The sequence below is a fragment of the Rhodococcus sp. NPDC055024 genome (assembly GCF_053608585.1).
Window position 1 is genome coordinate 1127169 of the sequence record NZ_JBSGVT010000001.1, and the last position, 55848, is coordinate 1183016.

Sequence of the window (55848 nt, forward strand, 5' to 3'; positions counted from 1 at the left end):
GTCACCACGCCGTCAGTGACGTCGCCCGCGTCAACGCTCTGACTACTGCACGCTGGGGTCTCACCAGCATCGAACACGGCTACGGGCTACCGGAATCAATGTTCGCGGACCGTCGGGTTCAGCGCTTCCCCGCCTCCTACAACTACAACAACGAGCACGATCGATTCGAACAACTCGGACGGCTCTGGCACGAAGCAGCCGAACCAGGCAGCCGCGTCTGGGATGAAACCATCGACGAACTTGTCGCTCTCGGAACTGCGATGGATCCCACTCTGGTCGTCTACGTCGCCTCCCGCGACGCTGCGCGGGCCCGCGGTCGTGAGTACCACCGCGACTACACCGCCCCACAAGCCTGGCAATTCTTCCAGCCGCATCCTGAGACTCACGGCTCGTACTTCACCGACTGGGGCACCGAGGAGGAAGTCGCTTGGAAAGAGAACTACCGCCTGTGGATGACCTTCGTCCGAGACTTCTACCACCGTGGTGGTCTACTCACCGCCGGTTCTGACGCAGGCTTCATCTACAACCTGTACGGGTTCGGTCTCATCGAGGAACTGGAGCTACTGCGAGAGGCAGGACTGACGGCCCTCGAAGTGCTCCAGTGCGTCACCTCCAACGCCGCAACCCTTTTGGGACGAAATGATCTCGGGATCGTCGAGCCGGCGAAGCGCGCCGACCTGCTCGTCACCGCCGAAAATCCTCTTGCCAACCTCAAGACTCTCTACGGTCACGGTCACCTGCGCCGTCAACCCGACGGCACCATGGCTCGCGTCGGCGGGGTTCGCTACACGATCAAGGACGGCATCGTCTTCGACGCTGCAAGCTTGCGGGCCAACGTCCGCGACATGGTGGCCACTGAGCGCGAACGCCTGGGAGTCGATGCGCCCTACACCCCCTGACGCAAGTCTCGAGTGTAGGGAATCGCCGCTCAGGTATTGGCCCAGCTGTCCGGTCCGAAGACCTCGTAGTGGATATTCTGTGCCGGCACATCCCGTTCGAGCAACGATGCGCGCATCGCCAACATGAACGGCATCGGCCCGCACAGGAAGGCCTGGGTATCCGGCTCCACTGCGATGTCTTCCAGATTCGCTCGTCCTTCGTGAACCGATCCGAACGCAACGTGCGTGCCGAGATCTTCGTACCAGCGGTGCAAGGTTGCGGCGGGAATCTTTTCGACGAGCGTGCTGAGTTCTGCTCGGTGAGCATGATCGGCGATGGATCGGTCAGCATGAATAACGGAGACGGAACGCTGTGCACCGGTGTCCGCAAGATGATTGAGCATGCCGATCATCGGTGTGCAACCGATTCCGGCCGACGCGAGGAGCAGTGGTGAGTCGTCGTCGGGCATGGTGAGATCACCGAACGGTGTGGTGACGGAGAGCTCTTGTCCTTCGAATACATTGTTGTAGAGGAAGTTCGACACCTCGCCGTCGGGAGTTCCCGAGATTCGCTTCACACTGATCCGCCAGTCAGCGCTGCTCGGCACCGAACACAAGCTGTACTGACGAATCTGGCGAGCGCCGTCTGGAAGCACCACGCCGACCGAAAGGTACTGTCCGGGAGCGAAGGTGGGCAGTGCGCTGTCGTCGAGCGAGGTGAGTGTCAGTGAGACGGTGTCGGCGGATTGCAGGACGCGCTCACTGATTCTGACAGTTCGCCACACGTCACCGGTCTCGACTCCGGCGAGCTGGTAGAGGCCCCGTTCCATCGTGATGAGAGTTTCGGCCATCAGCCAGTAGACCTCGTCCCATGCTGCCGCGACCTCGGGAGTGACTGCATCGCCGAGTATTTCGACGATTGCGGCGAAGAGGTGTTCGTGGACGATCGCATACTGGTCAGGGGTGATGCCCAACGACGCGTGCTTGTGAGCGATACGAGAAAGGATGAGATCAACCTTGGCACTGTCGGGTTCGAGCTGCAGTGTTGCGAATGCCGCGATGGCGCCGGCAAGTGCTTTCTGCTGTTCACCCTGCTTCTGATTGCCTCGATTGAAGAGATCGCGTTCGAGTTCGGGATGTGCGTCGAACATCTTGCGGTAGAACAGGGTTGTGATATCGCCGATGGCAGCGCCGACCACGGGAAGGGTGGCGCGAATGACCTCGGTTGACTGTGGGGAAAGCATGAGCTGCTCCGTTCGGTCGAAATTAGGTTGATCAGCCTGCTTCGTCGCTCCGAGTGGTGAGGCGAAGCAGGACAGTTTTGGACGGCTGACGGATGACGTCTTCGATCGTGACCGCGTCGAGCGAAACGAAGAACGCTTCCTGAGCGTCGCGCAACGCACTTCGAAGGAGGCAACCGCCGCGCAGTGGGCACGGCTTGTCGCCCTCGCAGTCGACGACCTCGCCGGGCCCTTCGAGGCGTCGGGCCAGCCAGCCGATGGTGGCGGTGCGGCCGAGTTCGGTGATGGAAAGTCCACCGCCGCGGCCGCGCCTGGTTGTGACGATGCCCAACTCGCCGAGCCGTGTAACCACCTTGGTGGCATGGGAGTACGACACGTTGAGCTGCTGCGCAACATCCCGGGTACTGGGGGAGGCGTCCGCGTCGAGTACGGCCAACCGCATGACGACGCGCAATCCCAGATCGGTGAACTGCGTCAGTTGCATGACTTGAACCTACATAATTCGCATCTGAGATGACTATTTATGTGAGGGGGATCTCGAGGTGTCCCAACCGGAGCGAACGGTACGTTTGGCGCCGTCAGTGCGCTGAAAGTGCCGTTCGCTCACAACCGGGTGGCCGAACCCCCGGCGACGGCGGTGAGAAAGTGGGGCGCTCGCCAGCCTCGCGCTGCAAATTCACGGCCCACCGACGCAGTGACCTCCGCTCCCCTTCCTACCGGAACCAATGCGATGGCCGAACCTCCGAAGCCGCCACCGGTCATCCGGGCGCCGATCGCACCGCCGCGTCGTGCTGCGGCAACGGCGACGTCGAGTTCTTCGCACGAGACCTCGAAGTCGTCACGCAACGACGCGTGGGATTTGTCGAACAGCGTTCCGACATCACTGAATCTGCTGTTGCGTAGGAGTTCTGCTGCTTGCCGTGTTCGGGTGATCTCGGCCACGACGTGCCGCGCCCGTGTCCGGAGAATCGGATCTGACAACGATTCGGCCTGTTCTGCAGTTGCTTCTCGCAAACTGTCGACGCCGAGAGCCTTTGCGGCGTCGACACATTGGGATCGGCGCAACCCGTACTGTCCGTCCGCGAGTGAGTGTTTGACCCGGGTGTCGACGACGATCAGTTCGAAGCCGGCATTGTGGAGATCGAATGGAATGGGTTCGGTGGATCCGTCCTGGCAGTCCAGCAGCAACGCAGTCGAGGGTCTGGCAAAGAGGGCGATCGTTTGGTCCATCCCGCCGGTCGGTGCGCCGACGCCCTCGTTCTCCGCTCGGATGCACATCTTCACCAGCTGATCTCGGCTGAACGGCGAACCGTGAAGATCGTTGACGGCCAACGCAACAGAGCAGGTGAGGGCGGCGGAGCTCGACAGCCCGGCCCCGACCGGTACCGACGAGTCGACCGCCAGATCGATTCCCTCGAGGGGAAGACCTTCGCGCGCCAGCGACCACACCACCGCCGTGGGGTAGGCGGCCCATCCTGCTGCGATGTCGCCGACGGACCCGGAATATGTCTCGTCGGATTGCCGACTGTGAACGCGCACAGTCCTGTCACTGCGCAGCGCGGCGGCGACCAGTGTTCGCTGCTCGAGAGCGACGGGCAAGCACAACCCGTTGTTGTAGTCGGTATGTTCGCCGATGAGATTGACTCGACCGGGCGCTGCCCAGACACCGGTTGCCGGATATCCGTAGGTGTCGTGGAACTGTTGGAGCACAGTTTCTTTCGAGACAGGATCCACTATTTCAACTCCCGCAGGCGGGCCGCGACTGCCTCGGGAAGTGTGTCGTTCACCCAGGCGCCCATTGCGGACTCGGACCCGGCGAGGTATTTGAGTTTGCCGGGTGCACGCAAGATCGAGAACAGTTGAAGATGCAGGCGACCCAGCGCGCGGTCCACGCGCACCGGGGCTTGGTGCCAGGCCGCGATGTACGGCACTCGGTCGACGCCCGGATAGAAGCGGTCGACACGGCGTAGGAGATCTTGGTAGACCACCGCAAGCTCCTCGCGCTCTTCGTCGTTCAGTGACGGAAGGTCCGGGATGTCGCGGTGCGGCGCAAGGTGAATCTCGATGGGCCATCGTGCAGCAGTCGGAACGTAGGCGCTCCAGTGGTCGCCGTCGTAGATCAACCGTGACTCGTCTTTGCGCTCGAATGCCAGAACGTCGGCGAGTAGTGAGCGACCGGTGCGCTCGAAGTGCTTGCCCGCTTGCGTCAGCATCGATCGGGTGCGTGGCGTGAGAAAGGGGTATGCGTAGATCTGTCCGTGCGGATGGGTGAGTGTCACCCCGATCTCTTCGCCCCGATTCTCGAAGCAGAACACCTGTTCCACATCTGGATCCGCCGACAACTCTTCGGTCCGAGAAATCCAGGCACCGACAATCGTGCGCATGCGTTCGAGCGGAAGTTCGGCGACGGACGCCGTGTGATCGCTCGAGAAACACATCACCTCGCAGTGGCCGACAGCTGGGCGATCGCTCGGGTCGTCTCCTGGACTGTGGGCGGCATCGCCGGGCGCCGACGCAAAACTCGGAAACCGATTCTCGAACACCGCGACGTCGTAGTTCGATTCGGGTATCTCTGTGGGCGTGCGTGTTTCGTTGGTCGGGCACAGCGGGCAATCGGCGGCCGAGGGGAGGTGGGTCCGCGTCATACGATGTGAGGCCATGGTGATCCACTCGCCGGTGAGGACGTCGAACCTCATCCGAGAAGAGTGGTCGAGCGCCGGCAATTCGCGTGAATCTCGCGCAGTGCGGGCACGGAAACGGCCGGCGTCGTCGAAGTAGAAGATCTGGCGACCGTCGGCGAGGATGCGGCGGGTCGGGTTGCGCTCTGACGTCATGCGTCGACTTCCCATTCCAGAACACCCTTGCTGACAACGGGTTTCCACACTCCTATCGTGGAACCTGTTTCCAGCGCAGTGGCGTGGGCGGCCAACATGACCGAGATGGATGCCCAGATCGGGCCGCCGTTGTCGGTGGCATCCGACGCATACTCGGTCACACAATGATGAAGCGCACCGCTGCGTGTGTCCACGAAGTAGTGGTACTCGTCCAGTCCGGCAAAGGGAACGAACGAGGGGATGAACATGGTTGCGGCAGTGCCTGCGTCGCGTTGATCGTGTCTATCCATCTCGTCCTCGGCATAGAGGTCCGGATTCTCGTAGATCGTCTCGTCCCACGTTTCGAGGAGGGTGAGGCGAACTTCGGTGGTGACGTCGATGGGGTAGAAGAACTTGTCGGGAAGCACGCTGCCGAGAAAGAGCCCCGTTCGGTCGTCGTGAGTCAGGCTGCCGTTGTGCACCCGATACAGGTCGCGAAGTTCCTCGGGCCACGTGACGCCGGTCGACGCTTCGAATTCCTCGATGACGGTGTCACCGAGTCCTGGTTGAAACGCTGCAGCCGTCACCGGCGCGTGTGTACGGCACCACGCTTCGATTCGGCTCCATTCGTTTGCAACGCTCATGGGCCTTACGATACGTCCGAGTCAGGACCCGTGAATCAGGTACTGCAGCGTGTTCACCAGCTTTCGGTCCGAAGCCTCCGACTTTCGACCGGCAATGCCTGAACGAAGAACGGCGGAACCCTCGAGCAGACTCACGATGGTTTGCGCCGTTGCACCAAGGCCCGCAGCATCCAGATCCGGTTGTGCACACGCAACAGCGCGCTCGACGTGTGCGATGTACTGCGCGTAGAAGTCTCGAACCACCACCGCCACTTCCTCGTCTGCCGCAGCAATCGCCCACACTTCGACGTACAGACGCACGGTGGCCTGGTCATCCTGTTCTCCGAGCAGGACTGCGATGAAGTGCTCGGACTCCTCGCGAGAAAGGCTCTGATCCGTGTCTGTGATGGCAGCGAGGCGATCCAGTGAGCGAGTCAATGCACGTGACATCACCGCGCGGATCAGGTCTGCACGGGTGGGGTAGTAGTGCTGCAGATGCCCCACCCGCACTCCGGCAGCGGCCGCGAAATCGCGCATTGCCGAGTTGGCATTGCCCTGCGTGGTGAGGACCTGTTCTGCTGCGTCGAGAAGTGCTGCCGCGCGGGCGGCACCCTTGGAAGGGGTCATGCCCGCAATACTGCCACCCCGAAGTTCTCCAACTCGGAGACGGTGCTGCACGGATTCGGAAGCGACTCGGGGAAAGTAACTCCCGGCTGAGCATCGTCGGCCAAAGCATGTCTGACGGCCATCGCGCCGCCCACCGCAGTGAGGTGGGCTTGACCTCGAGGATCGACGATCGTTGCGCTTGCCGCGGCGTCCGGGCCGGTGACATCGATGCGTACTTGCGCGCTCCCGCCCTTGCCGGGCGAGTACAGGAGTCCGCGTCGTAGCGGCGTGAAGCGGTCACCGCGACCCCAACGGAACAGGCCCACCTTCTTGGCGGCGAGCAGGGCAGTTGTGGATGCATTCGAGCTGAAACCGATTCGAGTACTGGCAGTTTCGGCGCCGAGGGTCATGGGAAACGTGAATTGTTCCGGAGTGTCGATTCTTCCGACCTTGGTGCGCGATCCGGGAAAGTCGATCCAGCGTGTATCCGTCAACGGGCTGACGGTGATCGGGTTGCCTTGCTGCATCACCTCGAAATCCTGGCCGAGACGATCGATGAAGTCGACGGAGTCGAGCCCGGCAATGTCGTTGACGTCGTAGCGAATCGAGACGTCGATCGCGGTTGCGCCGCCCAGTTCCTCGGCCAACGCTGCGGCGACGACGTTGGTGACTCCGCCCATCCAGCCGGACGAGAGGTACACCGGTGCGCTCGGCGACATCTGACCCGCCAGAGTTGCGGCGCGGGCGACGCGGGTTGTCCAGCGAGTGATGTCGACGTAGGGGATCCCGGCCTCGACGGCAGCGGACAGCACACGATCGTGGGGATCGTTGACCGTCGACACGACCGCGCGTACCGACGCGTCGAAAGGCGTCGGGTCGAGGAGGTCCCAGCGGCGGACGGTGGCACCGTGACGGCGCGCCAGTTCGTTGCCGCGCTCGGGGGTACGCCCGGTGAGGAGCAGTGGGAAGTCGGGGGCGAGCAGGGCGGTCAGGGCGCTGCCCACGGTTCCGTATCCGCCGGCCACGAGGATCGGGCCGTCGGCTGAATACTGCAAGGAATCTTTCATGCTCTCAACTCTAGGTCAAATGACCTAAAACGTCGAGCGACGTCTTTCAAGTGCTCAGTCCCGGTGTTCGTTCAGTCCCGGTGTTGCACGATGTTGACGACGTTGCCGTCCGGCGCCCTGACGAGGAATCGGCGAACACCCCACTCTTCGGTCGTAATGGGGTGCACGATTTCGTAGCCGAGTCTGCGGGCCTCTTCGTAGGCGCCGTCGACGTCGTCAGCGTGGACGGAGATGACCGAGTCCTCGGCCGCCGTCGCGTCGTGCGTGACGAGCTGTACGTGCGCACCGGTGTCGGGTGAGGTGTAGCGAGCGACCCACCCCATGTTGAACTCTTCGGTACTCAGACCGAGATAGTCGGAGTAGAAACTCCTGGCGGTTCCGACATCGGCGACCTTGAGATTGGCGGTGATGCGTCGTGCACGCATGCGGTTCTCCTACCTTCGGCAACAGATGTGCTCGATGATCGTCCGAATGCGGAGTTGTGTCGACCGTGTAGTCCGAAGATGCTTTCCTACTGGCTGATTCGGTTGGTCACTGCGGATCGAACGAACTCACAGTTCCCCACCGTGAGAAGGGAAGGACGATCAGTTGAACCTTGCCGATCACATTGTCGATCGGCACTGTTCCACTGTGTTCGTCTTCGAGATGGAATCGTGAATCCTTCGAATGGGCGCGGTTGTCGCCCATCACCCACAGGTTCCCGTCGGGAACGGTGACCGGACCGAAATACTTTCCTTGGCAGGGGATGCCGTTGCCGGGAATGCGATCGTCGATGTATGGCTCCGTCAGCGGTTTGCCGTTCACTCTGAGCCCCTCGTCCTCGGACAGGCACTGTACGGTTTGGCCTCCAACCGCGACTACCCGCTTGACGAGGTCGTTTTCGTCCGGTGGGACCAATCCGACGATGGACCCAAGTCCCTGAAGCGCGCGAATCACCGAGTTGTCGGAGCGAATGGATCGATACTCGTCGTTCCAGGATTCGGGTCCCTTGAACACGACCACGTCCCCAGGTTGTGGATCCCCGAATCGATAACTGATCCGGTCGACGAGGATCTTGTCTCCGGTGCAGCCGGTACATCCGTGAAGCGTCGGTTCCATGGACTCCGACGGGATCAGAAAAATACGTCCGACGAAGTTCTGAATGACAACACTCAGCACGAGTGCGACCACAACGAGGATCAGAATCTCACGCCACAGTGGGCGTTTTCTCGGGCGATCGGCCACAGTCGATTCAGTTGATTCAGTCGAGTCTTCGTGGGCGTCGGATTCCGTCACACTCCCGACAATAGATGGCGCAACCGGTCGTCGGCCCGATACGAATGTTCTCGATTCGTGGGTCTACCTCTCGGCGGTCTTGCTTCAGAATTGGATCACATCACCCGCGAAGATCAGGTGGGGATCGGCGATCCAGGTATTCCTGGCCCAAACATCCTGCCAACGAATCCCTTTCGCAGAAGCAAGGTTGAACAACGTATCGCCCGCGGAAACTGTCACCGTGTCGCCCGCTGAACCTGCCGACGAGGGAGCCGAGGTGGTCGAATCAGGGGTGGTGCCGCCCCAGCTGAGGTAGGCGCCGCAGACCGGCCACGCACCGATGCCCTGAGCTGAGAGGGTTGCCTCCGCAGCCGCGACTTGATCGGATTTCGACGCCAGGTCGGCCCGGGCCGGCGCGCCTGCCGGTTTGTATGCGTCCCACGTCGACTGCGTGAACTGGAGCCCTCCGTAGAAGCCGTTGCCGGTGTTGATGTTCCAGTCTCCGGAACTCTCGCACATGGCAACTTGCGACCAATCGTGCGCACTGGCAACGCCCGTGGTAACGATGGTGCAGGCAAGCGCGAGAGCGCCTGCTCCTGCGGCTGTCGTGACGGATCGTTTGGCGCGAGAACGATTGTTCTTCCGGTGAATTCCCATGGTTCTTTCCTTTGATCGGTCTGAAGGGACAGCGATCTCGGCTCGGCGTGGCGCTGCAGTGGTTTGCGGCATATCGCGGCACTCGAAATCGTCAGTGCTGAAATGTGATTGAGGTGGGCCGGGCGCTCGTCGCCAGATCGTGGTTCCGAGGTATGACCAGATTGGCGGCGCGGCACGCTTGCCGACAACGGCTCAATTACCCGGTGGCGTACCTGTTTGTAGGCCGAGGAAAAACGTCGGTGTACTCGGTGCTGAGCGGAAAACAGGTAGACGAACAGGCCATTCGACCCGTGCGCTGACGAGCACCGACCGGCATGCTGAAGCAACACCGAAACAGGATCTCTTCGAGATTCAAGCTTGCGGCACGCCGGCGCCTCCTGTTGATCTATAGGCGCACCCTTTTGAGGGAGATGTGTCGCACCCCAGGGCCGCAGTCTGCGCCCGGGGATGAGCCCTCCTGTGGAATCCAGAGCAGTGGATACCGCAGGAGGGCATTCTCTCGAACTTCGATTGACCGCACGAAAACCGGACGTTTGGGGGACAATCATCTGGGGCGATCACCTGGGGCGAGAAGTCGAGGAGATATACATGTCCGAGGCCAAATCCGAAAGCGCCGAGTCTCTCGCTGGAACGACACCGCCGGCAAAGACACCGCCGGCAAAGACACCGCCGACGGAGCCGTCGAAACAATCGGTGCTCAGGCGGTACTACCCGGCTGCTGTGCCTGTCATCCTCGGCTTGATCATCTATTTCATGCCTGTTCCGGACGGTGTGGATCCCAAGGGTATGCACATGCTCGGAATCTTCGTCGGCACCATCGTGGCGTTGATCTTGCAGCCCCTGCCGACGGGTTCGGTGGCGCTGGTCGGTCTGTCGATCGCCATGATCACCCAGACCGAGACGCCGAGCGAAGCGCTGTCCGGGTTCAGCAACACGACGATCTGGCTGATCGTCGCGTCGTTCTTCATCGCCGAAGGCTTTCTGGTCACCGGACTCGGCAAACGTGTCGCGCTCATGTTCGTGACCAAGCTCGGCAAGTCGAGCCTCGGTTTGTCGTACGGAATGGCGTTGACGGACTTGATACTTGCTCCGGCTACGCCGTCGAACACCGCCCGAGCTGGTGGCGTCGTCTATCCGATCATTGTCTCGCTGAGCAAGTTGGAGGACTCCAATCCTGAGCCCGAGGACTCTCGCAAGAAACTCGGAGCGTATCTGCTGCTCACCTCGTTGCAAGTCAACGTTGTCACCTCGGCGATGTTCATCACCGCCATGGCGGGTAATCCCGTGGCCGTCGATGCGGCGGCCAAGATCGGCATCGACATCTCGTGGGGCAAATGGGCGCTGGCAGCCTCGGTTCCGGGGATTGCGAGTCTTATCGCGATTCCGTGGGTGATGTCGAAGATCTTCCCGCCCACGATGTTGAAGACACCGAAGGCGCCCGAGCAAGCGCGGGAGGAACTCCGCAAGGCAGGCCCGATCAGTCGCAATGAGAAGATCATGGCTGCCACCTTCGTTCTGCTGCTGGTGCTCTGGTGCCTCGGATCGCAACTCAACGTCAATGCCACTACAACAGCCTTCGTCGGGATCGGCATCCTGTTGGTGACCAAGGTGCTGACGTGGAACAACCTCGTCCACGACACCGGGGCGTGGCAGACGCTCGTGTTCTTCGCCGTTCTGGTCGGCATGGCGAGCCATCTCGAAGAACTCGGCGTGATCTCGTGGATCGGAACGCAGGTCTCTTCGAGCGTCGACGGATTGCCGTGGATCTGGGCCTTTGCGATCCTGACGCTGGTCTACTTCTACGCGCACTATCTGTTCGCGTCGAATACCGCGCAGATCGTCGCGATGTACGCGGTATTCCTCGGCGCGGCAGTGGCAACCGGTGCACCGCCACTGTTCTCGGCCTTGGTGTTCGGCTTCATCGGCAGCTTGTTCGGCGGAATCTCGCACTACGCTTCCGGCCCGGCCGGAGTGATTTACGGATCCGGATACATCAAGACTTCGGAATGGTTCCGAATCGGGTTCGTGATGAGCGTCGTGATCATCCTGATCTGGACGATCATCGGCGGCGCGTGGATGAAGCTGATCGGCGCGTGGTGACGGTCAGTTGTCCTTGCGCCGCAATCCGAATCGCATCGATTCCTTGTTGACAGCGGCAATCGCGGTCAAAGGTATCTCCGCGGGGCACACATCGGCACACTCACCGTAGGTCGAGCACGGCCCGAAATCGGCCTCCATCTGGTGCGACATCGCTCGGGCCCGCTTGCCACGTTCGTTGCGTCCCTGTGTGACGAGGGACAGATGGGTCAGTTTGGAACCGGTGAAGAGGTGCGCGGCACCGTTGGGGCAGGCTGCCACGCAGGCGCCGCAGCCGATGCACGCGGCGAAGTCCAGCGCCGCTTCGGCACTTTGATGCGAGAGCGGCTGACTGTCCGCGTCCGGCGCGGTTCCTGCATTGACCGAAACGTATCCACCGGCTTCGAGCACCCGGTCGAGCGCCGAACGATCGACGACGAGGTCTCGGACCACTGGAAAGGCTGCGGAGCGGAACGGCTCCAGTTTGATTCGGTCACCGTCGGAGAAGCTTCGTAGGTGCTGACGGCACGTGGGAGTGTTCGCAACCGGCCCATGGGGAACGTCGTCGACCGTGATGCCACAAGATCCGCAGATCCCTTCTCGGCAGTCGGAATCGAAGGCGATAGGTTCGTTGCCACTCTCCACGAGTTGGTCGTTGAGTCGGTCGAGGAGCTCCAGCAGCGACATCTCCACTGTCGCGTCGTCCACCTGGTAGGTGTCGAACGTTCCGGACGATTCGGGTCCGGACTGGCGCCATACGTCCACGGTGATTTTCATACGTAGTTCCTCGTCTGCAGTGGAACAGCGGTGAAGGACAACGGCTCGTCGTGTCGAATGTGTCTGCCGTCCTTGGCGGTTTCCCACGCCGAAACGAAGCACCAGTCCTGATCGTTGCGTTGTGCTTCGCCGTCTGGAGTCTGATGTTCGGCCCGAAAATGCGCTCCACAGGACTCGTCACGATCGAGAGCGTCGACGCACATCAGTTCGGCGAGCTCGAGGAAATCGGCTACCCTGCCGGCCCTTTCCAACTCCTGGTTGAACTGGTTTCCGCTGCCGGCAACTCGTAGATTCGACCAGAAATCGCCTCGTAGTGCTCGGATTTCGGCGATCGCCTTCGTCAAGCCCTCGGCCGTTCGGGTGACGCCGCATCCCACGTAAAGGATCTCGCCCAGTTGACGATGGAACCTGTCGGGGCCCTGTGTTCCGCCGACCGAGAGCAGCAGGTCCACCCGACCGCTCACGTCACTGAGCGTCGACGTCACTGCGGGATCGGAAAGTTCGAGAGGTGCTGATCCGAGCAGCGGCGCAAGATAATTCGGAATCGCGTACGGAAGGGTGAACCATCCGTCGACGCAGGCCGAGAGCAGCGAATTGGCGCCGAGGCGGTTGGCGCCGTGATATCCCCACCCGGCCTCGCCGCCGACGAACAGGCCAGGTATGGAGGTCATCTGGTCGTAGTCGTTCCAGAGTCCGCCCATGGTGAAGTGGGCTCCAGGGGCGATACGCATCGGCACGGTGTACGGGTCCTCGCTGGTGGCGTCGCGATACATCGAGAACAGATTTCCGTACCGCTCCTCGATGGTCTTGCGGCCGAGCCGTGCCAACGCGTCGCGAAAATCCAGGTACACACTGTTTTTCAGCGGGCCGACGCCGTGACCGGAGTCGATTTGCTCGCGGGCGGCCCGTGAAGAGACGTCGCGGGGAGAGAGGTTCCCGAATGCCGGATACTTGCGCTCGAGGTAGTAGTCGCGTTCATTTTCGGGAATGTCGCCGGGCTCACGATCGTCTCCGGGCTTGGCCGGTACCCAGATCCGACCGTCGTTGCGTAGGGATTCGCTCATCAGAATGGTTTTCGACTGCCACTCGGAGTTGACGGGAAGTGCCGTCGGATGGAATTGGATGAACGAGGGCGAAGCCATCAGGGCACCGCGTCGGTGCGCCCGCCACGCGGCCGTGGCGTTGGAGTTCTTGGCAAGAGTGGACTTGTGGAACACGGTGCCGTAGCCACCGGAGGCCAGTACGACGGCATGGCCTGTGGTGGCACCGATCTCGCCGGTCACGAGATCGCGTGTGACTATCCCTTGTGCTCGGCCGTCCGAAACGATGAGATCGAGCATCTCGGTTCGGGTGTGGAGGTTGACCGTTCCGGCTGCGATCTGACGCTGCAGTGCCTGCGACGACGCTATCTGCAACTGCTGGCCCGTTTGCCCGCGCGTGTAGTACGTGCGCGAAACCTGAACGCCGCCGAAGGATCGGGTGGCCAGAGTGCCGCCGTACTCGCGAGCAAACGGTGCCCCGATGGCATTCATGTGATCGATGACGCGTACGGATTCTTCGGCGAGACGGAAACAGTCGGCCTCGCGACCCCGGAAATCGCCGCCCTTCACCGTGTCCTTCACGAAGCGGGCAAGGCTGTCATTGTCCACCTTTCGAGCGCGAGCGGCGTTGATGCCGCCCTGCGCGGCGACGCTGTGTGCACGGCGTGGCGCATCGTGGAAGGTGAAGGACTCGACGTGATAACCCAGTTCGCCGAGGGAGGCGGCGCAGGCCGCGCCCGCGAGTCCGGTACCGACGACGATGACCGTGAACTTGCGCCGGTTGAGTGGGCTGACAAGCTTGTAGTCGAGCTTGCGAGTGGGCCAGGCGGTCTGTGGATCGCCGGCCGGGACCTTACCGTCCACCGGCGCCCCGATGGTGCGCAGATCGTCGAGTTCGAAGCTGTTCACTTATGACGCTCCTGTCTTCGAGATGACACCGGTCATCACTGCGATGGGGATCGACATGTTTCCGACCATCACGACGAGCGCAAAGATTCCGGAGAGTGCAACGGCAATCTGTCGCAGCCGTTGACCGGTCACGCCGAGATCGTTGACCGCACTCCAAAGTCCGTGCGCGAGGTGCATTGCCAGCAGGGCCATCGCGACGATGTAGAACACCGCCACCAGTGGACGCTCGAAGCTGGCGATCAGATTGTCGTATGCGTAACTCTGTGTGCGCGTGGCCGCTTCGTACTCGCTGCTGCCGATGGGTCGGGTTCCGGTCGTGAGGTCGAGTATGTGGAAGATGACGAAAAGCAGCAGCACTGCTCCGGTGACGGGCATCGTGCGCGCTGTAAAAGACTTGATTCCCAAGCCTTTACGTCGAAATTTCCCTCGCGCTCGGCGTCCGCGGACGGTCAGCAGCCAGGCGCACCAGACGTGTGCGACCAATGACGCTAGCAAGACGATACGAAGAATCCACAGAAGTCCCTCGTAGGGCAGGAAGGGTTCGAACACCGTTCGAAGCCAGTGTGCGTAGTCGTCGAAGTGATCGGCACCGGTGTAGACCTTCAGGTTTCCGATCATGTGGACGAGCACGAAAGCGGAGAAGATCAGTCCCGTCACGGCCATCAGAATTTTGCACGTGATGTTGGACGGCCGCGGTCGAGCTCGGAGTGAATCGCCGGTAGCTCGCGATACACGGGTCGGTGCACTCACAGACAAACCTCCCACGCCAGACTTGCCGGACAGGTGCCGTCAGCCTAAGCCCGATCGAGGTTTTCGGCCAACGGATCGGTGCCCGACTTGTCTGTTATTGCAGGTGGATGGGAGTGTAGGGGTGCTCATTACCCGAAAGTAAGGAACTCGTGAACGATGTTTGACTCGACGTGGCGACGGTGGTCATGGCGCGCCGGAACGGCATCGGCCCTGGCAGTGGCCTTGTTTGCGGTGGGGTCGCCGGCTGGTGCGCAGGAGACCGTCGACCTGGCCGACGTGTTCAACCCGTTGGTCGTGAAGGCACTCCAAGGCGCTGATATTTCCACCGAATTGACTCCACTCGGGCTCGCGTCCGACGATCCGTGGTTCGACGAGCCCGAAATCGAGCCGGGTACCGCCCCTGGCACTCTTCTCAAAGCGCGTCCGGTCAGTGTGCAGGTCTACCAGGTCCGTCCGGACGTGGTCTCGGCTCACCAGCTCATGTACACAACCACCGATCACTTCGGTCGGCAGGTGATCAGCACCGGAATTCTGATGATTCCCGAGGACGGAACCGCGCCAGGTGATCGCAAGGTCATCGGATACGCCGAGGCGAACGACAGCCTGGGCGCGAACTGCGCGCCCAGTCATCAGTGGACCGGTGGCAACCAGAGCGACCCTGCGATGTTCTCGGCGCTCGGCCCGGTGGCAGAGATGTTCGGTCACGGCTGGGCAGTGATGATGAGCGACGTCGGCAACGACGGAGACACTTCACCCCATCCGTTCTCGATCGGACAGTTCTCGGGCAAGGCAACGCTCGACGGTGTGCGGGCAGCACTTGCGCTTCCTGAGGCCGGCCTCGAATCAAATACACCTGTGGGCATCTACGGGGTCGCCGGAGGCGGTGTCGCGGCGGGGTTTGCCGCGGAACAGGCGCATGACTACGCGCCGGAATTGAACGTCCAGGCCAGCGCCATCCAAGCGATGATGATCGACCCGGCAACGTTCGAGGAGACGGCTGCCGGTGGGATCGGTTCGGGATTCGTCTTCTCGAGCATTCTCGGATTCGACGCGGGCTACCCCGACATCCGGCTCGACGATCACCTCACTCCGATCGGTCACAACGTGGCCGCAGCCTTCCGCGCGTCCTGTCAGGCGCTGTATCTCGGACTTCCGTTTGTTCCCTTCGACGTCCTGCTCACCAACCCGGCGCCCCGAACGATCCCGGCACTGGCCGAGGCGTATGCGGACAACACGTTGGGAAAGCAGGCGCCGGCTTCCAAGCTTCTGATCTCCTCCTGTGAAGACGATTTCCTCGTCCCCTTCAGTGAGGCAGAACAGTTGGCACAGACGTATCGAGCCGACGGCGGTGACGTGGACCTGATCCCGTCGCAGTGCGGGCCGCTCGACTACGTGACGAATCTGTACAAGACCGTGACCGATCAGTTGGGCATGCAGGACATCGCCTGGCTGGCAAAGACGTTCGACGAAGCCGAGGGACGATGAGCATACGGAAGTCTCTGACGCGCAGGGATTTTGCGCGCACGGTTCTCGTCGCCTCGGCAGGTGTCGGCGGAGCGGTCGTACTCGGCGGCCGGGCGTCCGCGGGCACCGGTGGCCTCGACAGCTACCTCGACCTGGAGGCAGTGAACGCAAACGCCGAAGCCGCGGGTGGTCTGCATCCGTCACTCCCGTCGGATTCCGCAACTCTGCGGTCTTTGGTGGATACCGCCCGAGCCTCGCGAGTGAATCCGCACCGCTATCAGACCCTGCTCAAGCAGTACTGGCTTGCAGTCGGAACTGAATCCGCAGGAATCGATCTCGCTTCGTGGACACCGTTCGACGGAGTGCACGCGAATCTCGGAAACCTCACCAACACTTTCCAGTTCTACGAGCGACTCCAGCTCGAGCATCAAGAACTGCAGTGGGCAGGCATGGGAGGAATGGTCGGGCCCGCTTTCGCCGGTGGACTCCTCGACTTGGACTACGGGCGGGTTGTGCTGGAAGTCCAAGCGATCAGCGAGGCGATGGCACTGGTGTGGCGAGAGATCGACCGCGTCGGGTCGCCGGTTGCATCGTCGATGGGAGCACCCGAGGACATTGCGGCGCTTCTCCAGGTCGGCCACGAGATTCGCCCCGAGGACGTGATGTGGTTCCAGGGCAAGGTGATTGCGATGAGCAAACACATCTTCTCGGATCTGATTCCCATGCACATGGCGTGGGTTCATGACGGTGTCGACGGCATCGCCGAACTCGATCGCGCGGGGCTGCTCGACGAGAACGCCCGCATCGCGTGGAACAACATTGCTTCGGGGACACCGGAGGCGGTCTTCGACGGCAATGTGCGTCTGCTGCGACGCGAGCAGTACCAGTCGGTGGGTGATCAGTGGGACGAGGCGAAGGCCTACCGCGGCAGCGTCGGTCGCTCGTTGACCTACCTGACCACCTTCGCCGCATCACCGTCGATGCCTGGCGTCGTGCCGCCACGCGAGTCGAACCCGCTTTCGTTCGCGGTGGGCAATGCCGTTGTGAAAACGCCACTTCCGGACTTCAACTGGGCAGACCGTGACGGTCGGTGGACCTACATCAACGATCAGCTACTCCCGGTCTACAACAACCTGATGAAGAATCAGCCGGTGCTGTGGCGATCGACGCTGGCGGCGCCAGTCTCCGTTCGGATAACCGAGCAGCGAATGATCGCTCGCTTGCCGGACATGTTGCGGTCCATGCTGTCGACTCTGGCGATCACCGTGAACTGACCTCGATGGCGGGGCTCTCGGGAGCCCCGCCACCGTCCGTGAAATCGTCGGTCAGGCCTGGCTCAGCTCCGATTGCATGCGCGCGGAGTCCTTGCCGACAGTGCGGGTAGCCAGGTAGATGAATACCGCGGTGAGTGCCAACATGATCGGCACGAGATACATGGCCGAGTTCAACCCGTCGCCGGCATACTGAGCCAACTTCCCGGTACCGGCGTCGGCAAGCGCACGCTTGGCGAACCAGTCCGAGATCGCTCCAACGGCAACCGGTCCGGAGAATCCGCCGAGAAGGTACATGGCAGCGAAGAACAACGCCGTCGCAGTGCCGCGGAGCCTGGGAACCACGACGTCGTGAATGGCAGGGTAGACGCTGATGTAGAAGCCGTAGGCCAGAAGCCACCCGGCCGAGAACAAGAGCGTGAACATCACGACGTTCCCGCCGTGTTGCAACAGTGCCAGCGCCGTCAAAGGTGCCGCCAATGCCGAGGTTCCGACACCGATCATCAAACGCGCCCGCGGTGAGCGAGCGCTGGCCTTGTCGGCGTAGCGAGCGCCGAGAAGCAATCCGATCAGGCCCGTGATTCCGACGATGATGCCGGTGACCGAAGCCGCGGCAGTCAGTTTCAGGTGGTACTGACGCATCAGAAGCGGGACGACAAACGAATTCACTGCGTAGGCAGCGAAGTTGAAGGTCAGTCCGGCAAGGATGAGCCACCGAAGCGTGGGAATTGCGAGCAGACGACGAATCGGCCGGGTGATCGGTGCCTGTGAAACAGCGGCAGCGCGAGCCTCCGGACTTTCGGAACCACCACGAACCGGATCGGCCATGCGATAGAGGACAACTGCCAGAAGGACACCGGGAATCGCGGCGAGGAAGAACGGGGCGCGCCAGCTGTCGAAGGCCTCGGCGATCTTGCCGACCGTGAAGTACGCGAGCATGAGGCCGATCGGCAAACCGAGCATGAAGACACCGAGAGCACGTGAGCGGCGCTCCGCCGGGTAGATATCACCGATCATCGAGTTGGCGGCGGGTGTGAAGGTCGCTTCGCCTACACCGACACCCAAGCGCGCGAGGATGAACAGCACGTAGCTGCCGGCAGCACCGGTTGCCGCTGTCAGCCCGCTCCACACCAGCAGGCCGATGCCGATGATCTTGGGGCGATTCTTCGTGTCGGCCAACCGGCCGAGCGGCAGCCCGGCGATTGCGTAGACGAGGGTGAAGGCAGAGGTGATCAGCCCCAATTGCAAGTCGCTGAGCGAAAACTCGTTCTTGATCGGCTCGGCGACGACCGAGGGGATCGCCCGGTCGAAGAAGTTGAGCATGTTCGCGAGAAACAGTGCGACGAGTGTGCCGCCCAGAAGTTTGTCACGCGTTCCGACCGGGGCGCCGTCGACGGACGGTAGCAGCGGAGCGTCTCGTTGAATTGACATGGTTGTTCAACCCTTTTCGCGAGTGCTGAATGAATTGTGCTGGGGGAGAAGCTCAGGACAGAGCGTCGGCGACGGCGTTGCCGATCGCCTGCATTCCGGCTGCAGTGGGATGCAGCGGAACCGCCGGCTGGGTTGGGATGATTCCGGTGTAGTAGGCAGTGGCGGGGTCCGTGCAGATGTCATGTCCGGCAGTGGCTTCGGTGACGTCGATGTACTCGATACCGTGGCTCGCCGCGGTGGCGGCCATCACCGTGTTGCCGTAGTCGATGACACTCTGGAGATAGTCCGCATCGCGCGGCCAGAACGGCTGGGTGCCGGGGCATCCACCGTTGGCGATGTACGTCCCGTATCCGATCACGACGATGCGTGCCGAGGGTGCCCGGTCGCGAACTACTTTGATCATGGAACTCCAACCTGCGGAGGCATTTTCGATCATCTGTCGCTGTTGATCGATGCCACCGGTAGTGAACTTGTCACGGCAGGACGTTCCGGTGGGTTCGGGGAGTGGATTGACGCAGCTCAGAACTGTCGGAAACAACGAGATGTCGTTGGCACCGATGGTGATGGTGACGAGGTCGGTATCAGGCCCCAATGCTGTTGCCTGCGGTGATACTTGACCGGAGAACGTCGATTGTGCGGTGTCCGTGACGTTGGCGGATCGCGCCGACGAGCAGGTCATATCCGTGAGTTGAGCGCCGAGTTCTCGCGCCACCACGGACGGGTAGTTGTCGAGTGATCGTAGACAGCCCGGTGACGACGAGTCCTGCGCGGTGACCAGAGGGCCGGCCGCCGCGGAATCGCCGAGTGCGACGTACTGGATAGGACTGACCGGTGTTTCGGCGCTTGACACGCCGGTCCCGAGAGCCGCGATCGAACCGGCAGTCACGACGCCTGTCAGAATGGCTGCGCTGCGCGTCTTCCACGTCACTCGGGGCTCCTATTGGTTGAAGGTGAGACTTCCAGTCATGCCACTGATTGTGAATTCGTGAGTGGCGTGGGTTACATAGTGATAGGAAAAGGGCAGGTCGGCCTTGTGGTGGCAATTCAATTCTGTGGAGGGTTTTGTGTCTGGAAACAAAGATCTGCCGTTCGAGCCGATAATGGTTGGTGGCAGATCTCTGGCTGACCGATTGGCGCAGCGCACCCATCCGCTGGTCATTGAGACGGTTGATCTGGTGCACCGCGACGTCACCTTCTATCGTTTGCTCCCCGACGAGGCATTGCGGAACGACGTCACGACCATCGTCAGACGCAATCTGGAACTGTTCATCTCGATGCTGCGGACGGGTGCTGATCTGGCGCCCGAGACGCTCGCGGACATCAGTGAGTCCGCCCGGCAGCGAGCTCAGGAATTGGTTCCTCTCGGCGAGGTGTTGCGGGCATATCACCTGGGTGCGGGGCTTTGGTGGGAGACGATCTCCGAATGGGCGCTCGCACAGGACGGTGTGGCTCTCGCGCGCACCGGACGACTTTTGAACGCATATGCTGCGGCGTCGACGTCGGCGGTTCTTGCCGGCTACGGTTCCGACCACGCCACCCAGACGGACGAGGATTCTGCGCGAAGGTCATTGTTCGTAGCACTTTCGACGGGTGTGGATGTTGATCGGGTCTCCGACGCTGTGGGCATCAGGTTGGCGCGCCTGTACTGGGTGGTGGCCCTGCACGTCGAGCGCAACAACGACGAGTCCTCGACCGAGGTGGACACTGCCGTTGCCGAGCGGAGAAAGGTGCGCCACCTGCAACGAGAGCTGGATCAGGTGGGGCGGGACAAAGCCCTCGGGGTGCTCGGCAGCAGCGGCGGAGCCGTCTTGATTCCCATTGTGGAATCGGAACCCGCAGAGGGAAGCTGGGCATCGAGTCCGCAGTACCTCGCCCTGTGTCGCCGGTTGGGTGATCTCGAGAAGGTCATCGGTGCATCGACGGTTGCCGCCGTCGACGTCGCGGCACCAGCAGCAGTTCCCGCAGCGGTGAAGCAGGTGCGCGAGGTGCTGAACGTTGCCCGAAAGTACGGACGTACCAGTGGGGTCGTTCGTCTCGAGGATCTTGCAGTCGAGTATCAACTGACCCGGCCAAGCGCCGCGCTGCCGATCCTCGCAGATGTGTTGTCGCCGTTGGAGTCCGATCTTGCCGTGCTCGAGACGCTCGAATCTTTCATCGACTCCGGATTCGATCGAGCTGCCACCGCCCAGCAGTTGCACGTGCATCCGAATACTGTGGTGTACCGCCTGCGTAAAGCGAGTTCCCTGACAGGACTTGACCTGTCGGCGCCGAAAGATCTTGTGCAGGTCACGATGGCGCTGGGAGCGCGTCGCGCAATCGGGATGGAGGCGGATGCTTCCCAAACGTGATGCGTCTGTGGTTCTCTGTGAACGTGTCTGATTCTCGCGGTTTTCGCCGCGCTCTTTTGATTCCCCTGTTCGGTGCATTGATTGCCGGTTCAGTCGCGGCACCTGCCGGAGCTTCCCCGCCCTCTTGCGAGAACCCCGGTACGGCTGGGGAATTCACACAGCGTCCCGCAGCGGAACTGGGGTTCGATGCTGCAGCGCTGCAGCAAGCAGTCGACTTCGGCACAGCCAAAGCGTCGACGTCCATACGCGTGTTGCGGCATGGGTGTCTCGCGGCGTCCAACGTCGACGGCGTCGCAGATGCGATTCCGTTCCCGTTGGCTTCTTCGTCGAAAGGCGTAGTTGCTCTCGCCGTCGGCAGGGCGAACACACTCGGATTGTTGGGACTCGACGATCGAGTCGGTCAGTACATCGGGGGACTTGACCAGGAACACGCTGACATCACGGTGCGGCAGTTGCTGACCCAATCGTCCGGGCTCGACTTCTCGTGGGGTGCCGACATTGCGGGCTACTACACGGACGCGGTGCAACAGACGCTGCACCTTCCGTTCGTGGCCGAACCAGGAACCAAGTTCGCGTACGGACAGACCACTGTCACGGTGCTCACTCGGATCGTCCAGAATGCGGCGGGACGTGACTTTCAGGATTTCGTGCAACAAGAGTTGTTCGGCCGCTTGGGGATTCCGCGTGACCACTGGGTGTGGGTGCGTGATCGTTCCGGTGACACCATCGGAGCCGGTGGGTTGGCGATCCGGCCGGGAGACATGGCCAGACTGGGTCAGCTGATGGTGCAACGAGGCGCGTGGCGCGATCAGACGTTGATCGACTCCGCCTACATCGACGAGTTGTCCTCGCCCTCTCCGTCCAATGGTGGGTACGGCTTCTTGACCTGGGTGAACGCGGGCGAGAACTTCTATTCCGTGAATGCGCCGGTGAGCAAGTATGTTTCGCATCCGGTGTGGCAGAACGCGCCTCGGGATCTCTACGGTTTCGTCGGAATGCTCGGGCAGTTGATCGTCGTGGTACCCAGCCGTGATCTGGTCATCGTGCGGGACGGATTGTCGAGCTACTTCGACCCTGCAGACCCATCGGCGGGATTGACCGGTGAATCGAATCCCGATCTTCAGGAGTTCTTGCGGCTTGTCGTAGCTTCCATCATTGACGTTCCGCCGCCGCTGTACGTCGGGTCTCCCGCACACGGTTCGGGCGGTCCGCTGATCGACGATCCGTCACAGCTTGTCGGCTTCGCGAATCCCGAACTGATCTTCGACACCATGGCCGGAACGGGGCGAGCAGGAACACCTGGATGCAACATTGTGATCTGCAACAACGAATTGTTGCCGTTCAGTGTTGCCGACCTGCTCGGGGATGCTGCAGCTCAGATCGGAAATGCGGCGGGCGCGTCGTTTCGAGACGCTGGTAGATGACGGTTTCGAAGCCAAATCGTTGTGAAACCTTCATGTTTAGTCTGTGTGACGGTAAGTCAACAGTAAAAGTCACTTAAATCACACAATTAGGACAAAACGTTCGTTACCGTGTGCTGGACAACCGACAATTTTTGGGGGTTCGGCTTCATGGCAAATGTTCGTAGGTCTCTGACGAAGGGATTGATTGCTGCTTCGGTAATTGCCGCAGCCGGTGTGGGATTGTCGCCGGCGACAGCGAGCGCCGACATCACTCCGACGACGGTCGTCAACGGCATCCTGTCGACGGTGGGTGGGTGCCAGACGCCGGTGCGATCCCTCATCCTTGCGTGCACGAGTGCTGAGACGCTGACGCGTCAGTCGCCCGTGTTGCTGGACCTCAATCCGGTGGGCACCAACATCGTCGTTCTCGGTGCAGGACTCTTCGATGACGGCACGATGCGTCCGATGCTGGTCGACCGACTTCAGGCGGCACTGCAGCTAGCTCGTCAGTACCCGCAGTCTCCGATCATCACGAGCGGTGGGGCTCCAAAGGCCGGGGTGACGGAAGCCAGGGCGATGCGGGAGTGGCTCGTTGCCAACGGCGTTCACCCGGGCCGGATCACCGAAGAAGGCACGTCGTGGTCCACGGTGGAGAACGCGCTCAACTCTGCGCGGATTCTCGCCGATCGAGGCGCGACCGGCGTAGTTGTGGTCTCGAGCGCCAATCACGTGGAGCGCGCGATGGTGGACTTCCGGGTTGCAGTTCTGGGCCGGATCCCGGTCGCAGGTGTGATCGCGGCGACCTGACGTCAGCGATCGAGGGAGTTGGATTTCCGCCAGTTCAACGGTGAGGCGTCGAATCGTCGCCGGAAGGCGCGGCTGAACGCGGCATCGGATTCGTAGCCGACAGTTATTGCAATGGTTCCGACCGGCTCGGTGGTTTGCACGAGTAGTTCGGCGGCGCGGTCGAGTCGGCGCTCGGTGATGTAAGCACCGGGCGTCTGGCCGACCAGTCGCGAGAAGCGCTCTGCAAAAGACGATCTCGACAGCGTGGAGAGCGTGGCCAATTCGTCGATGGTCCAGTTGCGTGACGGGTCGTTGTGGACGGCCTCGAGAGCCTGCCCGATTCGTGGATCCATGGCTGCGGTCAGCCATCCGCCGTTCGATCCGTCTGCGCGTGCCCACGCTCTGAGGATCTGGACGAAGAGAAGGTCGAGAATCCGGGAAACCATCACGGAGGAACCAGGTTTCGGATCGTCCACCTCAGCACCTAACAATCGGCTGCTCACCTCGAGCCACTCGACCGGGGTCCCTGGCGTCGCACGCAGTTCGACGAAGTCCGGCAGAACCGAGAGCAGTCGCTGCGCTGCGACGTCGTCGAGTGTGAAAGTCCCGAACAGCCAACGAGTCTCGGTGCTCGGAACGATCGGAATCGCATTCTCGATCGTGTGGGCAAGTCCGTGAGGTAACAGCACGAGTTCCCCTGGGCTGAGTTCGATCGGGGCCTTGCCCTGCGTTCTGATCACGATGTCACCGTGCTCGGCAATGTGAAGTGCTCGCACCCCGGCGGGTACCTCCACGGTGAAGTTCTCGCCGTGGACGCAGCGATGAATCTGGTCACCGCGAAGGTGAACGACTTCGAGAACGTGCGAGAGAGTGTCCCGGGTTCGAGTCTCGTCGGTGGTGGGTACGTACCGCTGTGATGATGTCGTTGTCATGGATCGATCGCTCCGGTGGTCTCGCGCGTTCGGCGTTTCTGCACAAAAAATTGGCAATCTGGTCATGGTTATTGATCCAGGATCCCCTTAACGTGGGTAACAGGCAAGGCCCTGATTTCGAAGGCTTGCCGATCGTCGGAGTATTCGTCGCACTGCTTATCTGGAGGAGTTGGTCATGGCAGAGAAGGTAAACATCGTTCTGGTGCACGGAGCCTGGGGAGACGGTTCTCATTGGCGTCACGTCATACCCACCCTGCACAACGCCGGGCATCGAGTGGTTGCGGTTCAGAATCCACTCACTTCGCTCGCCGACGACGTGGACCGCACCAGGAAGTTGGCCGAATCGATGGACGGCCCTACCCTGCTGGTCGGACACTCGTACGGCGGCGCGGTGATCACCGGCGCGGGCCATGCGGAAAACGTTGTGGGACTGGTGTATATCGCTGCCTTCGCGCCGGACGAGGGTGACAGCTTGGGAAGTATCTTCGCCCGCACAGATCAGCCGGCGGGAGCGGCGAACATCGCGCCGGATGCCGAGGGCTTCTTGTGGATCGCCCCGGACAAGTTTCAGGAGAGCTTCAGTCAGGATCTCGACGACACCGAAGCATTGGTCATGGCATTGACGCAGAAACCCATTGCAGGTCAGTGCTTCTCAGACCCGTCAGGACCGCCGGCATGGCGCGGGAAGCCCAGTTGGTATCAGGTTTCAGGGCAGGATCGAATGATTCCGCCGGAGACCGAGCGATGGATGGCAGAGCGTATCGGTGCCCGCGAGATCGAGGAACTCGACGCAGGCCATGCATCGTTGGCGTCTCACCCACACGAGGTCACCCAGTTGATTCTGCGTGCTGCAGCCGAAGTGTCGTGACCCGGTAAGTTCGTCCGACTGTTCGAGTTGGCTCTAACCCACAACTGTTCTCGTGTCAGTCCTTGGCCTGAGCGAGCCGACGTAAGAGGGCGGTCAAAGTGGTGATGTCATCGGTGTCCCACTGCGCCAAACGAGCACGCCAGCGTTCGAGCTGCTGGGTGCGGTAAGTCGTGAGCTTCGTTCGGGCTTCGGGCGTCAAAGCGACCAACTTTGCGCGGGCATCGTCGGGATCGGGAATGCGTTCGACCAGACCAAGCCTGGCCGCTGCATCGATCTGCCGGGTCAGTGTCGACTTCTCGATGTTGAGTATCGAGATCAGGTCTGCCATCCGAACGGCGTCGGACCGGCTCAGGATCACGAGAACGTGGTACAGAGCGGGGTCGAGTTTGGGATGAATCGCGCGTGCGTCGTCGCGCGAGCGTGCCCGTCCCTTCTGCCACATGTCGGTAAGTTCCATCTCCAGGCCGGTGATCGGATCTGAAACCACAGGTTTTCCTCCCCTTGGTGCAATTTGTTCCGATGTTCATCAAACCAGAACGGGGAGGTGTGTGAATTCGGTGAACCGCCGCTGAGCGAAAGGTACGTTCGGCGCACTGAAGGCGCTGAACGTACCTTTCGCTCGGAAGGGGGTGGCGAGGAAGGGGGTGGCGAGGAAGGGGGTGGCGAGGACGGGGGTGGGTCAAGCCACCGCATACGCCCGTACACAGGTGTGCAGATCGCGGGTGAGATCGGCGGCGGTACTGGTCGGAGAACCGAATTTCACGACGGACCCGTCACTCCCGTGGAACAGCAGCGTCGGAAACGAAGTGGCGCCGAGCCTGCGTGCTCGCACGAAATCGGCGCGGGCGGCATCCTTCGAAGCGGCGGTGAACAGGGAAGACACCGCGACAGAGGGGTCTAGTCCGAGCGATTGCGCAATAGCTCGGTAGGTCTCGGGATCGGAGAGGCTGCGACCGTCTCGGTAGAACGCGATCTGCATGGCCTCCGCGATGTCGAGCGCGCGTGTCGGGTCCTGCGCGCGCAGCGCGGCGAGGCCGATCGCGGCATCCGTCGAATCCATGACGAACCGTCCGTCAGCCACCAGTTGTGAATATCCGTCACCGAAGACGGCTCCGGTCTGAGCTGCGATGGTGGCGTTGGCTGATTTGAGGTACGGAGCCGAAGACATGGGCGCGACGCGCTCGCCGGTGAACAGTCCGCCGCTGACTACGGACAAGTCGATGGAATCGGCATTTCGACGGACGAACTCCGTCAATGCAGGGCCGAAGCCGAAACACCATCCGCAATAGGCGTCGAAGACGTAGGTGAGTTGTGTCTTGCCTGCTGTTGTCGGGCCTGCTGATTTCACTGTGGATTCCTATCCGAGCGCGAACTGATTGATACTGTGACGGTATGTCGCATTCGGGTATTCGGTCACGGTGAAGATGAGTCCCGAACTAGTGAAAAACAGACAAGTACCCGTCCGGGACGTCGGGTACGCATCTTCGGTTGCTGATGCGACCGAGATCGAGGTTCTCAGCCTGGACACCATTCGCATCAACGGGGGTAGTGCCGAGTTCGTCGGCCCTCAACGTCCGCAGTTTCACCTACTCGCGCTGGTGACCGAGGGCTCGGCGCTACACACCATCGACTTCGTGAACTACGCGGTCAGCCCGGGGACTGTGTTCTGGGTCAGACCGGGGCAAGTGCAACAGTGGGGTCGAATCCAGGATTTCGAGGCGACGGTTGTTCTCTTCACACCCTCGTCGCTCGATGCCGTCAGCCAGCAACTGTTGGACGGGAACGCTCACAGTCGGCAGGCCGCGTGGCAGTTGTCCGGCGAGAACCTCGAGACCATCAGCGCGGGTATGAAACACCTGAATCTCAACTACGGCTGCCCGGATACTTCTGCGCCGGTGGTTCGCGCGGCGGTTCTGCGGCACACGCTGACCGCAATTCTGTTGAAGCTGACCCATCTCGGTGGGCAGGAACAGAGCTCGGTGCTGGCGCACAATGACGTATTCGAAAGGTTCCATTCCGTTGTCGAACGTGACTTCGCCACGGTCCGTTCGGTTTCGGAGTACGCCAACAAGATCGGGTACTCCGAGAAGACTGTATTGCGGGCTACCCGAGCCGCGGCCGGAATGACGGCAAAGCAGTACATCGATCAGCGCGTGGTGCTCGAAGCGAAACGTCTACTGTCGTTCGGTACGGACACGGTCACCCAGGTGGCGTCGAAGTTGGGGTTCGACGATTCTGCGAACTTCACGAAGTTCTTCGCCACCCGGGTGGGTGTTTCTCCGCTGACTTTCCGTCAGGACGTCAGAGCGCGCTGAATGCCGCCCATCGCGCGTCGGCACTGTCGAGGGTTCCGATGCTGCTCTGCCCCTTGCCATGTGCGATGCCGTCCAGGTCTTGGATGATCCAGTAGATCGCAAACGGATGGCTGCCGAACCAGAGATCGCCGCTGACGTCCAGGGCGTGTGCCGGATCGGGCGCCAGGTTGTCGAACAGCGGAGTGTTTCGCACGATGGATGCGTCGTACTGCTGGCCGGACAGCACGGCGACGGTCTGCGCCGCATGCTCGGGCAGAAGCTCCGGGGAGACGGGTGAAATCGTGCCGGTGTCTTGATTGTTGGTCGCGTTGACTTCTGAGACCGGCCTGGTGAAACCCGCCTCGGTGACCAATGTGGAGATGGGAGTGGTCGGTGGCACGGTGAACAGGTTTCCGCTGTAGCCGAGAAGTATTGCAAGGCTCTGGCCGGCCGCCGCGGTCTTGACGTCTTCGAGGCCGGATTCCAGCTTTTCGATCATCGCGGTTGCTTCGCTGTCTCGATCAAGCTGTTCCCCAGCCTGTTCCAGCACGTCACGCCACGGTGCGGAGTAAGGGAGAACCAAGGTCGGTGCCACGGCGTTGATCTGAGCGAACAGGCTCGGTAGTGGACCGGCATTGCTCATCAAGATCTCGTCGGGTTCGACCGACGCGATCTCCTCGACGGCGGGGTTGGCGAAGAAGGTCGGCTTGTCGAGAACTTCGACGCCCTGCTCGCGCAGAATCGTTTTTGCGACGTCCGATCGCAGGGTGCTGTAGACGACGGTGGGCTTCACACCGAGTGCGAGTGCACTCAGGCCCGCATACTCGTCGAGCGCGAGAATGCGCTGTGGTGATGCCGGAACTTCGACGGTGCCGAGTTCGTGTGTGACGGAGCGAGTTGCAGAAGCGGTGTCGGACTCGGCGGAGCTGCTGCACGCGCTTGCACCGGCGACGGTGAGGAGAAGCGCCGAGACGATGCCGAATGCGGTTCGGGTGGTGAACATCTGAGGTCAACGATCCATTCGTGGGAAGAAGAAGGACAGGAGGGTTCCGGCCAGTAGCAGGCCGGAGCAGACGAAGAGGGCTTGGGAGTATCCGGAAACCAGTGCTTCGGTCGGTGCGCTGTCCGAGCGCGCCGTCGAGGAAGCGGCGACGCTCACGAGAACGGCCAGTCCGAGTGAACCGCCGATCTGACGCGACGTGCTGAGAAGTCCGGATGCCATGCCGACTTCTTCGGGAGGAGCGTCGGCCGTGGCGACGTTGCTGAGCGGCATGAACGACAGACCGATGCCGATGCTCGCCAGAAGCGAAGGCACCAGGATGACGGCCCAGAAGGGGCTGTCGACGTTCATGGTCGAGAAGATGAAAGTTCCGATCGCTGCGACTGCTGTTCCGACTACGAGCAGCGGCCGAACTCCGTAGCGCGGAAGGAGTTTGGTTGACGCGAGGATGCCGATGACCAGGCCGAAGCAGAAGGGCAGGAAAGCCAGACCGGTGGTGGTCGGCGAATAGCCCAGCCCACGTTGCAGGAAGAGTGAGACGAAGAAGAATGCGCTGAACTGTGCCGCGCACACCAGGCACATGATGGCGTTGGCCAGCCCGATTCGGGGTCGAAGCAGGGTGGACAGTCGTACCAGTGGGGTGGCACAGCGACTTTCGACCACAACGAAGGCGGTCAGCAGGGCGATCGTGAGCGCGAATCCACCCAGCACGTAACCTGAAGTCCAGGAATGTGATTCGGTGGCGATGACGGTGCCGACCAGGGCGGTGATGCCCGTCGTCGCCAAGATGGCCCCGGGGAGATCGAGGGAGCCGCCTCTGGCGGCTTGGCCGGCCGGCAGTCCACGTGCGCCGGCAACTGCGGCGAGCAGGGCCACCGGTGCGCCGGCGAACATCACCCATCGCCAACTGAGCCCTTCGGTCAAGATGCCACTCAGTACGACACCGAGTGCGCCGCCGAGCGCTGATGACATTGCCCCGATGCCGAATGCCTTCGCCCTGGCGCGTCCGGTGGGAAAGGCTTGGCTGAGGGCGGCGAGCCCGGCCGGCGCGATCATCGCAGCGCCGACGCCTTGAAGCGCCCGAGCTCCGACAAGCATCTCGGCGGACGCGGAGAAGGTGCCGACGATGCTGACGAAGGCGAACAGCAGAAGCCCGGAAACCAGAACCCGACGAGTGCCCATTACGTCGCACAGACGGCCGCCGAGAAGCAGCAGTCCGCCGAAGGCGAGGGCGTACGCGTTGACGACCCAGGACAATCCGGCGTCGGAGAAGTTCAGTGATTTCTGGATGTCGGGCAGTGCGACGTTGATGACCGACATGTCGAAGGCCACCAGGAACTGTGCTGCCGCGGCGGCTGTGAGGACCAGAGCAGGCGCCGCTACCGCCCGGGTTGTTGTTGTCATTGCAGGTAACCAATTTGTATACGCGTTCTCATAAGTAGTTAGGTTTACCTTGCTGGGGGCTGAGATGCAAGGGGTTCCCCGGGCGAGAGCGTCGTAGCAGGGGCGCGCACAATCGACGGATGGCCGAAAAGATGGAACCGAGATCACCGCGGCTCGGACGTCCCCCGACGATCACGTCGGAGCAGATAGTCGACGAGGCGAAACGGCAACTTCAGTCCGGTGGCGCCGACGCATTGAGCATGCGAGCGTTGGCGAAGTCGCTCGGCACCACACCGATGGCGCTGTACCGGCACGTGGGCGACAAGGAACAGCTGATCAGTGCGGTTCTCGATGTGTACTCACAAGACCTCGGTTCCCTGGTCCTGCCACAGGATCAGGTCGCACGGCTTCGCACGATCTTCTCCGCGATCTTCGAAAAGCTGGCGTCGGAGCGCTGGATCATCGAGTTGCTTCAGCGCGGAGGGCGCGGCGGGAGCGGCGCTGTGGTCTTGGTAGACCGGGCCATGGCCGCGTGTGTCGAACTCGGTATGTCGCCGCGTCGCGCACTGTTGGTCTATCGAGCACTGTGGAACTACACGCTCGGTGCGCTGCTCAACATCTACGACACCACGACGCGGCCGGAAGGCAGTGTGTCACCTCTCGCGGTCAAGATCCGGGAAATCGGGCCCGAGACACTGCCGGTACTCAGTGAGGCGCTCGAGGACTGGCCTGCAGGGACGACGACTGAGAGTTACCTGGAAGGTCTCGACGTCTTGATCAGCGGGTACGTGAATTCCGGCTAGTCGGCGATTACAGCAGGCCGTGCCTCGGTGGGATTGTCCCGGACAGCGTCCAGCGCCCGATGTGTTGGACCTTCCACCGGGTCGGATCGTGGAGGGTGTGGGTGCGTGCGTCACGCCAGAATCGTGAGAGGTTAGCCGATTCGCCTGCGCTTCGGGTACCGCCGATTTCGAACAGCGTGCTCGTCGCCGCCAATGACGCCCTGGCACCGACCACCTTGGCAGTTGCGGCGTCGATGGACGCTCGGGCTGTGGAGTCCTCGGTGGGATCACGACGCGCCACGTCGATCGATCGCGCTGCCTCTGCCAAGAGTGATCGGGCAGCGCGAACCTCGATCGACGCTTCGCCTGCGAGCTGAACGAGCAGTGGATCCTCCACCGCCGTATCGACTTTCGCCTCGAAGAAGGGACGTGCTTTCGCGGCGAGTTCCACGGATTCGCGCAGTGCGGCCGACGCGATGCCGGTGTCGATCGCGGCGTGCAGTATCTGTGCCTGTGCCCCGTAGGTGGTCGGATGCGCGAACAGCGATGTGAAGGGTACGACGTTGAACCGCGGCACCGACACGGATTCCAGGGTCACGGTTCCGCTTGCAGTTGTCTTCTGCCCCATGCCGTCCCAGTCGTCGACGATCGACAGTCCGGGTGTATTCCGAGGTAGGTAGACCACGGATTTCACTTGCGCACCGGTCTCGGTGAACTGATCCGCATTGGCCGCCCGCACCACGATCCAGTCTGCGAAGAGCGCTCCCGTGCAATAGAACTTGCGACCTTCGAGCAGAAAGTCTTCGCCGTCGGGAGTGAGAGTGGTGCCGTCGATGTCGATGGTCTTGTTGCCGCGCTCGCTCTGGGCGTTGGCGAACTGCTTACCCGACAATGCCTCGGCGTAGAAGAACTGCTTCTGCTCGTTCGACCCCTGATACCGGAGCGCTTCCAAGAAGGTGAAGTGGCTGTGGGGAATCTGCGCGATGCTGGGATCACCTTCGGCGAGTAGACGGAAGACCTCGGCCAACGTCTCGGTGCTCGCGTCGATTCCACCGAACTCCCTCGGCACCGAAAGTCCGAGCAGGCCGGATTGCGCCAGCGCGCGGACCTCGTCGTGGGGAAGAAGGCGCTGCGCATCGCGGACGCCGGCACCTGCCGCGAACTCGGCGGACAGCTCCGACGCCACCGAGAGAGCCTCGTCTTCGCTGGTGATGCGGTGCGCGATCTCCTGAATGTCCACAGCAGTCATGCTGCCACCGTTTCACGGTCGCAGCACGCACCCAACACTTACAACCTGTGTGATCGCTACCCTGGAAATAGCCGGGAACTGCATGTTTGCTGGACATTATGTCTACTGAACGTATCGCCGACGAGATCAAGTTCGCCTACTGGGTGCCCAATGTCAGTGGTGGTCTGGTCACCTCCGACATCGAGCAGCGGACCAGCTGGGACTACGAGTACAACAAGAAGCTGGCGCAAACCGCCGAGAACAACGGCTTCGAGTACGCCCTGAGTCAGGTTCGCTACGAGGCGAGTTACGGGGCCGAGTTCCAGCACGAATCCACGAGCTTCAGCCTCGCGCTACTCCTGGCAACGGAGAAGCTCAAGGTGATCGCCGCGGTACACCCCGGACTCTGGCAGCCGGCAGTGTTGGCGAAACTGGGTGCTACCGCTGACCATCTGTCGAACGGTCGATTTGCCGTCAACGTCGTCAGCGGTTGGTTCAAGGACGAGTTCACTCACCTCGGTGAGCCATGGCTCGAGCACGACGAGCGCTATCGGCGTAGCGCCGAATTCCTTCAGGTTCTTCGCAAGATCTGGACCGAGGACGACGTCGATTTCCGCGGAGACTTCTACCGCATTCACGACTTCACGTTGAAGCCGAAGCCGCTCAACACTCCGGAGCGTCCCAATCCCGAACTGTTCCAGGGTGGTAACTCGGCGGCAGCCAGAGAGAACGCCGGCCGCTATTCGGATTGGTACTTCAGCAACGGCAAGGACTACGACGGAGTCACCGAACAGTTGGTCGACGTTCGCCGGGTTGCTCGCGAGAACGATCGGGAGGTGAAGTTCGGGCTCAACGGGTTCATCATCGCCCGCGACACCGAGGCCGAAGCAAAAGACACGCTGCGGGAAATCATTGCCAAGGCCAACCGCCCTGCGGTCGAGGGATTCAAGAATGCAGTTCAGCAGGCAGGCGCGTCGACCGCGTCCAAGGACGGCATGTGGGCGGATTCCAAGTTCGAGGACCTGGTTCAGTACAACGACGGCTTCCGCTCGCAACTGATCGGCACGCCGGAGCAGATCGCTCATCGGATCGTCGAATATCGTCGTCGCGGTGTCGATCTGATTCTCGGTGGGTTCCTCCACTTCCAGGAGGAGATCGAGTACTTCGGGGCCAAGGTGCTTCCGCTGGTTCGTGAACTCGAAGCAGCCGGCAGTGCCGAACAGGTGCTCGTCACTGCCGGCTGATCGGCTGACCTCTCAGGACTTTGCGTGGCGCTTCGCCAGCATCCAACGAGAGATCTTCATGTCTCGAGCTTTTCGCTCGATGGTCAGCAGGTCCAGTGGAGCGCTGAACTTCTGAACGGCAAGTGATTTCACGCTGCTGAACTCACGCAGACCGTCAGCTCCGTGGATGCGTCCGAATCCGGAATCGCCGACCCCGCCGAACGGCAGGGCGGCGATTCCGGCGAATCCGAGAACCGAATTGACCGTGACGACACCGCATTCGAGCTTCTCGGCAATCGCTCGGCCCTTCGACGAACTCTTGGTGAACACCGAGGCGCCCAAGCCGTACTTCGACGCGTTGGCGCGTTCGATTCCCTCGTCCATGTCGGCCACCTTGTTCACCACGACGCTCGGGCCGAAAGTTTCCTCGGTGATCGCAGTGGAATCCTCCGGAACATCCGTCAGGATGATCGGATCGATGAACGGACCGTTGAACGAATCAAGTCCGCCGAGTACAGCTTTCGCACCGCGTCCGAGAGCGTCTTCGATCTGACCCCGGACTATCGCAGTCTGCTTTCCCAGCGTCATCGGCCCGTAGGTCGAGCTGTCGGTGGCGCCGGCGTGGGCGTCCCGTAGTGCGGCCGTGAGTTTGGACAGGAAAGCGTCGTACACGGGCGCTACGACGTAGATTCGCTCGACGCCGGCGCAGGTCTGTCCGCCGTTGCCCACTGCCCCGAACGCGGCGAAGCTGACGGCTGCATCGAGGTTGGCGTCGGCGTCCACCAGCATGGCGTCCTTGCCGCCACATTCGGCGACCAGGGGAGTGAGGGTGTCCGCGCAGGCGGCCATCACACGCTTCGCGGTAGCGGTCGAACCGGTGAATGCGATCTTGTCGACACCGGACGAACACAGAAGTGCGCCGGTTTTGCCGTCACCGGTAATGGTCTGCAGGACAGGGTGTCCGGGTGCGGCGATGTTCCACAAGCGGGCCAACTCGACGCCGACGCCCGGTGAGAGTTCGCTCGGTTTGAATACGACGGCGTTACCGGCGGCCAGTGCGTAGCCGATCGACCCCATCGGAGTGTACAGCGGATAGTTCCAGGGACCGATAACGCCGACGACGCCCATCGGCCGGTATCCGACTGAGGCAGACTGGTTGGCGCTGATCAGTCCGGCGCCGACGCGTCTGCGGCGCAACACTTTCTGTGCGTTGCGTGCCGCCCAGTCGAGATGTTCGACGGCCAGCATGACTTCGAGTAGTGCGTCGTCGCCGGGTTTTCCCGTCTCGGCGGAAATGATCTCCGCCATCGATTCGGCGTGAGTTGCGATTGCGGCGCGGAAATTACCGAGCACCTTCCGGCGGCCTTGGAATCCGAGTTGATCCCACCACTTCGATGCGGCGCGAGCTGCGGCGACTGCCTTTTCGATCGCCTGCTGGTCGGCGATGGGGTGCTGCGCGACCACGGAGTCGTTGCGAGGGTCGAGGCTCGCGAAGGTGCGGTCGTCCGATTTCGGATCTGTAGACGTGCTCTGGCGGCCGAGCTGTTCTGTCATGTTCTTCAGATCCTCCACATGTCGGTGCATCACATATATGTGATGTGATTTACTGTGCTGGTAGTCACAGTATGCGTCGGACGGAGCTCCGACAAGCCTCCAGCCTCATCTCACTCGGGAGTTTTCGATGTACATGGATTTCACGCAGGAGCAGTCTGATTTCGCCAAGTCGGTAGCGGCGTTCTGCAAGAAGGAAAGTGGGACCCGTGAGCAGCGAGATCTGCTGACCGATCATGGCGCCCATAACCACAACCAGGCGTTCTACGAGAAGATGGCCGAATTGGGATGGCTCGGGCTGACCGTCCCGGAGGAGTACGGCGGATCGGCCGGAAGCACAGTTGACCTGTGCATCTTCCTGGAGGAAGCCGCCAAAGGGATGGCGCCGATCGGTGGACTCGGCCCGACCGTCATCACCGGGGCCGCGTACGAGAAGTTCGGAAGTCCCGAGCAGAAGGAGGCAGTGCTCGGCGGGATCGTCCGCGGCGCCTCCCAGTCGATCTCGATGTCCGAACCCGAAGCAGGCTCCGACGTGGGCAATCTGAGTTGCCGCGCCGAGAAGGTCGACGGCGGGTGGCTGATCAACGGCCAGAAGACGTGGTGTTCCAACGCGCACTTCGCCGAGAACATCCTCCTGGTGGCTCGTACGTCCAGAGGTGAAGGCAAGCATGAGGGCCTGACGATGTTCCACGTGCCGGCTGACATCTCCGGACTGAAGATCAGTGGAATCGACACCATGGGTGGCAAGGAGGTCAACGATCTGTACTTCACCGACACGTTGCTGCCCGAGGGCGCGGTGGTCGGGGAAGTCGGCAACGGCTGGCGTCAACTCATGGCCGGACTCAACATCGAACGCCTCATCCTCGCGGCGATGATGCTCGGGACCGCACAGCGCGCTTTCGACGACACCCTCGAATTCGTCACCACGCGTAAGCAGTTCGGCCGTCCGGTCGGATCGTTCCAGGCGCTTCGCCACCGGATCGCGGATCTCGCCACCGAGATCGAATGCGGCCGTCTGCTGGTCTACAGCGTGGCCCGGATGGTCGACGCAAACCCGACCAAGATGTTCCCGCGGGAAGCGTCGATGGCCAAGCTCAAGCTGACCGAGACCGCCAAGAAGGTCGCGCTCGAGGGGATGCAGATGATGGGTGGGTACGGTTACGCGACTGAGTTCGACATGGAGCATCATGTGCGAAAGACTCTTGTGTCCTCCATTTATGGTGGTACCAACGAGATTCAGCGAGACATCATCGGCAAAACGTACGGACTGTGAGGATCGGTTGTGGCAACGTCTGCACGCACTCGGAGAGCGACATCTGAGCTGAGGAGACGGCCACAGTTGTCGGAGGACGTGGCCAACCACGTTCGCAACCTGATCATGTCCGGCTCGGTTCGTCCGGGCGAGTTCGTCAGGCTGGACGAAACCGCAGCCGACCTCGGGGTCAGCGTCACGCCTGTGCGAGAAGCCCTCGTCGCATTACGCGGCGAGGGGATGGTCGAGTTGGTTCCGCATCGCGGCTATCTCGTTTCACCCCTCAGCCGCCAGGACATCGAAGACATCTTCTGGTTGCAGGGGCAGATCGCGGTCAAGCTGGCCTTGCGGGCGATGGACAGCATCACCGCTGATCAACTGGTGGAACTCACGGAGCTCAATGCCGATTTGCGAGCGGCGGTCGACGCCTCGGATGCAGCTGCGATCGAGCAGTGCGAATTCGAGTTCCATCGCCTGATCAATCGCGCTGCAGGCGGAGCGAAACTGGCGTGGTTCCTGTTCGGCGCGATTCGGTACACCCCTGCTCGTCTCTACGCGACCGATCCCGGATGGGGTGAGCTTGCGGTATCGAGTCACGACAGCCTGATCGAAGCGTTCGAAAAAGGTGACCGTGAGCAGGTCGACGCGCAGATGGGTCTGCAGTTCTCCGACGGCGCTGCCCGACTGCTGGCGCACCTCGACAACATCGGTATCTGGGACTGAATCAGGAGCTCACGACGGAGCAGGAACTCAAGACGGAGGTAGGGCGGGAGCGAGCAGGATCGCCGCACACTCGGCGACCAGTTCTTCTTCCGTCACGTCGATGTACCCGTCGAGCCATGCACTGAGGGTCTGCGCCAGTCCGCCGACCAGGAACGTTGCCGTCAGGGTCAGATGACCGCTGTCGTTCAATCGGTAGAAGGTCTTGGCGTTGGCAGCCAGGAGACCGACGAATATCGTCGTCGACGTTTGGCGTTTCTCGGCCAGGACAGGGCTCGTCAGGGCGCTGGAGAACAGAAGACGTCCGCGGCGGGGATCGTTCGCGATAGTGCGGACGATGTTCGCGATCCCGGCGAGCGCCTTGCCGCGTTCGGTCTCGGCGGCGTCCACCGCAGCCTGGGTTGAAACGGCGATATCCGTGATGACTGTGTCGTAGACGGCCGACATCAATGCATCACGATCGGGGAAGCTCTCGTAGAAGTACCTCGCCGCGACACCGGCCTGCTTGCACACTCCTCGGACGGTCAGTTCGGGATCGGTCGACCCCATGAGTTCCACGCCGGCCTCGATCAGCGTCTCCCGTCGTTGGGCTACGCGCAGCGCGCCGTCGACGCCACCGTACGAACGCGGTTGGTCATTCATGAAGACCATCTTGGCATCTCGGTGTTGATTGAAATCTCGGCGTTGCTTGACATCTCGGCATTTCAGCGTTTCACTCATCTGAGAACGTGCGTTCGCAGATGCGACTTCGAAGGGGTTCTGCCATGACGGTGAGTAGGGATTCGATCGACGGGCGCGGGAAAACGTCGACAAGTGTTGACGCCAAAGCGATCGACATCGACGCGGAAGTCGAAAAGGCGATGTCCGGACTCGGGTTGTTGGCCGCCGGCGCGAACGTCATCATGCAGTTGGCGCGTCCGGCGGTGGGGTACGGCGTGTACGAGAGCAAGGTCGAGACGGGTCGGTTGGACCGACACCCGGTCAAGCGAACCCGGACGACGCTGACGTATCTCGCGGTTGCGAGCCTGGCGACGGACGAAGAAAAGAAGCTGTACCGACGCGCAGTCAACGGCTCGCACAAGCACGTTCGCTCCGACGAGAACAGCGCAGTCGAGTACAACGCGTTCGATCCCCAACTGCAATTGTGGGTGGCCGCCTGCCTGTATCGAGGCTTCGAGGACGTGTACAAAATTCTGTACGGCGATCTCGATCCGGTGACCCAGGACGCGTTCTATCAGCGCAGCGCGACCTTCGGTACGACTCTTCAAATGCGCCGCGACATGTGGCCGGCGGACCGGGATGCGTTCGAGGTCTACTGGAACGAGAACCTCGGCAAGGTGGCCATCGACGAGACGATTCGTGAGCATCTGTACGGGATCGCGTCGGCGACATTCACGCCGAAGTTGTTGCATCCCGTGGTCGGCCCGTTCAATCGATTTGTCACCACCGGGTTCCTTCCCCAGGTCTTTCGTGACGAGATGCGGCTCCCGTGGTCAGTGCGTCGGCAGCGTAATTTCGACCGATCCATGCGCGTCGCCGCGCTGGTCAATCGGTTCAGTCCGAAGATTCTGCGGATGTTCCCCTACAACTTCTATCTTTGGGATCTGCGTCGGCGCATCGCCAAGGGAATTCCGTTGGTCTGAACAAACTCTCGGACCTGAAGTGATTGACACCACAGGTAAATTGGACACATACTCAAGATAGTTGAAGTTGACGTCAAGTTTCATCATTCCTGTGGAGGCTGTCAGTGGCGAACATCGAAGGCGTATGTGACCAGCGATTCTCTGGTTTGAAGGAGGCACTGGCACGCAATCTCGATACCGGCGAGGATGTCGGGGCAGCGATAGCACTGACGATCGACGGCGAATCCGTCGTCGACATGTGGGGCGGTTGGGTCGACGTCGAGCACACTGCTCCTTGGGGCCGCGACACCGTCACCAACGTCTGGTCCTGCAGCAAGACCGTGACCGCATTGGCCGCGCTCATGCTCGTCGACCGCGGCTTGCTGGATCTCGATGCCCCGGTCGCGCAGTACTGGCCCGAGTTCGCCGCAGCAGGCAAGGATCGTATTCAGGTGCGGCAACTGCTCTCGCACACCTCGGGTGTGTCGGGGTGGGATCAACCCTTCACCTTGGAGAACATCTGCGACGACGAGTACGCCACCGCCCGGTTGGCGACCCAGGCCCCCTGGTGGGAGCCGGGTACGGCATCCGGATATCACGCCCTCAACTACGGTCACCTGATCGGTGAGGTCGTCAGGCGCATCGACGGACGAACCCTCGGCCGCTTCATCGACGAGGAAATTGCCGGTCCGCTCGATGCTGATTTCCGCCTGGGTTTGCCGAAGTCCGAGTACGGGCGAGTCTCGAATGTCATTGCACCACCGCCGTTGCCGATCGACATCGCGGCACTCGGGATGGACAGCATCATGGTGAAGACCTTCACCGCACCGCCGGCCGACGCTACAGGTTCGTGGACCGACGGGTGGCGCGCCGCCGAGATCGGCGCGGCCAACGGTCATTCGAATGCGAGGGCGCTCGCACGCATCCAGTCGGTGATCGCGTGCGGTGGCAAGGTCGGTGACGTCCGTCTGCTGTCGGAGGAGACCATCGACAAGATCTTCGAGGAGCAGTCGTACGGGGTCGACCTCGTCCTCGGTGTGCCGGTTCGCTTCGGCGTCGGATTCGGCTTGCCGACACCCGAGTCCGTCCCGTTCATTCCGGAGGGGCGAATTTGTTTCTGGGGTGGTTGGGGAGGCTCGCAGATCATCATCGACACCGACAAGCGCATGACGTTTTCGTACGTGATGAACAAGATGGGGCCGGGTCTGCTCGGTTCGGAGCGATCGGCGCAGTACGTATCGGCCGCCTACGACGCGCTGACCTGATCGGCCATTCCCGAATCCGGCAGAACGGTTTGTTTGTCCATCGCTGACTATGCTGCCGGATATGCCAGTGTGCTCCGGGGGGAAATCAGCATGTCCGCTACGTCGAAGTGTGCCCGAAAGTTCCAGACCTGCGCCGGTTGAACTGTGATGAACGGTCTCGTCGAAGTTGTCATGCGCTGGTGGCGGTTGCCGGACCAGTTTCACAGTTTCAGTCGCTACCTCGAGGACCGTGGGTTCTTGACTTCCTGCCGGGCACTGGTCGGCGGAACCGCGTTCTGGATGGGCTTGGTATTGCTGTCGGCACGCTTCAGCGGCGTCGGTCCGCAAGGTACGTTCTGGCGAGCAGTAAATCTGGCTGTCATTGCGATGTGCGTCGGTGCGGCCCTGATCTGGTGGTTGTTTCCGCCGACGCCGTTGTGGTCGTACACCTTTGTCGTGGGGTCCGACGTGGCGATTGCGGCAGCATCGGCAACCGACTCGGAACCGCTGGGGCGGCTCATCGCGTGTGTCGTTTTTGCGTCGATCGGTGGCTACATTGCGTTCTTCCACAATCCGAAACTCCAAGTCGGTCACTTGATCTTCGCCTCGATCGTCACGGTGCTTTCCGGATGGACCCTGCTGTTCGGCCCAACAGCCGACGTCGGGTTGGGACTGGCGAAGATCTCGGTTGTGCTGGCCACGATCATCGTGATTCCCGTTGTGTCACAAATTGTTCTGGCGGTCCTGGGTTCGGACGCGACCACTTCCGACATCGACCCGTTGACAGGACTGCTCAACCGTCGCGGACTGGCGCGTCGGGTGAACGACTTGATGGGCGCCCCGGTCACCGAAGCGGACGCACTGCTCGTAGTGGTGATCGACCTCGACCGCTTCAAGACGATCAACGACGTTCACGGCCATGACGTAGGAGACAGCACAATCATGCGAACTGCACTGCGCATCCGTTTGTGGACAACCCAGTCCGCCTTGACAGCTCGTATGGGCGGTGACGAGTTCGTCGTGGTGGAGCGGGTACCGGTCAGCGTGATTTCCAGGCTGGAAGGACAGATTCGCTCCGCGATGGACGGGGCGGCCGATGATCCGCCGACGAGCGCGAGCATCGGAATGGCGGTCCGCACCGCGCCACGGAATTCGGACGAGTCGGTCGACGAAGCCTTTGCCGAACTGTTCCGCGTTGCAGATTCGGCAATGTACGAAGCGAAGCGGGAAGGTGGCAACCAGGTTCGCGCGAGCCTGGTCTGACGTGAGGGCTCAGTCGGCGAGCTCAGTCGGTGAAACTCAGACCACGTTCGGCGAGTGCTTCGCGCAGAATCCTCAAGGCCTTCGGTCCCATCCCGTGCAAAGCGCCGAGTTCCTTCTCGGACACGGACGTCAGCTGCGCGAGATGGGTGTAACCCGCTGCGATCAGCGCGCGCTGTGCGGGAGCTCCCGTCTTCGGGAAGTCGGTTTCCACTGTGCCCGGATCCGGTTCTGTCACTGGCCAACTCCTCCGTGTGGGTTTTTCACAGTTTAGCGAGCGTCGTGAACGATTTCGGGGCTGCCGATCTTGTCGGGCGTTCGCGGAAGTGCGCGAGCTGCTACGGCAATGCCGATGATCGCGACAGCGGCAAAGGTGAAGAGGAGCAATTGTGCAGAACGAAGCGTCGACGGTTCGCCGATGTTCACCAGCACTCCGGCCAGAGCTGCGCCGAAAGCATTGGCGATCAGCTGAACGGTGTTGATGGCAGCCGAGGCCCGCGCACCTTCCCCGGGATCGGCGACCGAGGTCATCGCGCCGACAGCAAGATGAGGCCAGGCGATGCCGATTCCGACGCCGGCGACCAGCAGTCCGATCACCCACGCGACCATCGCACCGGCGCCGGCGTGCTCGGTGAGAAATGCTGCCATGATGCCCAACCCGATCGCGACGAGGATCGGGCCGCTGACAACGATTCGACGCACGATACGAGGGGTCGTGGCTGAGGCGCTCGGGATTTCGCCGAGAGTCCAGCCCAGAGCGAGTGCGGCGCCGAGGAATCCGGCGGCGAGCGGTGCCAGTCCGGCAAGTCGTTGGCCGAAGAGTGGAATGAATGTCTCGACGGTCGACGCGACGGCGAGGACGACGATGGTCAGGTACACCCATTTGAGAGACGACGCTTTGAACGTCGACGGTGGCAGTACGCCGTGGCCCGAGCGGCGGTCTGCGGCGACAAAAGCGATCAGTAGCAGCACAGCGGAGAGGACCATCCCGGCGGTCACTGCGAGGTTGGACAGAATCCCGGCGACGCTGACCAACAATGCTGCCGCGGTCAGCAGCGCCAGTGAGAGGACCGGTACCGGGCTACTGGCGGTGCTGCCCGGTTCATGCGCTGGTAAGGCGCCGGGAACGAGAGCCGCAACTGCAATCGTCGCGACGACCAGAACGCCGAAAGCCCATCGCCAAGCACCGAATTGAGCAAAGACACCGCCGATCGCGGGCCCGGCGAAGGTGCCGACTCCCCACATCGCCGAAACCAGCGCAGCCCCGCGCGTCCACAGATGTTTGGGGAGCGCGGCGTTGATGACGGCGTAGCCGAGACCGGCCAGCAGGCCACCTCCCGACCCTTGGATCGTGCGGCCGACCAACAGCAACTCCATGGTCGGGCTGACTGCACACACGACGGTGCCGAGCGCGAAGATCGCGAGGCCGATCAGGTAGGCACCGCGCGGTCCCCTGGCTGCGAGGACGTTGGTGACCAGCATCGAGGAGATGACGGAAGCGATGAGAAAGACCGTTGCGGTCCAGGCGTAGTACTGCTGACCACCGATGTCGTCGATGGCAGTCGGAAGCAGGCTGGTCGTCAGGTAGACGTTGGTCGCATACAGCGCGACGCCGCCTGCGAGGACGGTAGCGGTGCCGAGGTATCGACCGCTCAGGAGCTGCCGCCAGGTTCCGGCGGGAGCATCGGTAGGGGAGTGCATGTTGTCGAAGGTAGAATCTCAAGTGCGCTTCAGGTCAATGTTGCGCAGCCATTGGGAGGCAAAATGATCCGCAAGAGTGACGAACTTCTCTCGATCGGTGAGGTCTCGGCGCGAACCGGCGTCGCCGTCTCGGCGGTGCGCTACTACGAAACACTCGGTCTGGTTCCTGCGGAGCGGACGGCAGGAAACATGAGGAAGTTCCCGCGTCACTCGATCCGGCGGGTGTCACTGATCCAGTTGGCAGTCAGGTTCGGGATACCTTTGGCCGAAGTTGCCGAAGTATTCGGGTCGTTGCCGCAGGGGCGAACTCCGACGAAGAAGGACTGGCGCAAGATCTCGACGGAGTGGAATCAACGCCTCGAGGATCGCAAGCAGGCCATCAATCGGATGCAGGACGAGCTGACGGGCTGCATCGGCTGCGGGTGTCTCTCACTCAAGACCTGCAACCTGCTCAACCCGGGAGACGAACTGGGCCGGGAGGGTCCCGGCGCCAGACGTCTCTGAAATGCCTGTCGGTCAGACTCTTTCGCGTGGCCGAGACTGTGCATTCCACCGACCACCGCGACGCTCGATCTCGATGGGATGCGAGAAGCACTCGCTGATGTTCTGGGTGGTGATCACTTCCTCGGCGAGGCCGCCGGCGGTCACGACGCCGTCCTTGATCAGGAGAGCGTGCGTCGTGGTGCTCGGAATCTCTTCGATGTGATGCGTCACGAGGATGCTGGCAAGTGACGGGTTCTGATTGCGGAGGTCGTCCAGGGCCGTCAAAAGTTGTTCGCGTGCAGCCAGATCCAGCCCGGTGGCCGGCTCGTCGAGCAGTAGCAGGCGTGGTTCGACCATGAGTGCTCGGGCGATCAGGGCGCGTCCCCGTTCACCTTGGGACAGGTTAGGCCACAGTGCGTCCGAACGCGGGCGCATGCCGAGGAGATCGATCAGCGCATCGGCATGAGCTTCTTGCTCCGGAGTCGGTGACCATCGCGGCATCACCTCGGTGGTGTTGGTGAGGCCGGTGATCACGACGTTGCGGACCGTGATCGGAATTCCGATCGTGTGACGCGGGTTCACGTGCCCGATGTCCATCCGCAGTTCCCTCATATCGACTCGGCCCAGCTTGTGTCCGAGGACGTAGACGGAACCTCGAGTCGGGTGGGCGGTTGCTCCGAGCAGGCTCAGGAGCGTGCTCTTGCCCGCGCCGTTCGCGCCGAGGAGGACCCAGTGTTGTCCGGGTTCGATCGAAATGTTGATGTCTTTCAACAAGTATCGGCCGTCGCGGACGAGATCCACGTGTTCGGTCGACAGAACTGTGCCGGTGGGGTGTTGCACGAGAACTAACCTCTCTTAGGCGTCGAGCACACGCAGTCGTCGTAGGACGGTGTCGATGTTTGCTCGAGTTGCCGCTACCGCGGCTTCTGGGTCGGCGTCTTGAAGGGCCTCGACCAACTGATCATGGGCATGTGAGGTGTCGGGGACGCCGGCCTCGTGGGCCATCATCTCGACGAGGGATTCACGAAGGAGTGGACGCACCGACGTGAAAAGCGAGAGAAGAACTGCGTTTCCGGACAGCCGAACGACTTCGGTGTGGAAGTCGAGGTCGACGTCGACGAACTTCTCGACATCGCCCTCGAAATGACTGTGTCGCATGGTCAGTCGCCGCCGCAGGCCGTCGAGGTCCTCGGGTTGTACCCGCTCCGCGGCCAGTCTGGCGGCCTCGATTTCGAGTGCGCGACGCACTTCGAATACCTCCAGGATGCGTGAGCGTCGAAGAAGTTTGGTGAATTCGTCGACGTGCTCGAGTTCGGACGCGGCAGCCACGAAGGTTCCGACGCCGTGTCGGACTTCGAGTAGTCCGTCGCGAGCGAGGAGGCGGATTGCCTCGCGAATCGAGGAACGCCCGACGCCGAGTTCGACGGCGAGGGCCGCCTCGCTCGGTATGCGCTCGGACGGCGCCCACGTTCCATGCATGATTCGCCCGCGCAGCAACTGTTCGAGTTGCGGTACCAGCGGACCACTGCGAAGTGTGAATCCTGTGTGGTCGTCGGACACGGCTTGCCTCTCGGGTGGGTACCGAAAGAGTAACAACTCATCAGACGTCTGAGGACTCGGGTGGCCGGTGTGTCGCCGCAGTGTTCACACGGTCGAAGCGTGTCAGTTGCGGGTGACGCCGAGGAGCAGTGCGATCAGGTCGAGGGCCGTCTCGATCTCGGCCTTTTCTCGGCCGAGCAGGGGGGCGTAGAGGTGTACGTCGCAGATGCGGACGAGGGCTTCGCCCAGTACTTGCGGCGAGAGCGTGATCGTCAGCTGGCCGGCGTCGACCTGGGATTGCAGGATTTCGGCGGTTATGGAGGCGGAGATCGATTCGATGGAGCCGGGCATCATCGCGAGTTTGATGAACACCATCGGTTCGCGTTTGGTCAGCGCGCGCAGTTCGGTCGATGATTCCACCGAGCGCATGACGCGGCCGAAGACGTCGAGGATGTACTCCGGACCTTGTCCCGACGCCTGTGACATCGCCTTTCGGTATGTCCGTTCGGTGGCCTCGGCCAGCACTGTTCCGAGCAGTTCGTCGCGGTTGCCGACCCAGCGGTAGAGCGTCGCGCGGCCTACGCCGAGACGTTCGGCGAGCAGCGACATGTCGAGTGGTTCCTCCGCGAGGTACATGCTCGCGGCGGTGTCGATCGCGCGTCGGCGTTCGAGGTCGGTAGGCATCGGGACATTCTCTCCGGTTGTCCGGTACTGCACAATTTCGGCCGTTGAAAAATGGTGAGCCTCGGGGGATCGAGCCTATTGACGAACCTGGCCACGTGAGACACACTAGCTCATTGTCTCATGTTAGTGATGGTGATCACAGTCAGGGGTTCGATCGATGAGTTCAGTACAAACCGTTCGTGGGCCGGTGGATACAGCCGATCTGGGAAAGGTGTTGATGCACGAGCATGTCTTCGTTCTGGGTGAGGAGTTGCGCCAGAACTACCCCGACTACCCCGAACCCTGGGACGAGGAAGTACGGGTAGCGGACGCAGTAGCAAAGCTGACCGAGGTGAAGTCCCGCGGAATCAGCACGATCGTCGATCCCACAGTGATCGGCCTCGGCCGGTACATCCCGCGTATCGCCCGGATCAACGAGCAGGTCGATCTCAACATCATCGTCGCTACCGGCATCTACACCTACAACGACATTCCCTTCCAATTCCATTACACCGGACCGGGATTGCTGTTCGACGGACCCGAGCCGATGGTCGAACTGTTCGTCAAGGACATCAGGGAAGGAATCGCCGGAACCGGTGTCCGAGCCTCCTTCCTGAAGTGCGCCATCGAAGAGCCGGGCCTCACCCCCGGCGTCGAGCGGGTCATGCGCGCGGTCGGACAGTCGCAGGTAGAAACGGGAGTGCCGATCACCGTGCACACCAATCCGCACACTGAATCCGGGTTGGTCGCGCAGAAGGTTCTGGCCGAAGAGGGCGCGGATCTGACCAAGGTGGTCATCGGTCACTCCGGCGACACCACCGATCTCGACTACCTGTGCGCTCTCGCCGATGCCGGTTCGCTACTGGGGATGGACCGTTTCGGGCTCGAACCGTTCCTGTCGTTCGAGGATCGTGTCAACACCGTGGTGGAGATGGCCCGTCGCGGTTACGCGGAGAAGATGGTTCTGGCACATGACGCGTCGTGTTTCATCGACTACTTCCCCAGCGCTGCAAGAGAAGTGGCACTCCCGAACTGGAACTATACCCACATCAGTGATGACGTCATTCCCGCACTGCTCGAACGCGGTGTCACTGAAGACCAGGTCAAGGCGATGCTGGTGGACAATCCTCGTCGGTACTTCGAGAGCTGAGCTATGACCAACGTGTACGAGAGCAAGCCCTGGCTCGCCAACTACGACGCTGACACTGCGCCGAACGTAGACATCGAGCACGTCAACGCCCTCGAGATGTTTCGTGCAGCGCTGGAACGCGATCGCAACGCCCCGATCATCCGATACTTCGACAGGTCTGTCAGCTTTGCCGAACTCGACGAGATGTCGGATGCGCTTGCCGTAGCCCTCGCCAAGGATGGAATCGGGTTCGCAGACAGAGTTTCCTTTGTCCTGCAGAATGTTCCGCAGTTCGTGATCGCGACAGTCGCGGTCTGGAAACTCGGCGCCGTCGTCGTTCCGGTCAATCCGATGTACCGGGACCGTGAACTGTCCACCGTTCTCATCGACAGCGGCGCGGTAGCGGTCATCTGTCTGGAGTCTTCGGCCCAGACGGTTGCGGCTGCGTCTGCGGGCACCGAAGTACGACGGGTCATCACTACGTCCGAACTGGATTTTCAGTCGCGCGACGACGAACGGATCTTCAGTTCGGCGTCCAGGATTCGCCACGAGGGTTTTCCGGACCTACTGGAATTGATCGAGGCTCATCGAGGACAGAAGCCCGGGCGGGTCGAGCTCGGCCCGGAAGACCTCGCCTACCTTCCCTATACGTCGGGAACAACCGGCCCGCCGAAAGGTTCGATGAACACGCACGCGAATGTCGTGTTCGCGGCACAGATCTATCGGGACTGGTTGGGACTGCGGCCAGGCGGCGCGATGTTCGCGGTGGCGCCACTGTTCCATATCACCGGATTGATCGGGCACGTCGCGGCTCCACTCCTGGCCGGCGCGCCCACGATTCTGACCTGCCGATTCCATCCCATCGTTGCAGCGGAATCGATTTCGGAGCATCGGGCCACCGCAATCATCGGTGCGATCACCGTGTTCATCGCGTGGACGGACAGCGCCGCAGTCTCGAAGGAATCGCTGAGTACTCTCGAGTCGGTGTACTCGGGTGGCGCGCCGATTCCGCACGCGGCGTTGGAAGCGTTCCGGTCGAAGTTCGGTCACTACATTCACAACGGTTACGGGCTGACCGAGACGAACAGCCCGGCAATCGTGGTACCGAATTCTCGTGAAGCGCCGGTGGATACGGCGTCGGGAGCGGTCGCCGTCGGTGTGCCGGTATCGAATACGTACGCGGAGGTCGTGGACGAGAACGACAAGCCGGTACAGATCGGTGAGTACGGCGAGATCGTGGTCTCCGGTCCACAGGTCGCACTCGGGTACTGGAACAAGCCGGAGGAAACCGCACATGCCATGCCGGGCGGGCGTTTTCACACCGGAGACATCGGATTCATGGACGGCGACGGCTGGTTCTACATCGTCGACCGGATGAAGGATCAGATCAATGCCTCGGGTTTCAAAGTATGGCCGCGCGAAGTGGAAGATGTTCTCTACGAACACCCTGCCGTGCGGGAAGCTGCCGTCGTCGGTGTCATGGATCCGTATCGCGGCGAAACTGTGAAGGCCTTCGTGTCCTTCAAAGACGGGTCCGAGGCGACCACCGAGGATCTGGTCGAATTCTGCAAGGAAAGGCTTGCAGCATACAAGTATCCGCGCATCGTCGAGATCATGAATGACCTACCGAAAACGGTCAGCGGCAAGATTCTTCGTCGCGAGCTGAGGGTTCCGAACTAGATCTACCTGACCAACGAATTGCCGGCCGCCGTCAAGGTGAGTCGGCCATTCGTCGTGTTGGCTGTCGGAAATCAGTAGGGGATTAAGTCCCCTATGCGGCAATGTATTTCAGTGATTGACATCACTCTTTTTGTATCGCAGACTGATCGCAACGCCACAGAGTTGAAGTTGGTGTCAGTTTCTACTTCTGGCCCGGTTCCGCTTCTCAACTCCCGGCGCGACGAGCGTCCGACCCATCGAGGAGTAACCCATGACGAGATCGGCAGTGGATTCGAGCACGCAGGCAGGGGGCCTGTCCGATCAGGAACGGAAGAAGAAGAAGGCGCACCGCAAACTTCTAGGCGCGGGACTGCTCGGCAGTTCCATCGAGTGGTACGACTTCTTCTTGTACGGAACGGCTGCGGCACTGGTCTTTCCGCATGTGTTCTTCCCCGATTCATCCGCACTGATGGGCACACTGCTCTCGTTCAGTACGTTCTGGGCCGGGTTCGTAGCTCGTCCCATCGGCGGGTTGGTCGCGGGGCATTACGGTGACAAGTACGGACGCAAGCCCGCGGTGGTCACCTGCCTGCTGCTGATGGCTGTCGCAACCTTCCTGATCGGCGCGATTCCGAGCGCGTCGGCGATCGGCGTCGTCGCTCCGATCCTTCTTGTGACGCTGCGATTCATTCAGGGTCTTGCCTGCGGTGGGCAGTGGGGTGGAATCGTCCTTCTTCTCACCGAATCCGCGAGTCCCAAGAAGCGTGGTTTCTCAGGCACTTTCGGTCAGATGGGTGTCTCCTTCGGTGTTGTCCTGGGCAACCTGGTCTTCCTCGTCGCGACCGCGACCATTTCCAACGACGCGTTCCTGAGTTGGGGTTGGCGGGTTCCGTTCTTCGCCAGCGCGCTGCTCTTCCCCGTTGTTCTGTACATCCAGACGAAGGTCGAGGACACGCCGGAATTCCTCGAGCTGCAGGAAGACGCCAAGAAGAATCAAAAGGACGTGGTCGTTCAGGCTCCGTTGGCCCAGGCGCTCAAGGATCACTGGCGCAAGATCCTGCTCGGCTGCGGACTGCTCGCTGCCACCAATGCGCTGTTCTACATCAGCATCGCCGGCGTGCTCAGCTACGGCACAACCGAACTGGGGTTGAAGCGGAACTCGCTGCTCATCATCTCGCTCCTGAGTGCGTTGCTGACCGTCGGAGTGGTGCTGTGGTCCGGGAAGATGTCCGACAAGATCGGTCGTCGTCCGATGATCCTGATCGGCGCCGCGGCGATCGTGGTCTGGGCGTTCCCGTACTTCTGGTTGATCAACACCAAGTCCCTGCCGCTGTTCTTCATCGCGGTGACAGTCGGCAGCGTGTTCCAGTCGATGACCTACGGGCCGATCGCTGCGTACATGGGTGAGCTGTTCGCGCCCAACGTGCGTTACTCGGCAGCATCGTTGGCGTACCAATTGGCTGCGATCACGGTCAGCGGCGGCACTCCGTTCATCATGACGGCACTCATCGCGAAGACCGGGACCACTACATGGGTTGCCGTGTTCGTAGCCCTCATGGGCTTGGTGACCTTCTTCAGTGCCTGGGTGCTGAAAGAGACCAACCCGAAGGAAGTTCGGGACGATCCGAACGCAATTCCGGGCGCGCACCTGTACGCCAAGTAACTCTTTCGGTTTCGAGCAGACGCCCGCTATCGGTCACCGGTAGCGGGCGTCTGACGTATAACTGGAGCATGGCTGCAGCACGCACAGGCTCCGAAGATGCTTCGTCGACAGTGTCACGGGAACTCCCCTCCACTCAGCGTGGTTTGCGTACGCGTCGAGCGTTGATCGATGCGGCCCGCACGGTCTTCGAACGGTCCGGCTATCTGGACTCGCGGCTGATCGACATCACGGTGGAGGCGCAGTGCTCGGCCGGTACCTTCTACACCTACTTCGCGAGCAAGGAAGAGATCTTCGCAGCAGTGATGGAGTTGGCTCGCGAAGACATGATGCATCCGGGTATGCCGCACACTCCGAAAGGCGCGGATCCTGCTGAGGTCATCGCGGCGAGTAACCGCGCGTACCTCGAGGCGTACCGACGGAACGCGAAGCTGATGGGACTGCTCGAGCAGGTCGCGAGCATCGATCCGGAGTTCCGGGTTCTCCGCCTCGAGCGTGCTGACGCGTTTGTTCGACGCAACGCGCGCAGTATCGAGAAGCTGCAGAAAGGCGGTCTGGCGGACGCCAATCTGGATCCGCTACTGACGTCTCGGGCACTCTCCGGGATGATCAGTCGACTTGCGTTCGGGTACTTCGTATCCCGCGGCGGCGAGGACGGCGCCGCCGGAGTGACCTTCGACGGTCTGCTCGATACGGTCAATCGGTTGTGGATCAACACTTTACAATTCTCGCTACACCAAAATTGATATTGACGCCGGGTTCATGTTTGGTGTCTGATGGAGGAATGACACCCACGCGTACGGCAGTGCTCGTCGATTTCGGTGGAGTTCTCACCTCCAGTGTTCTGCAGGCCTTCGCGGACTTCGGAGCTTCGCTTGGTGGTGACCCGCAACTTCCGTTGACCCTGCTCTCTCGTGACGACGTCTCGAAGAGGCTGCTCGCCGATCATGAATCCGGAAAGATCGACCAGGAAGCATTCGAGGCCGGATTCGGGGAACGTCTACGTGCGCACGGCGCCGTCGTCGACAGCGTGGGGTTGGTCGACCGGATGCAGGCCGGGCTGATTCGAGACGAGGAGATGGTGCGTCTGCTCGCAGACGTGCGGGAGGCGGGCCACCCTGTTGCGCTCGTGTCCAACGCTTTCGGGCGTGATTGTTATGCGGGATTTGTCCTCGAAGACCTGGCCGACGAGGTGGTGATTTCTTCGGAAGTCGGGATTCGCAAGCCCTCTCGTCAGATCTACACCATCGCGTGCGAGCGCCTGGGTGTCGCCTCCGAAGATGCCGTGATGATCGACGATCTGCAACAGAACCTCGACGGAGCGGCCCGGTTGGGGATTGCGGGCATTCTCCACACCGACGCGGAAAGTACTCGCAGGCAATTGGAATCGACGTTCGGACTACTGCCCACGCAGTGAAACTGTAGGTTGCTCGGTAATACTCGAATACTGCTGGAACACTTTTGGAGGAATGAATGATTGCTGTCATCGCGGATATCACCGTCAAGGACGGAAGCGGCGAGCAGTTCGAAGCCGTAGTCGCCGAACTCGCCGAAAAGGTGCGCACGGAAGAGCCCGGAACGGTTCTGTATCAACTGATCCGCTCGAAGACGGACACGAACTCCTACAAGTTCATGGAGCTGTATCAGGACGGCGCTGCCATCAAGGCGCACGGAACGTCCGAGCATTTCCAGGCTGCAGGAAAGGCGATGGCACCCTTCCTGGCTGGTGCCCCGCAGATCGAGTACTTCGACGCTCTCTGAGCGCATGGACAGGGCTCTCTGAGCGCATGGACAGGTGAGCCCCGGCGAAATCTCGCCGGGGCTCACCTGTGTTTTCAGTTCTGCTTCTGGGCGAGGAGTTCGGACCGGTCGATCGATCGCTTGAGGATCTTTCCCGTCGAACCCTTGGGGAGTGCGTCGATGAACTGGACCACCCGCGGAATCTTGTAGGCGGACAGACGTTCCCGAGCCCACGAGGTGACGGCATCGGCTTCGAGGTCGGAGCCTGGGCGCACGGCCACCACTGCCGCAACCTCCTCGCCGTAGTAGTCGTCGGGGATGCCGATCACCGCGGCTTCGATGATGTCGGGGTGCTGGTAGAGCACCTCTTCGACCTCGCCTGGATAGACGTTGTATCCACCGCGGATGATGAGGTCCTTGACACGGTCGACGATACGAAGGTCGCCGTCGGCGTCGGTCTCGCCGAGGTCTCCGGTGCGGAACCATCCGTCGGCGGACAGAACGGCGGCAGTGTCGTCGGGGCGCTTCCAGTATCCCTTCATGACCGTCGGTCCCTTGATGAACACCTCGCCCACTGTGCCTGCCTCGCAGACATTTCCGTCGTGATCACGCACCTCGACCTCGGTGCGCGGTACGGCGCGGCCGGTGTAACCGATCTTTGCGACGCGGTCGATACTGTTGAAAGTTCCGAACGCGCTCGTCTCGGTCAGGCCGTAGCCCTCGAGGATCGTGCAGTTGAAACGTGCTTCGAAGGCGCGTGCCACTTCACCGGGCAGTGACGCTCCGCCGGAGATCGCGATACGCAGTTGTTCGAAGTCGGAGCTGTCCACGTCGGCGGCAGCGTGCAGCATGGCATTCCACATTGTGGGGACGCCGGCCATGATGGTGAGCTTGTCTCGACGCACCAGATCGAGCATGGCGGCGGGGTCGAACCGGGCGAGCAGGGACAGTGATCCGCCGCCGGTGAAGGTTGCCATCATGACCGAACCCTGGCCGAAGATGTGGAAGAGTGGCAGTCCGGTTCCGGTGCGGTCCGCGGGGTTTCCGTGGCTGCTCTCGGCGCCGATCTCACCGGCGGACAACAAATTCCCGACGCTCAGCTGAGCGCCCTTCGGGCGGCCGGTGGTGCCGGAGGTGTAGAGAATGGCCGTGGTGTCTGCTGCGTCGCGGTCGACCACGGTTGCCGGTGCATGGTCGGCCTTCGCCGATTCTTCGGTGAGCGTCCACACCGGGACACCACGCGCACTCCCTGCGTCCTGGACTGCGGGGCCGAGCTGATGCCAGGCGATGGCCAGGGAAATCTCCGCGTCGTCCAGAACGTACTCGACTTCGGGTTGCGCCGACATCGTGTTGATCGGTACCACGACACAACCTGCGGCCTGAATCCCCATGTACGCCACGATGAATTCCGGCACCGACGGCGCCGCGAGCAGAACGCGGTCGCCGACGCTCAACCCTTCGTCGCGAATGCGGCCGGCGAACGCCACAGACGTGTCGTGGAGCTGTCGGTAAGTCCAGTGATTGTCCGTGCCGCGAATCGCAATATTGTCCGGAGTGGCTTCCGCGTGACGGGTCACCGGGTCGAGAACGCTAACCATGGTTCTGCCTTTCGGGAGGAATCGACCGATTGTGTGTCCTGGGTCTCACCAGAGCGTACACTTGAATCCGGCGTCAACATCGAGTCTGGTGGGATTGTCCCGAAAATGTGGGGTTGTCCCGGAAATGATGCCGGCCCCGAACGATGACTCGGAAAGATGAGGAGCGCACTGTGCTCGACGACGAATCGCGAATTGCCGCCTTACCGGTGGCTCCGCCCGCGCTGCTCCGAGATCGCCCCACTACCGAGCGGGGAACTCGCACACGCGCAGCATTAGTGGCCGCTGCCCGTACGGTTTTCGAGCGCAGTGGCTATCTCGACGCCCGCCTCATCGACATCGCCAAAGAAGCCGGCTGCGCGACGGGATCGTTTTACACGTACTTCGCGAACAAGGAAGAGGTGTTCGCCGCCGTCCTCGAGGTCGCGCGAGACGACATGATGCACCCGGGTATGGGGCGTGTTGCCGGCGCGGACGATCCCTATGCGGTGCTCGAGGCGAGCAATCGGGCGTATCTGGCCGCGTATCAACGCAATGCAAAATTGATGGGTCTCATGGAGCAGGTTGCCCACATCGACCCGGAGTTCCGGAAGTTCCGCAGCGAGCGCGCCAATGCGTTCATTCGCCGTAACGCCCGCGGGATTGCCGATCTGCAGTCCCGCGGCATCGCGGACGCGACGCTGGATCCGATGACGTCGTCAATTGCTCTGTCCGGCATGGTGAGTCGCCTCGCCTACAGTCTGTTCACTCTCCGTGAGGGTGAGGTGGACGGGCGTTCGCCGGAGTTCGATCAGATTGTCGCCACGGTGACCGACCTGTGGGCGAACGCTCTCAAGTTCCCTGACCGATCCTGACGTGGCGGGTCGCCCCGGCTGCATCGATGTTCGAGCGGCCGGGGCATACCAGTCTCGGTTCAGCTCTTCTCGGTTCAGCTCTTTTCGACGACGCGAGCGACAGATTCGGCGACGACGACGGGCTTGTCGGAACCTTCGCGCTCGACCACCTGGCTCATCTTCACCTGGATTCCGCCGGGCAACTGCTCCGCGGACACGACGGTTGCGCGCATGCGGACCCGCGATCCCACCGGGACCGGGGCGGGGAAGCGCACCTTGTCGTAGCCGTAATTGAGGCTGTGTGCGAAGCCGTCGAAGTGGATGAGTTGGTAGGAGAACTGTGGGCCGAGCGAGAGACTGAAGAGTCCGTGCGCGATGGTGCTGCCGAGCGGGCTCGATGCAGCGCGTTCCGGGTCGACGTGGATCCACTGATGATCGTTCGTGGCTTCGGCGAACGCGTTGATGCGCTCCTGGGTGATGTCGTACCACTCCGTCGGGCCCAGCTCCTGGCCGATGAGCTTCTCGAGCTCGGCGAAGGTGGACGGGCGGACGGGCAATTGGTTTTCAGTCATCGTTATCCCTTTACTCGCAGTTCAGGAGGACGGAACGGGCCGTTCGGGTGAGCGTCACGATTCGACGGTTGAAACTGACGCCGGATTCAACTATACATGAGGGGAGACGTGGATCACTGTCAGCGCGTAGGTATGACGCAAGCGAGAGGAATCGCTCATGAAGGTTGCCCAGAAGGTAGCAATTGTCACCGGTGGCGGCGGGGGAATCGGCGGTGCACTGGCCGAGCGACTGGCTGCCGAGGGTGCTCGCGTCGTAGTGGCTGACCTCGACGCGGCAGCTGCTTCGGCAGTAGCAGAGGCGATCAACGCGGAGCATCCCGGAGCAGCCGTGTCTGCCGGTGGCGACGTCTCCGACGAGGCGGTCATTGCGGGCCTGATCGCGCAGGCGGAAAAGGAATTCGGCCCGGTCGACCTCTACTTTGCCAATGCCGGCGTCACCGGAGGCATGGGCCTCGACATCAGCGAGGACGTCTGGGACACGACGATCGACGTCAACGTTCGCGCCCACATTCGCGCCGCCAGGCTCCTCGTCCCCGGGTGGACCGAGCGCGGGGAGGGCTACTTCATCAGCACGGCCTCTGCAGCAGGCTTGCTCAGTCAGGTCGGATCCGCCGCGTACTCGGTGACCAAGCATGCTGCGGTGGCGTTTGCCGAGTGGCTCTCGATCACCTACGGAGATCAGGGCGTTCGTGTCAGTTGCCTGTGTCCGATGGGCGTCAATACCAAGCTTCTCTACGAGGGCGAGAACTCCGGAGATCCGGTCGGAAAGGCCGCAACCGGAGCCGTGCTGGCGGCAGGCAACGTTCTCGAGCCTGCTGAGTGCGCCGAAATCGTCCTGGCTGCAGTAGATGCCGAGGAATTCCTCATCCTTCCGCACAAGAACGTGCTGGACATGTACCGGCAGAAGGGCGCCGACTACGACCGTTGGCTGCGCGGGATGCGTCGGTACCAGGCTTCGCTGCTCGCGGGAACGCGATGACCGAGGAACCCGTCCTCTCCGAGCAGAGAGGAGTGGTGCTGATCCTGACATTCAATCGGCCCCGTGTCCTCAACGCGTGGACCAACGAGCTCGAAGACCAGTACTACGACCTTTTGGCCGCAGCAGACGAAGATCCCGGTGTCCGAGCAATTGTCGTCACCGGCTCCGGCCGCGGATTCTGCTCGGGGGCCGACCTCGGCAATCTGAAGAACGTCGGCGAAGTCTCCGAAAGTGATCTGGTCCGACCGCGAGACCGCGATTTCCCGACCACCATCCGTAAACCGCTGATCGCTGCCGTCAACGGCGTGGCTGCCGGCCTCGGTATGGTCGAAGCCCTATACTGCGACGTTCGTTTCGGCTCGAGCGCAACACGATTCACTACCGCGTTCGCGCGTCGAGGCCTGATTGCGGAGTATGGCATCTCGTGGATGTTGCCCCGCTTGGTCGGTCACAGCCGCGCAGTCGATCTTCTGCTTTCCAGCCGAATGGTCGGTGCCGACGAGGCGTACCGCATCGGTTTGATCGACCACCTGGTCAGCGGC

General features: G+C 61.7%; 56 protein-coding genes (2 of these 56 running past the window's edge). 26 read left to right on the plus strand and 30 right to left on the minus strand.

The window, feature by feature from the left end; all coding sequences use genetic code 11:
* On the plus strand, window positions 1–899 hold the 3' portion of the coding sequence (locus ACWF6P_RS05145) for an amidohydrolase family protein (protein WP_452620241.1). It extends 634 nt beyond the left edge of the window; 899 of the gene's 1533 nt are visible here — the last part of the coding sequence; its start codon lies beyond the left edge, outside the window; it ends in the stop codon at window positions 897–899.
* A gap of 29 nt (window positions 900–928) precedes the next feature.
* On the opposite strand, the gene ACWF6P_RS05150 is transcribed toward ACWF6P_RS05145, so the two are convergent.
* The 10 genes from ACWF6P_RS05150 to ACWF6P_RS05195 form a co-directional block, all read right to left on the minus strand.
* On the minus strand, window positions 929–2122 hold the full coding sequence (locus tag ACWF6P_RS05150) for a globin domain-containing protein (RefSeq protein WP_378530783.1): 1194 nt from the start codon (window positions 2120–2122) through the stop codon (window positions 929–931).
* A 31-nt stretch (window positions 2123–2153) separates the two neighbouring features.
* A complete protein-coding gene (locus ACWF6P_RS05155) occupies window positions 2154–2603 on the minus strand; it encodes an RrF2 family transcriptional regulator (RefSeq protein ID WP_042446409.1) in 450 nt (149 codons plus the stop codon).
* A gap of 119 nt (window positions 2604–2722) precedes the next feature.
* Window positions 2723–3853: a galactokinase gene (galK, locus tag ACWF6P_RS05160; RefSeq protein ID WP_452620242.1), complete on the minus strand. Its 1131-nt coding sequence runs from the start codon at window positions 3851–3853 to the stop codon at window positions 2723–2725.
* A complete protein-coding gene (galT, locus tag ACWF6P_RS05165; protein WP_452620243.1) occupies window positions 3853–4953 on the minus strand; it encodes a galactose-1-phosphate uridylyltransferase in 1101 nt (366 codons plus the stop codon). Before galT ends, galK begins: the two co-directional genes overlap by 1 nt.
* Window positions 4950–5576 carry an SMI1/KNR4 family protein gene (locus tag ACWF6P_RS05170; protein ID WP_452620244.1) on the minus strand — a complete coding sequence of 209 codons (627 nt, stop codon included), beginning with the start codon at window positions 5574–5576 and terminating at the stop codon, window positions 4950–4952. Before ACWF6P_RS05170 ends, galT begins: the two co-directional genes overlap by 4 nt.
* A gap of 21 nt (window positions 5577–5597) precedes the next feature.
* Window positions 5598–6182, minus strand: a complete 585-nt coding sequence (locus ACWF6P_RS05175; RefSeq protein ID WP_378530791.1) for a TetR family transcriptional regulator — start codon at window positions 6180–6182, stop codon at window positions 5598–5600.
* Window positions 6179–7228 carry a saccharopine dehydrogenase family protein gene (locus ACWF6P_RS05180; RefSeq protein WP_452620245.1) on the minus strand — a complete coding sequence of 350 codons (1050 nt, stop codon included), beginning with the start codon at window positions 7226–7228 and terminating at the stop codon, window positions 6179–6181. Before ACWF6P_RS05180 ends, ACWF6P_RS05175 begins: the two co-directional genes overlap by 4 nt.
* 71 nt (window positions 7229–7299) lie before the next feature.
* Window positions 7300–7653 (minus strand): VOC family protein, encoded by a 354-nt coding sequence (locus tag ACWF6P_RS05185; RefSeq protein WP_378541914.1) that lies wholly within the window; start codon window positions 7651–7653, stop codon window positions 7300–7302.
* A gap of 106 nt (window positions 7654–7759) precedes the next feature.
* Window positions 7760–8503: a signal peptidase I gene (gene lepB / locus ACWF6P_RS05190; RefSeq protein WP_378530797.1), complete on the minus strand. Its 744-nt coding sequence runs from the start codon at window positions 8501–8503 to the stop codon at window positions 7760–7762.
* 84 nt (window positions 8504–8587) lie between these two features.
* Entirely contained in the window at window positions 8588–9139 is a 552-nt protein-coding gene (locus ACWF6P_RS05195; RefSeq protein WP_452620246.1) for a LysM peptidoglycan-binding domain-containing protein, read from the minus strand.
* 588 nt (window positions 9140–9727) lie between these two features.
* Here ACWF6P_RS05195 and ACWF6P_RS05200 point away from each other — a divergent pair.
* Entirely contained in the window at window positions 9728–11239 is a 1512-nt protein-coding gene (locus ACWF6P_RS05200; protein ID WP_452620247.1) for an anion permease, read from the plus strand.
* A gap of 3 nt (window positions 11240–11242) precedes the next feature.
* Here the strand turns inward: ACWF6P_RS05200 and ACWF6P_RS05205 are convergent, their stop codons facing one another.
* Genes ACWF6P_RS05205 through ACWF6P_RS05215 form a run of 3 tightly spaced genes read right to left on the minus strand, consistent with a single transcriptional unit; the run spans window position 11243 to window position 14691 of the window.
* Complete coding sequence (locus ACWF6P_RS05205) at window positions 11243–11992, minus strand: succinate dehydrogenase/fumarate reductase iron-sulfur subunit (protein ID WP_452620248.1); 750 nt, start codon at window positions 11990–11992, stop codon at window positions 11243–11245.
* Window positions 11989–13941, minus strand: coding sequence for a fumarate reductase/succinate dehydrogenase flavoprotein subunit (locus ACWF6P_RS05210; RefSeq protein WP_452620249.1), 1953 nt, complete (start codon window positions 13939–13941; stop codon window positions 11989–11991). The genes ACWF6P_RS05205 and ACWF6P_RS05210 overlap by 4 nt, the downstream gene beginning before the upstream one ends.
* Window positions 13942–14691 (minus strand): succinate dehydrogenase cytochrome b subunit, encoded by a 750-nt coding sequence (locus tag ACWF6P_RS05215; protein ID WP_378530807.1) that lies wholly within the window; start codon window positions 14689–14691, stop codon window positions 13942–13944. It lies immediately after the preceding gene.
* Window positions 14692–14847: 156 nt separating this feature from the next.
* On the opposite strand from ACWF6P_RS05215, the gene ACWF6P_RS05220 reads away from it, so the two are divergent.
* Window positions 14848–16176, plus strand: coding sequence for a lipase family protein (locus ACWF6P_RS05220; RefSeq protein ID WP_452620250.1), 1329 nt, complete (start codon window positions 14848–14850; stop codon window positions 16174–16176).
* A complete protein-coding gene (locus ACWF6P_RS05225) occupies window positions 16173–17429 on the plus strand; it encodes a Tat pathway signal protein (protein WP_452620251.1) in 1257 nt (418 codons plus the stop codon). Before ACWF6P_RS05220 ends, ACWF6P_RS05225 begins: the two co-directional genes overlap by 4 nt.
* A gap of 51 nt (window positions 17430–17480) precedes the next feature.
* Here the strand turns inward: ACWF6P_RS05225 and ACWF6P_RS05230 are convergent, their stop codons facing one another.
* Both ACWF6P_RS05230 and ACWF6P_RS05235 read right to left on the minus strand, forming a co-directional pair.
* Entirely contained in the window at window positions 17481–18857 is a 1377-nt protein-coding gene (locus tag ACWF6P_RS05230) for a spinster family MFS transporter (RefSeq protein WP_452620252.1), read from the minus strand.
* Window positions 18858–18909: 52 nt separating this feature from the next.
* A complete protein-coding gene (locus tag ACWF6P_RS05235; protein WP_452620253.1) occupies window positions 18910–19785 on the minus strand; it encodes an SGNH/GDSL hydrolase family protein in 876 nt (291 codons plus the stop codon).
* 136 nt (window positions 19786–19921) lie between these two features.
* On the opposite strand from ACWF6P_RS05235, the gene ACWF6P_RS05240 reads away from it, so the two are divergent.
* The 3 genes from ACWF6P_RS05240 (at window position 19922) to ACWF6P_RS05250 (ending at window position 23415) form a co-directional block, all read left to right on the plus strand.
* Window positions 19922–21205 (plus strand): PucR family transcriptional regulator, encoded by a 1284-nt coding sequence (locus ACWF6P_RS05240; RefSeq protein WP_452620254.1) that lies wholly within the window; start codon window positions 19922–19924, stop codon window positions 21203–21205.
* Window positions 21206–21228: 23 nt separating this feature from the next.
* Window positions 21229–22629: a serine hydrolase domain-containing protein gene (locus ACWF6P_RS05245; protein WP_452620255.1), complete on the plus strand. Its 1401-nt coding sequence runs from the start codon at window positions 21229–21231 to the stop codon at window positions 22627–22629.
* Window positions 22630–22776: 147 nt separating this feature from the next.
* A complete protein-coding gene (locus tag ACWF6P_RS05250; RefSeq protein WP_378530823.1) occupies window positions 22777–23415 on the plus strand; it encodes a YdcF family protein in 639 nt (212 codons plus the stop codon).
* Window positions 23416–23417: 2 nt separating this feature from the next.
* On the opposite strand, the gene ACWF6P_RS05255 is transcribed toward ACWF6P_RS05250, so the two are convergent.
* Window positions 23418–24326, minus strand: a complete 909-nt coding sequence (locus ACWF6P_RS05255; protein WP_452620256.1) for an AraC family transcriptional regulator — start codon at window positions 24324–24326, stop codon at window positions 23418–23420.
* A gap of 175 nt (window positions 24327–24501) precedes the next feature.
* Here ACWF6P_RS05255 and ACWF6P_RS05260 point away from each other — a divergent pair, with 175 nt between their 5' ends.
* Window positions 24502–25194, plus strand: a complete 693-nt coding sequence (locus tag ACWF6P_RS05260; protein WP_378530827.1) for an alpha/beta hydrolase — start codon at window positions 24502–24504, stop codon at window positions 25192–25194.
* Between the two features lie 55 nt (window positions 25195–25249).
* On the opposite strand, the gene ACWF6P_RS05265 is transcribed toward ACWF6P_RS05260, so the two are convergent.
* Window positions 25250–25681, minus strand: coding sequence for a MarR family winged helix-turn-helix transcriptional regulator (locus ACWF6P_RS05265; RefSeq protein ID WP_378541948.1), 432 nt, complete (start codon window positions 25679–25681; stop codon window positions 25250–25252).
* A 192-nt stretch (window positions 25682–25873) separates the two neighbouring features.
* Window positions 25874–26542 (minus strand): DsbA family protein, encoded by a 669-nt coding sequence (locus tag ACWF6P_RS05270; RefSeq protein ID WP_452620257.1) that lies wholly within the window; start codon window positions 26540–26542, stop codon window positions 25874–25876.
* 91 nt (window positions 26543–26633) lie between these two features.
* Between ACWF6P_RS05270 and ACWF6P_RS05275 the strand changes: the two genes are divergently transcribed.
* Complete coding sequence (locus ACWF6P_RS05275; RefSeq protein ID WP_452620258.1) at window positions 26634–27509, plus strand: helix-turn-helix domain-containing protein; 876 nt, start codon at window positions 26634–26636, stop codon at window positions 27507–27509.
* On the opposite strand, the gene ACWF6P_RS05280 is transcribed toward ACWF6P_RS05275, so the two are convergent.
* Window positions 27496–28491: an ABC transporter substrate-binding protein gene (locus tag ACWF6P_RS05280; protein ID WP_452620259.1), complete on the minus strand. Its 996-nt coding sequence runs from the start codon at window positions 28489–28491 to the stop codon at window positions 27496–27498. The genes ACWF6P_RS05275 and ACWF6P_RS05280 overlap by 14 nt on opposite strands.
* A gap of 6 nt (window positions 28492–28497) precedes the next feature.
* A complete protein-coding gene (locus tag ACWF6P_RS05285) occupies window positions 28498–29892 on the minus strand; it encodes an MFS transporter (RefSeq protein WP_452620260.1) in 1395 nt (464 codons plus the stop codon).
* A 119-nt stretch (window positions 29893–30011) separates the two neighbouring features.
* Between ACWF6P_RS05285 and ACWF6P_RS05290 the strand changes: the two genes are divergently transcribed.
* The gene (locus tag ACWF6P_RS05290) at window positions 30012–30674 is read left to right on the plus strand and encodes a TetR/AcrR family transcriptional regulator (RefSeq protein WP_452620261.1); all 663 of its coding nucleotides are present in this window, start codon (window positions 30012–30014) and stop codon (window positions 30672–30674) included.
* A gap of 7 nt (window positions 30675–30681) precedes the next feature.
* On the opposite strand, the gene ACWF6P_RS05295 is transcribed toward ACWF6P_RS05290, so the two are convergent.
* The gene (locus ACWF6P_RS05295) at window positions 30682–31902 is read right to left on the minus strand and encodes an SfnB family sulfur acquisition oxidoreductase (protein WP_452620262.1); all 1221 of its coding nucleotides are present in this window, start codon (window positions 31900–31902) and stop codon (window positions 30682–30684) included.
* 98 nt (window positions 31903–32000) lie between these two features.
* On the opposite strand from ACWF6P_RS05295, the gene sfnG reads away from it, so the two are divergent.
* A complete protein-coding gene (sfnG, locus tag ACWF6P_RS05300) occupies window positions 32001–33125 on the plus strand; it encodes a dimethylsulfone monooxygenase SfnG (RefSeq protein ID WP_452620263.1) in 1125 nt (374 codons plus the stop codon).
* Between the two features lie 12 nt (window positions 33126–33137).
* On the opposite strand, the gene ACWF6P_RS05305 is transcribed toward sfnG, so the two are convergent.
* Window positions 33138–34658 carry an aldehyde dehydrogenase family protein gene (locus ACWF6P_RS05305; protein WP_452620264.1) on the minus strand — a complete coding sequence of 507 codons (1521 nt, stop codon included), beginning with the start codon at window positions 34656–34658 and terminating at the stop codon, window positions 33138–33140.
* Between the two features lie 127 nt (window positions 34659–34785).
* On the opposite strand from ACWF6P_RS05305, the gene ACWF6P_RS05310 reads away from it, so the two are divergent.
* Together ACWF6P_RS05310 and ACWF6P_RS05315 are read left to right on the plus strand one after the other, a co-directional pair.
* Complete coding sequence (locus ACWF6P_RS05310; protein ID WP_452620265.1) at window positions 34786–35928, plus strand: acyl-CoA dehydrogenase family protein; 1143 nt, start codon at window positions 34786–34788, stop codon at window positions 35926–35928.
* A gap of 9 nt (window positions 35929–35937) precedes the next feature.
* The gene (locus tag ACWF6P_RS05315) at window positions 35938–36630 is read left to right on the plus strand and encodes a GntR family transcriptional regulator (RefSeq protein ID WP_378447447.1); all 693 of its coding nucleotides are present in this window, start codon (window positions 35938–35940) and stop codon (window positions 36628–36630) included.
* Window positions 36631–36657: 27 nt separating this feature from the next.
* On the opposite strand, the gene ACWF6P_RS05320 is transcribed toward ACWF6P_RS05315, so the two are convergent.
* Window positions 36658–37347 (minus strand): TetR/AcrR family transcriptional regulator, encoded by a 690-nt coding sequence (locus ACWF6P_RS05320; RefSeq protein WP_452620266.1) that lies wholly within the window; start codon window positions 37345–37347, stop codon window positions 36658–36660.
* A 44-nt stretch (window positions 37348–37391) separates the two neighbouring features.
* On the opposite strand from ACWF6P_RS05320, the gene ACWF6P_RS05325 reads away from it, so the two are divergent.
* The 3 genes from ACWF6P_RS05325 to ACWF6P_RS05335 all read left to right on the plus strand — a co-directional run bounded on the left by ACWF6P_RS05325 (window position 37392) and on the right by ACWF6P_RS05335 (window position 40756).
* Window positions 37392–38270, plus strand: a complete 879-nt coding sequence (locus ACWF6P_RS05325) for an oxygenase MpaB family protein (RefSeq protein ID WP_452620267.1) — start codon at window positions 37392–37394, stop codon at window positions 38268–38270.
* 104 nt (window positions 38271–38374) lie between these two features.
* The gene (locus tag ACWF6P_RS05330) at window positions 38375–39514 is read left to right on the plus strand and encodes a serine hydrolase domain-containing protein (RefSeq protein ID WP_378530847.1); all 1140 of its coding nucleotides are present in this window, start codon (window positions 38375–38377) and stop codon (window positions 39512–39514) included.
* A 147-nt stretch (window positions 39515–39661) separates the two neighbouring features.
* Window positions 39662–40756, plus strand: a complete 1095-nt coding sequence (locus ACWF6P_RS05335; protein ID WP_452620268.1) for a GGDEF domain-containing protein — start codon at window positions 39662–39664, stop codon at window positions 40754–40756.
* Between the two features lie 22 nt (window positions 40757–40778).
* On the opposite strand, the gene ACWF6P_RS05340 is transcribed toward ACWF6P_RS05335, so the two are convergent.
* Together ACWF6P_RS05340 and ACWF6P_RS05345 are read right to left on the minus strand one after the other, a co-directional pair.
* Window positions 40779–40991 (minus strand): DNA-binding protein, encoded by a 213-nt coding sequence (locus ACWF6P_RS05340; RefSeq protein WP_452620269.1) that lies wholly within the window; start codon window positions 40989–40991, stop codon window positions 40779–40781.
* Between the two features lie 32 nt (window positions 40992–41023).
* Entirely contained in the window at window positions 41024–42454 is a 1431-nt protein-coding gene (locus ACWF6P_RS05345) for an MFS transporter (protein WP_452620270.1), read from the minus strand.
* Between the two features lie 63 nt (window positions 42455–42517).
* Here ACWF6P_RS05345 and soxR point away from each other — a divergent pair, with 63 nt between their 5' ends.
* Window positions 42518–42958 (plus strand): redox-sensitive transcriptional activator SoxR, encoded by a 441-nt coding sequence (gene soxR, locus ACWF6P_RS05350; protein ID WP_283305409.1) that lies wholly within the window; start codon window positions 42518–42520, stop codon window positions 42956–42958.
* A 12-nt stretch (window positions 42959–42970) separates the two neighbouring features.
* Here the strand turns inward: soxR and ACWF6P_RS05355 are convergent, their stop codons facing one another.
* From ACWF6P_RS05355 to ACWF6P_RS05365, 3 genes are all read right to left on the minus strand, one after another.
* The gene (locus ACWF6P_RS05355) at window positions 42971–43777 is read right to left on the minus strand and encodes an ABC transporter ATP-binding protein (RefSeq protein ID WP_452620271.1); all 807 of its coding nucleotides are present in this window, start codon (window positions 43775–43777) and stop codon (window positions 42971–42973) included.
* Window positions 43778–43792: 15 nt separating this feature from the next.
* A complete protein-coding gene (locus ACWF6P_RS05360; RefSeq protein WP_003943086.1) occupies window positions 43793–44497 on the minus strand; it encodes a FadR/GntR family transcriptional regulator in 705 nt (234 codons plus the stop codon).
* 102 nt (window positions 44498–44599) lie between these two features.
* Entirely contained in the window at window positions 44600–45160 is a 561-nt protein-coding gene (locus ACWF6P_RS05365) for a QsdR family transcriptional regulator (protein WP_003943195.1), read from the minus strand.
* A 157-nt stretch (window positions 45161–45317) separates the two neighbouring features.
* Between ACWF6P_RS05365 and ACWF6P_RS05370 the strand changes: the two genes are divergently transcribed.
* The 6 genes from ACWF6P_RS05370 to ACWF6P_RS05395 all read left to right on the plus strand — a co-directional run bounded on the left by ACWF6P_RS05370 (window position 45318) and on the right by ACWF6P_RS05395 (window position 51348).
* Window positions 45318–46289 (plus strand): phosphotriesterase family protein, encoded by a 972-nt coding sequence (locus ACWF6P_RS05370; protein WP_452620272.1) that lies wholly within the window; start codon window positions 45318–45320, stop codon window positions 46287–46289.
* A gap of 3 nt (window positions 46290–46292) precedes the next feature.
* Entirely contained in the window at window positions 46293–47948 is a 1656-nt protein-coding gene (locus ACWF6P_RS05375) for an AMP-binding protein (RefSeq protein WP_452620273.1), read from the plus strand.
* Window positions 47949–48198: 250 nt separating this feature from the next.
* Window positions 48199–49590, plus strand: a complete 1392-nt coding sequence (locus tag ACWF6P_RS05380) for an MFS transporter (protein ID WP_230817335.1) — start codon at window positions 48199–48201, stop codon at window positions 49588–49590.
* 68 nt (window positions 49591–49658) lie between these two features.
* Window positions 49659–50333 carry a TetR/AcrR family transcriptional regulator gene (locus ACWF6P_RS05385; RefSeq protein WP_378541979.1) on the plus strand — a complete coding sequence of 225 codons (675 nt, stop codon included), beginning with the start codon at window positions 49659–49661 and terminating at the stop codon, window positions 50331–50333.
* 38 nt (window positions 50334–50371) lie between these two features.
* Window positions 50372–51004, plus strand: coding sequence for an HAD family hydrolase (locus tag ACWF6P_RS05390; RefSeq protein ID WP_452620274.1), 633 nt, complete (start codon window positions 50372–50374; stop codon window positions 51002–51004).
* 56 nt (window positions 51005–51060) lie between these two features.
* Window positions 51061–51348: a putative quinol monooxygenase gene (locus ACWF6P_RS05395; protein ID WP_230817338.1), complete on the plus strand. Its 288-nt coding sequence runs from the start codon at window positions 51061–51063 to the stop codon at window positions 51346–51348.
* Window positions 51349–51422: 74 nt separating this feature from the next.
* Here the strand turns inward: ACWF6P_RS05395 and ACWF6P_RS05400 are convergent, their stop codons facing one another.
* Entirely contained in the window at window positions 51423–52925 is a 1503-nt protein-coding gene (locus ACWF6P_RS05400) for a class I adenylate-forming enzyme family protein (RefSeq protein ID WP_452620275.1), read from the minus strand.
* Window positions 52926–53068: 143 nt separating this feature from the next.
* Between ACWF6P_RS05400 and ACWF6P_RS05405 the strand changes: the two genes are divergently transcribed.
* A complete protein-coding gene (locus ACWF6P_RS05405) occupies window positions 53069–53776 on the plus strand; it encodes a TetR/AcrR family transcriptional regulator (protein WP_452620276.1) in 708 nt (235 codons plus the stop codon).
* Window positions 53777–53850: 74 nt separating this feature from the next.
* Here the strand turns inward: ACWF6P_RS05405 and ACWF6P_RS05410 are convergent, their stop codons facing one another.
* Window positions 53851–54327, minus strand: coding sequence for a MaoC family dehydratase (locus tag ACWF6P_RS05410; protein WP_003942878.1), 477 nt, complete (start codon window positions 54325–54327; stop codon window positions 53851–53853).
* Window positions 54328–54484: 157 nt separating this feature from the next.
* On the opposite strand from ACWF6P_RS05410, the gene ACWF6P_RS05415 reads away from it, so the two are divergent.
* Complete coding sequence (locus ACWF6P_RS05415) at window positions 54485–55306, plus strand: SDR family oxidoreductase (protein WP_378541988.1); 822 nt, start codon at window positions 54485–54487, stop codon at window positions 55304–55306.
* Window positions 55303–55848 carry the 5' portion of an enoyl-CoA hydratase-related protein gene (locus ACWF6P_RS05420; protein WP_452620277.1) on the plus strand. 258 nt of this gene lie beyond the right edge of the window, so the window shows 546 of its 804 coding nt (coding positions 1–546); it begins with the start codon at window positions 55303–55305; its stop codon lies beyond the right edge, outside the window. The genes ACWF6P_RS05415 and ACWF6P_RS05420 overlap by 4 nt, the downstream gene beginning before the upstream one ends.

What these genes read in the sequence shown, in the direction of transcription:
- ACWF6P_RS05205 (WP_452620248.1), bottom strand. Translation starts at nt 11,992, where the DNA reads ATGAAAATCACCGTGGACGTATGGCGCCAGTCCGGACCCGAATCGTCC.
- ACWF6P_RS05220 (WP_452620250.1), top strand. Translation starts at nt 14,848, where the DNA reads ATGTTTGACTCGACGTGGCGACGGTGGTCATGGCGCGCCGGAACGGCA.
- ACWF6P_RS05385 (WP_378541979.1), top strand. Translation starts at nt 49,659, where the DNA reads ATGGCTGCAGCACGCACAGGCTCCGAAGATGCTTCGTCGACAGTGTCA.
- ACWF6P_RS05375 (WP_452620273.1), top strand. Translation starts at nt 46,293, where the DNA reads ATGACCAACGTGTACGAGAGCAAGCCCTGGCTCGCCAACTACGACGCT.
- ACWF6P_RS05305 (WP_452620264.1), bottom strand. Translation starts at nt 34,658, where the DNA reads ATGACAGAACAGCTCGGCCGCCAGAGCACGTCTACAGATCCGAAATCG.
- ACWF6P_RS05325 (WP_452620267.1), top strand. Translation starts at nt 37,392, where the DNA reads ATGACGGTGAGTAGGGATTCGATCGACGGGCGCGGGAAAACGTCGACA.
- ACWF6P_RS05280 (WP_452620259.1), bottom strand. Translation starts at nt 28,491, where the DNA reads ATGTTCACCACCCGAACCGCATTCGGCATCGTCTCGGCGCTTCTCCTC.
- ACWF6P_RS05390 (WP_452620274.1), top strand. Translation starts at nt 50,372, where the DNA reads ATGACACCCACGCGTACGGCAGTGCTCGTCGATTTCGGTGGAGTTCTC.
- soxR (WP_283305409.1), top strand. Translation starts at nt 42,518, where the DNA reads ATGATCCGCAAGAGTGACGAACTTCTCTCGATCGGTGAGGTCTCGGCG.
- galT (WP_452620243.1), bottom strand. Translation starts at nt 4,953, where the DNA reads ATGACGTCAGAGCGCAACCCGACCCGCCGCATCCTCGCCGACGGTCGC.
- ACWF6P_RS05260 (WP_378530827.1), top strand. Translation starts at nt 24,502, where the DNA reads ATGGCAGAGAAGGTAAACATCGTTCTGGTGCACGGAGCCTGGGGAGAC.
- ACWF6P_RS05155 (WP_042446409.1), bottom strand. Translation starts at nt 2,603, where the DNA reads ATGCAACTGACGCAGTTCACCGATCTGGGATTGCGCGTCGTCATGCGG.
- ACWF6P_RS05415 (WP_378541988.1), top strand. Translation starts at nt 54,485, where the DNA reads ATGAAGGTTGCCCAGAAGGTAGCAATTGTCACCGGTGGCGGCGGGGGA.
- ACWF6P_RS05335 (WP_452620268.1), top strand. Translation starts at nt 39,662, where the DNA reads ATGAACGGTCTCGTCGAAGTTGTCATGCGCTGGTGGCGGTTGCCGGAC.
- ACWF6P_RS05345 (WP_452620270.1), bottom strand. Translation starts at nt 42,454, where the DNA reads ATGCACTCCCCTACCGATGCTCCCGCCGGAACCTGGCGGCAGCTCCTG.
- ACWF6P_RS05310 (WP_452620265.1), top strand. Translation starts at nt 34,786, where the DNA reads ATGTACATGGATTTCACGCAGGAGCAGTCTGATTTCGCCAAGTCGGTA.
- ACWF6P_RS05195 (WP_452620246.1), bottom strand. Translation starts at nt 9,139, where the DNA reads ATGGGAATTCACCGGAAGAACAATCGTTCTCGCGCCAAACGATCCGTC.
- ACWF6P_RS05230 (WP_452620252.1), bottom strand. Translation starts at nt 18,857, where the DNA reads ATGTCAATTCAACGAGACGCTCCGCTGCTACCGTCCGTCGACGGCGCC.
- ACWF6P_RS05405 (WP_452620276.1), top strand. Translation starts at nt 53,069, where the DNA reads ATGACTCGGAAAGATGAGGAGCGCACTGTGCTCGACGACGAATCGCGA.
- ACWF6P_RS05175 (WP_378530791.1), bottom strand. Translation starts at nt 6,182, where the DNA reads ATGACCCCTTCCAAGGGTGCCGCCCGCGCGGCAGCACTTCTCGACGCA.
- ACWF6P_RS05250 (WP_378530823.1), top strand. Translation starts at nt 22,777, where the DNA reads ATGGCAAATGTTCGTAGGTCTCTGACGAAGGGATTGATTGCTGCTTCG.
- ACWF6P_RS05255 (WP_452620256.1), bottom strand. Translation starts at nt 24,326, where the DNA reads ATGACAACGACATCATCACAGCGGTACGTACCCACCACCGACGAGACT.
- ACWF6P_RS05185 (WP_378541914.1), bottom strand. Translation starts at nt 7,653, where the DNA reads ATGCGTGCACGACGCATCACCGCCAATCTCAAGGTCGCCGATGTCGGA.
- ACWF6P_RS05380 (WP_230817335.1), top strand. Translation starts at nt 48,199, where the DNA reads ATGACGAGATCGGCAGTGGATTCGAGCACGCAGGCAGGGGGCCTGTCC.
- ACWF6P_RS05200 (WP_452620247.1), top strand. Translation starts at nt 9,728, where the DNA reads ATGTCCGAGGCCAAATCCGAAAGCGCCGAGTCTCTCGCTGGAACGACA.
- ACWF6P_RS05320 (WP_452620266.1), bottom strand. Translation starts at nt 37,347, where the DNA reads ATGAGTGAAACGCTGAAATGCCGAGATGTCAAGCAACGCCGAGATTTC.
- ACWF6P_RS05365 (WP_003943195.1), bottom strand. Translation starts at nt 45,160, where the DNA reads ATGCCTACCGACCTCGAACGCCGACGCGCGATCGACACCGCCGCGAGC.
- ACWF6P_RS05410 (WP_003942878.1), bottom strand. Translation starts at nt 54,327, where the DNA reads ATGACTGAAAACCAATTGCCCGTCCGCCCGTCCACCTTCGCCGAGCTC.
- ACWF6P_RS05290 (WP_452620261.1), top strand. Translation starts at nt 30,012, where the DNA reads ATGGCCGAAAAGATGGAACCGAGATCACCGCGGCTCGGACGTCCCCCG.
- ACWF6P_RS05285 (WP_452620260.1), bottom strand. Translation starts at nt 29,892, where the DNA reads ATGACAACAACAACCCGGGCGGTAGCGGCGCCTGCTCTGGTCCTCACA.
- ACWF6P_RS05225 (WP_452620251.1), top strand. Translation starts at nt 16,173, where the DNA reads ATGAGCATACGGAAGTCTCTGACGCGCAGGGATTTTGCGCGCACGGTT.
- ACWF6P_RS05180 (WP_452620245.1), bottom strand. Translation starts at nt 7,228, where the DNA reads ATGAAAGATTCCTTGCAGTATTCAGCCGACGGCCCGATCCTCGTGGCC.
- ACWF6P_RS05170 (WP_452620244.1), bottom strand. Translation starts at nt 5,576, where the DNA reads ATGAGCGTTGCAAACGAATGGAGCCGAATCGAAGCGTGGTGCCGTACA.
- sfnG (WP_452620263.1), top strand. Translation starts at nt 32,001, where the DNA reads ATGTCTACTGAACGTATCGCCGACGAGATCAAGTTCGCCTACTGGGTG.
- ACWF6P_RS05150 (WP_378530783.1), bottom strand. Translation starts at nt 2,122, where the DNA reads ATGCTTTCCCCACAGTCAACCGAGGTCATTCGCGCCACCCTTCCCGTG.
- ACWF6P_RS05370 (WP_452620272.1), top strand. Translation starts at nt 45,318, where the DNA reads ATGAGTTCAGTACAAACCGTTCGTGGGCCGGTGGATACAGCCGATCTG.
- ACWF6P_RS05395 (WP_230817338.1), top strand. Translation starts at nt 51,061, where the DNA reads ATGATTGCTGTCATCGCGGATATCACCGTCAAGGACGGAAGCGGCGAG.
- ACWF6P_RS05400 (WP_452620275.1), bottom strand. Translation starts at nt 52,925, where the DNA reads ATGGTTAGCGTTCTCGACCCGGTGACCCGTCACGCGGAAGCCACTCCG.
- ACWF6P_RS05295 (WP_452620262.1), bottom strand. Translation starts at nt 31,902, where the DNA reads ATGACTGCTGTGGACATTCAGGAGATCGCGCACCGCATCACCAGCGAA.